Raw genomic sequence first — 56,461 nt, 5'->3', positions numbered from 1 at the left:
GGCAGGCTGGTCATTCCTGTGTGCCCTCGCGCGTGGCTGCGGGTGCCCGGCCTTGGCCACCTGCCGGTTGAGTCCGGCTGAGGCTCCCCCAGTTGGTGACGTCTTGGCCGAGTGTTGAGTCAAGCTGTTCCATCGCCTCCCGTGCGACCAGTTGCCGATCCTCGCCAGCTGCTTCCCGACGCTCGACATTCCGTGTGATGCGTTGCAGTTCCGCAAGGATCAAGCTTCGCTGCTGCCACATTTCCTGATGACGGAAAAGGCCACTCCAGGCTGTGATCACGCTGATGAACCCCGCCATGCCCGTACTGGTCAGCCCAAACCAGGCCGCGCGAGTCGGCCAGACAGCGACTGCCACGCCAAGCACGGCGATGATCCCGTTTAGGGCCGCGATTCCTACCGTGGTCCTCCGGGCATGCTTTTTCGTCAGTTCGCGTGTGCGTGCGATTTCGTTTCCGTAGTGCCAGAGGTAGTGCTTCGTCACCCCGAGGGCATCTGATCCATCCGGGGGCGGACTCGGCGGACGCATGCCGGAGAACACCCTGTTGCCTTGCTGCTGCGTGGTGGTCGGCCGATTCATGGCGCGGAGCCTAGCGGCGGCACCAGCAACAGGTACGTGGTCAGTCGCAAAACCTAGGTCGCCAGAGTTAAAGCCGGTGGGGTGCTGTCCTTCGGCTGAGGATGGCGCCTCGCGGTAGAGGCAGGTTTTGAGGTCCAGACTCATTTTTGTCAGGTCGATCACGGCGGTCCGGAGCCCTGCCGCGATCCGTCTTCCGTGCCGGTGCCCGATCCGCTGACGTTCGGAGATTGGTACCGTTCTCCGCCCCCGTTGGTGTCAGCCACTGATGTCAGCCGCGAACAGAGGCTTGACAGCGAGCCCGCACCGCACCTCGGCGGTACGTGAGTTTTCGTGATCTACACATCTGATCATCGACCGAGGCAGAGGATAGGCAGGTGCTCGAAACTGCCTTCAAGATCTCCAGCATCGTGCTTCAGGTTCTGGGTCTGCTCTCGGCAGCAGTTGGACTGTCGAATACGTTCAAGGACTCGTCAGATTCGGGCGATCGCTTCTTCACTCGGGTGATGGTGGCTGAGCTTGGGGTGGCGCGACAGCTGTGGTTTGGCGTTAAGCGCCTCTCACGTCGACTTTTCGGACGCCCGCGACCGAGGATGATCACTGGCCGCCTTGGTGCCGCCATGGAAGTTGGCCTCGTCGGAAGCGCTCGGGGCATCGTCCAGTTCGGGCCGCTGCCTGACCCTGCCCAGGATCCCGATGCGTTCAAGGCTGCGGTTGAAGACCGCTTGAACCGTGCGTTCAAGCTGGCTCAAGACGTGCAGCACGACTTGGGGCAGGAGGCGAAGGCGCGCCAGCAAGAGGATCAGGAGATCGCTAACGATCTCCAAGCTCGCCTCACTGCTCTCGATGAGGAAGCAAAACGAAAGACGATTCGCGGCTTGCACGAGCAGGTGCTTGGTCTCTTCTGCGTCGCCGTTGGGCTCGCAGTGCAGAGCATCCTTGATCTGGCCTACTGACCCCTCACCGGCACCCCTACCCCAACCCACCACTCTCCCCAGCTCCCATCCCGTCCGCCGTCGACCCACACGCATGTGGAGCGGGCGTGGTTCATGGCGTCCAGGTGGAGCGCGCCACTGTACGAACGACCTGGACGCCATGGGCCGCGTCTGCTCGGCTTTGCCTGGGGCGATGGTGGACGGGATGGGAGCCCCTGGCACCGGTTCGGATTGGAACTGCGGCGCGACGTTGAACGGGGATCGGGCGCGCGGCCAGCCTCCGCGGCTGCCGTGGCTGGCTACATCGCCAAGTACGCCACGAAGGGGGCAGAATCCGCGGGCGCGGTGGACGGGCGGATACACGACGCGCGGGAGATGGTCATGCTGCCCGTACGCGCACACGTGCTGCGCATGATCGGCACGTGCTGGTGGCTCGGCGGCCTGTCGGAATTCGCGTCGCTGGGGCTGCGCCGCTGGGCGCACATGCTCGGCTACGGCGGCCACTTCTCCAGCAAGTCGCGTCGCTACTCCACCACGCTGACCGCACTCCGGCAGGCCCGTGCCGACCATCGCGCCGAGCAACAGCGGACCGTCCTCGGCCTGGCCGACCGTCCGACGGTCACGGTCGGCGAGTGGCGCTACGCAGGGCGCGGCTACTCGCCAGAGGCGGCACTTCTGGCCGCTTCGGTGCGGGAGGGCGGTGCTTCCCATGGCGCGTGACACTCGTGCGAAGCCGGCCGAACTCCTCACCGTGCGGCAGGTGCTCGACGAGCTGGGCGGCATCTCCCGGCGCACCTTCTACCGCTGGCGAGAGCTCCGCATCGCACCGGCCTGCATACGGCTGCCGAACGGTGAGCTGCGGGTCCGGCGTGACGTGCTCAACGACTGGTTGGACGAGCGGGCGGAGGGGGTGGCCTCGTGAAGTCTTACAAGGTCTCTGTTTGGAAGCTGTCGGTCAACAAGACCACCAAGAAGCCGACTTACCTCGTGCGCTGGGTGGTCGACGGACAGCCGTTCACTGAGTCGCACAAGACCAAGGCGCTGGCCGACCGCTTCCGGGCCAAGCTCGTGCGGGGATACGCGAAGACCCCGGCCTCAGCGTTTCCGCTGGTGACGGGGTCTTTGGGCACCTCATGAGGGGTGCCCCCGGCAGGATTCGAACCTGCGCACACGGCTCCAGAGGCCGGTTGAGGTGGTTCGCCGGTCGGCGTCGGCTCGCCGCGACGACGCCCGAAGGCGCCACCGCGGCGAACCGGCGATCGGTCAGCCGTCGATACGGTGACCGGTCAGCCGTGGATACGCCGGCCGGTCAGCCGTCGATGCGGTGGGTCGTCCAGAACGACGTCAGGTCCGTGGTCGTGGCGGCCTGGGCGGCCGCCTTGAACTCGGCCGTGGTCGAGACGCCGTACCAGTGCGACGTGGCGTAGTCCTTGAGGAGCTTTGCCATGACGGTGTCGCCGAGCACGCGCCGCAGGTCGTGCAGGGCGCACTTGCCGTAGCCGTAGACGACGGTGGAGTAGCGGGACGAGTGCGTGTCCCAGTAGGCCATCGAATTGGTGATCTTCTCCGCGGTCGAGGCCCAGGAGACGCTGCTCCAGCAGCTGGTGCCCGTCTTGCCCTGCGCCAGGTCGGTGGCGTAGTCCGTGAACGACTCGTCGAGCCACGGGCTGGTGTACTCGTCGTCGCCGACGATCCCGTAGAACCACTGGTGACCGATCTCGTGGGTGAGCGCCGTGGTGCTGACCAGGTCGAGGACGAACCCGGGGTACTCCATGCCGCCGAACCAGAAGTTGTTGTCGATCACGGCGTCCAACTCGCCGTACGGGTACGCGCCGAAGCGTGCGGCGTGGGCGTCCACGGCGGACTTGGCGGTGGTGAGCATCGACTGGGCGTTGGCGGAGCTGATGCCCGATACGGAGTAGACGTTGATGGGCGTGCCGGCGGTGGAGGTGCCGGAGATCTTGCTGAACGGGCCCGCCGCCCAGGCGAAGTCACGGACCTTGGACGCGGTGGCCGTGGTGACCGTGCGACCGCTGGAGCCGGGGGTGTCGACCGAGGCGCCGGTGGCCGGGACGAGCAGGCTCGTCGGGTGGTCGAGGGTCACCCTGAAGTCGGCGGCCAGGGAGTAGAAGGACTCGCCGTTGTTGGTGTACGGGTCCAGGTGCCAGCCGGCGCCGTCCTTGACCGCGAGCACGGGCAGCGCGTTGCCGATGAAGCTGAAGGCGCCGTCGTAGCCGAACCGGTCGGCGCCGCTGGGCACGGTGATGCCGAGGTCGAAGCCGACGGTCGCGCTCTGGCCCTGCGCCAGTGGTGTCGTCAGGGTGATCTTGAGGGCGGTGCAGTTGACCGAGAGGGCACCGGCGGTGCCACCCGTGACATTGCTGACCGTGATGGGCATCGCGGAGCAGGTGCCGTGGTAGTTGTCCCACAGCCTCAGGTACACCTCGCTGAGCGCGGTGGACGAGGCGTTGGTGAAGGTGGCGCTCTCGTGGCCGGTCCAGGCGGTGCCGCTCGTGTTGCTGGTCAGGTCGACCGTGTACGCGGGGGCGGCCGGGGTCCGGGTGGAGTCGGCCGGCGGGGTCGTGTCCCCGGAGGTGTTGAGGGCGACGTCGTCGAGGACGAAGCTCGTCTGGAGGCTGGAGTCCTCGGTCCCCGTGAAGGCGACGGTCACGGTCTGGCCCGCGAACGCCGACACGTCGAACGACTTCTGGGCGTACCCGGACGCCTTGTTGAGGTTCGAGTACGTCGCCAGCGTCGTGCTGCCGATCTTCGCGGTGAGTTTGTCGTATGCCGTCGACGAGGTCGTCTCGGCCGTGTCGATGTGCAACCAGAACGTGAGGCTGGCGCTGCTGCACCCGGACGGGATCGTGACGCTCTGCGAGAGCGTGTCGGTGTGGGTGCTGCCGACACCGTCCAGCCAGGCGAAGCTGGTGCCGCCGTGGGCGGTCTGGCCCGAGCGGCTGGTGATCACGGTGGTCGAGGACTGGGTCCAGGGCGAAGTGCCGCTCTCGAAGCCGCCGTTGGTGACCACCTGGGCCGGGGTGCAGGCGGCTGCCGCCGCCGGTGCCGTGTGCGGCGAGGCCGCCACGGGGGTGCTGGGGAGCGAGACTGCGGCCAGGGCGGCGACGGTGAGGACGCGTGCCGCCAAGGCCTTGAGGGGGGTCGGTCTCACACGAAACTCCTTTGAGGCGGCCGGGATTCCGGCCTGCTCGGTGGCCGCCCGGACGACTGGGGTGCGCCGGTGGACGGCCGCGGGCCGCGCGCGGGTGCGCGCGGTCGCTTGGTGAGATTTCCGTGCCGTCACCCTGGGGTCAGGGCGACGGCACCTGGAAGCCTCGCAGATTTGACCGAGACATGCCATCAAAGTATGGAAAAGGAGTCGGGGTGCTGCAAAGGAGGTCGGGATGCTGGAAAGGAGGTCGGAGTACGGGAAGGCAGGCCGGGGATGTGTGCGGCTCAGGACTCCGGCTCGCGCAGGGCGGGCGTCAACCGCGACCAGGGATTGGGGAGTTCACCCGTCACCGGCCCGGCCACCGCCGCACCGCGGTCGAGCGCGGTGCGGACGGCGAGCGGAACGAGCGCTTCGGGGACGCCGTAGACCAGATGACAGAACCGCTCGGGCGGGTGCCGCGCGGTCCACGCCGGTCTGCTGAACGCCGACACATACGTGGACCAGTGGCCCTCGAACGTGACGAGCAGATCGGCGAAGCGCGCGTACCCCGGCGCCGGATGAACGCCCGTGTTCAGCACGACCGGAGCCGCGCCCAGCCGGCGTACGCTCTGCACCAGCCGCTTGCAGGCGGGCAGCGCGGCCGCGGTCGACGTCACCCGGTCGAGGAAACAGCCCTGCGTCCCGTACCAGTCCCGGTGCCGCAGGACCTCGTCCGCGATGTCGTCCGGATCGCGCGCGCCGTAGTCGGTGTCGACATAGCCGAGCAGCCGGGCGCCCGCCGAACGCAGCGCGTCTGTCGCCGCGGTGAACGCGGGGTCCGGACCGGCGCCCGGCCCGTCCGCCGGGTTGATGACGACCCCGTACGTCCGGTCGGCCGACGTGATCAGGCGGTGCCAGGCGCCCGGGTCCTCGCCCGGGTGGACGTACAGCGGAATCAGCAGACTCATGGCGCCCGGTCGCCTTCGACCTGCCGTACGGGAGAAGGCTCCCTCGCGGCCGTCCAGAGCGCGGCCAGCGAGTCGTCGAGGGTCAGGGACGGTTGCCAGCCGAGGGCCTCCCCGGCGGCGGTGATGTCGGAGCACTGCCACGACACCTCGCCCGAGCGGGCGGATCCGCCGCCGTTCTCCTCGATCCGTCCCCGGAAACCGGCGACGCGCGCGAGCCCGCCCACCAGGTCGCGCACCGGAACGGCCTTTCCGCCCCCGATGTTGAGGATCCGCGGCAGCGGCCCGGGCGTCGTCGCCGCGGACACCGCAGCCCGCGCCACATCGCGTACGTCCACGAAGTCGCGGTAGGCGGACAGGTCGCCGAGGCGGATCACCGCGTCCGGGTCCTGTCCGGCCTCGTGGAGCAGCCCCGCGATCCGGCCCGGCAGCCCGGCGGACGGTGCCCCTGGCCCCACCGGGTTGCCCACCCGCAGCACCACCGCGTCGAGGCCGGAGGTGGTGACGGTGACGGTGCCGGCGAGCTTGGTGGCCCCGTACGGGGTGAGGGGACGGGTGGCGGCCGACTCGGTCACGCTGGTGTCCCGGATGCCAGGACCGTACTCGGCGGCCGAGCCCAGATGGACGAGCCGGGCGGTCGGCGCCGCCTCGCGCAGCGCCGCGCAAAGAACCGCGGGGCCACGGGAGTTGACCTCGGAGAGAGTCACCGCGTCGCCGCCGGTCGCGCCGGCGCAGTTGATCACGGCGTCGGGTGCGGCCGCCGCCAGGGTCGGAACCAGTCGCTCCTTGCGGGCGGTGGCCAGGTCGATGGCGAACTCCGCGGCGGGCGAGCGGCCGCCGCCGAGCACCCGCACGCCCGGAAGGGAGTGCAGGTGCTCGACGACATGGCCGCCCAGATAGCCGGTGAAGCCCAGGACGAGAATGCGCATGCGGTGGTCAGGCTCCCTTGAGCAGCAGCGACTTGCGGGTGGTGAACTCGGCGTTGGCCCGGTCGTAGTCGTCCGGGCGGCCGATGTCCAGCCAGTACCCGTCGAAGGCGTAGGCGTGCGGCTCGTTGCGGCTCCGCAGCAGGTCGAGGACCAGCTCGTCGAAGCCCAGCGGCAGCCCCGGGGTGTAGCCCTCGAGCGTGGACCGCGACAGACCGTACACGCCCATCGAGACGCGGTAGTCGATGCTCGGCTTCTCGGTGAAGGCGACCACCTTGCTGTCGTCGGTGGTCAGCACACCGAAGTCGATCTGCACCTTGCGCGCGTACGTCGCGATGGTCAGCGGCGCCCCCGAAATCCGGTGCCGCACCAGGACGTCGGCGAAGTCGAGATCGGTGAGCACGTCGCCGTTCATCACGAGGAACGACTCGGGAAGCCGATCGCGCATGGTCAGCAGGGGGCCCATGGTGCCGAGCGGGCTCTCCTCCGTGGAGTAGTCGACGGCCATGCCCCATTGGGAGCCGTCGCCGACGTAGGCGCGGATGATCTCGCCCAGGTGGCCTATGGCGATGGTGCAGCCGGTGAACCCGGCCGAGGCGAGCTGGCGCAGCACGATCTCCAGGATGGCGTGCTGATCACCGATGGGCACGAGCGGCTTGGGCAGCGCGGTGGTGTAGGGCCGCAGCCGGACGCCCTTGCCTCCCGCCAGAATCACTGCGTGCATGGGGCTCCTCCTTCGTGGGACGTGCCGGACGGGGTCAGATGTTGTAGATGCCCGTTTTGTAACGGGCGAGGTTCGCCGGTTCGCGGAAGAACTCCACGGTCTGCGCGAGTCCTTGTTCCAGCTCGTGGGCGGGGCTCCAGCCGGTCGCCTCGGCGAGCCGGGTCGCGTCGGCGACCAGGCGCATCACCTCGGAGTTGGCCGGCCGGATGCGCCCCGCGTCCTCGCGCACGTCGAGGGAGGTGTCCATCACCTTGCCGATCAGCGCCACCAGGTCGCCGACCGAGATCTCGCCGCCCGTACCGGCGTTGAAGGTCCGGCCCACGACCCGCTCCGCGGGCGCGGTGCCCACGGCGAGGAACGCCTGCGCGGTGTCCTTGACGAAGGTGAAGTCGCGGGTGGGCCGCAGATCGCCCAGGGTGATGGTGCGTTCGCCCGCGGCCACCTGGCCGATGACGGTCGGGATGACCGCGCGCATCGACTGGCGCGGGCCGAAGGTGTTGAACGGCCGGAGCGTCACCACCGGCGTGTCGAAACTCGCGTGGTAGCTGTCGGCCAGCCGGTCCCCGCCCGCCTTCGAAGCGGCGTACGGGGACTGGGTGTTGATGGGGTGGTCCTCGGTGATCGGCACGGTCCGCGCGGTGCCGTAGGTCTCGCTGGTGGAGGTGTGCACGAGCCGGGGCGTGCCGAGGGCGCGCACCGCCTCCAGCACGTTGAGGGTGCCGGTGACGTTGGTGTCCACATAGCTGTGCGGCGCCCGGTAGGAGTAGGGGATCGCGATGAGCGCGGCCAAGTGGTAGACGCAGTCGGCGTCTTCGACCAGACCGCGGACCGAGCCCGGATCCCGGACGTCGCCGAGGACGATGTCCACGTGATCCAGGACGTCGGGACGCAGGGTCTCCAGCCAGCCGTACGAGGAGAAGGAGTTGTACTGCGCCATGGCCCTCACCCGATGTCCGGAGGCAACCAGCGCCTCGGTGAGGTGAGAGCCGATGAAACCCTCGGCTCCGGTGACGGCGGCGAGCGGTTCGGTGGTCAACTCGTAGGTCCTTCCGGTCGGTTGCTCGTGTGATGTGCGTTTTGACTTCGGTGCACGGTGGCGGTCCGCGTGGTCCGGGCGGGCCGCGGGCGGTGGTTCAGGCGTGTGGCGCGGGTCGCCCCAGCAGCCGCACGGCACAGGCTGTGAGACACAGGGCGGCCGTGCCGCAGAACAGGGACAGCGCGACGGCGCTCGACGGGGCATGCAGCACGGTGGCCGAGGCGGCCCCGCCGGCCGCCGCCAGACAGACCGCGGCCGGCGGCCAGGACACCCCGAAGGCCTGGAGCAGCAACGCGATCCACAACGTGGCCGCGAGCAGCAGCAGCGGGCCCGGCTCCGCGCCGGTCAGCAGGGCCGCGGGCAGCAGCGGGAGGACGTAGAGGAGCAGGCAGAGGCCGAGGACGCCGGCCGAACGCAGCAGGAAGGCGGCCGGGGTCGCGGTCGCCCGCAGCGCCGCCACCGACATCCCGCGATACCGGTACAGCAGCCACTCCGCGGGTCCCATGCTCACGGTCAGCACGATCACGGCGTACGGATGCTGTCGTCCCTCCAGCAGCACCAGCACCCCGGCGGACAGCCCGAACAGGCCGTACGGCAGCGACTTCAGCAGCGCCGGACGCGCGCCGTCCGGGACCGGGGAGGCGGTGAAAGCGGCCCGCAGCGCCCAGCCGGCCGCGGCGACCGCGCCGAGCACCGACAGCAGCGGCAGGGCGACGCGCAGCACGTTCCCCGGCTCCCACCAGGGCAGCGCCGCCGCGCCGGCGATCAGAGGGGCGAGCGCGGCCAGCAGCAGCCGCTCCCCGCCCAGCACCAGCAGCACCCCCGCTGCCGCGAGATACACCGACTGCGCCGCGGCGACCCCGATCGCCGTGCCGGACCCGGCGATCGGCGCCCCGGCCGCCGTCGCGGCGAGCGCACCGAGCGGTGCCCCCTTGAGCAGGGTGCGGCCCGCCTCGCGGCGGCCCGTGGTCATGCGCAGGTAGACGCGGTGCCCGAGCGCCTGACCCCACGCCCAGGACAGGAGTCCGGCCACCACCAGGACATCGAGGTCCCGGCCCGCGTGCCACAGCCGCCCGGCCAGCAGATAGGCGAGCCCCGGCAGGGCGAACAGTGCCCCGCGCAGCGCACAGCGCACATGGTCCGGACGCCACGGGTTCGCGGGCCGGGCCGGCTCGGGAAAGGTGCGCGGCACCCGCTCGTACAACGCGGAGGCGAGCGAGAAGAGGTTCGGGTGCCCGTACCGCTCCTGGATGACCTCGGCGGTCAGCCCCTCCGATTCCAGCAGCGCGGCCACCTCGTACGGGTGGACGGCCGGCCCGATGCCGTCCGCCAGCTCGGCGGCGAGCCGGTCGACCGCGTCCCGGTCGGCGCCATGGCCCGGCGCGGACAGGGCGGGCGGGCGGTCGTCGGCGAGCCGCAGGGACAGGGTGTCTCCCTCCGCGCCGCCGGGTTCCAGGGCCATCGGTCCGCTCATCCGGCCAGGCTCCTCGGCATCGACGGTGCCGCCGGGCTGCCCGGTGCCGCGAGCGCGGCGTCGGCCGTCTCCAGCACGCCCGGCATGATCCGGCCGAGTGCCGACAGCTCCAGGTAGATGGACCGGAACGTGTCGACGGTCTGGCGCAGGGTGAACTGCTCGATCACCCGCAGCCGGGCCGCCTCGCCCATGGAGCCACGGCGCGCCGGATCACCCAGCAGCTCCAGCGCGGCGGCGGCCATCGCGGCCGGATCGCGCGGCGGGACGACGAGGCCGCTGTCGCCGACGGCCTCGCGCACCCCGCCCACGTCCGTGGACACGGTCGCCCGCCCGCACGACATGGCCTCGATCAGGGTGAACGGGAAGCCCTCGCTGATGCTGGACAGCATCACGACGTTGCCCGCCGCGTAGGCGTCCTTGATGTCGTCCACACGGCCCTCGAAGGTGACCGCGTCCGCGTGCCCCAGTTCGGTGGCCAGGGCCTCGCAGCGTTCGCGGTAGGCCTCGCCGCCACGCGGTGTGCCGCCGAACAACCTGAGTCGCGCGTCCGGGAGTCGGTCCCGGACGAGGGCGAACGCCCGGATCAGGGTCTCCAGGTCCTTGATCGGGTCGACGCGTCCGGCCCAGCTGAGGGTCGGCCGCTCGGGCTCCGGACCCGCCGGCGGGAACGCGGCGGGGTCCACTCCGTTGTAGACGGTGCGGATCGCGTCGGGTGCGGCGCCGCCCTGCTCCTCCCACAGCCGGTTGTAGCGGTTGCCCGGGGTGATCAGGGCGGCACGCCGGTACGTCTCCTCCGCGAGCAGCCGGAAGAAGCCCAGCACGACGGCCTTCACCGGCCAGCGGTACGGGGCCGTCCGGTAGCCCAGATAACGCTCGCGCAGATAGACGCCGTGCTCGGTCAACAGCAGGGGTACGCCGTGCCGTTCGAGCGCGGCCAGACCCGGCAGCACCGCGACGCCGCCGCTCACGGCGTGCGCCACCCCGTGCTCGGGCAGCGGCGCGGCCAACGGGCGCAGCGCGTGCTCCAGCAGAGCGGTCGCGGTGATGGCGTCGTGCAGGGTCGGCCGGGCCTCGCGGACGGCAAGACCCGGACGGTTCCACACGCCGGTCAGAACGCTGATCGCGCGGTCGCCGCGCAGGAAGGGACTCAGCATCCCCTCGGCCGCGGCCCGCGCCATCGTGTACAGGGCGCCGGCGAACCGGTCCTCGGCGCACGGGTCGACCAGAGCGGTCAGGAACTGTTCGTAGGCGGCGGTGAGTTGGTTGCGGCGCCGCCCGCGGGGCGGGCGGCCTTCGGGCGCGGGCCCCCACATGGGGACCGTGACGATGTCCGTGACGTGTGCGGGGATGTCCCACACGATCGGTTCGCGTCCGGTGCCGGTGACGGCGACGACGTCGAAGTCGATGTCGGGCATGCCGTCGACGAGTTGGTCGCACCAGACGCTGACGCCGCCATGGCTGTGCGGGTAGGTGCCTTCGGTGAGCAGTGTGACGCGCGTCGATTCGAGCCGGCGCGCGCCGCGGGGAACGTGCATCGATGTGCTCCACGGCCGAGGTGTGGGGTGGTCGTGCCCGTCCCGGCCGCTGATGGCGCGGCCGGGACCTTCGGTCGGTGCGCTGCTCAGTTGTCCGGGCTGTAGGGGACCTGCTCGGTGACGCCCGCGGGCACCCGGGTACGCGGTGTGCCGCTGGTCGCGGGCTGCCGTGCGGTGTCGAGGGGAGAGGACAGGGCGGGCGTGGACGACGGCAGGCCGAGCGTGATCGGGGTGCCGGCCGACGCGGTCCATCCGGAGACCTCGCCGGCGTAGGCGTCGCCGAAGCCCGCGGTGCCGTTCGTGGTGCCCGTGGGCATGGTGGCGGTGACCGCCACGCCGCTCGGCGCCTGGACGGTGACGGTGTCGCCGACGCGGTAGGCGGTGACCTGGCCGGCGTCGACCGCGGCCTTCCAGGCGGCGCGGCGCCCCAGTTCGACGCCGATGTCCTTCATCCGCAGGTTCACCACCGGGGTGTCGTCCGCGAACAGGTCCGCGTAGCCGTCGAGGACGCCGTCGAGGACCGGGTAGGCGAGGCGCTCCTCGGCGAGGTTCGACTGGTGGATGAAGTGCGGCTTGGGGTCGTTCGCGAGCACGTGCCCGAGGTCGATCCGGGTCTCCAGCGGAACGATGTGGTCGGCGTAGCCCGTGCTGGTGCTCAGCGGCGCCGACAGGCAGGTCGAGGTGTCCGGGTGGTCCTCGCAGATGCCGCTGCCGCCCTGGGCGCGGCCGGTGTAGATCCAGTTGTACTCGTCGACCTGTTCGGCGGCCTTCCCCGCGTTGTAGAAGACGTTCATCGGGTAGCGGGGCACGGTGGTGGCGGGACCGACCTGACGCTGGTCGGGCTCGCGGGAGTTGTCGGATCCGAGCCAGGTGACGCCGGTGTCGGCGAGCGCGAGCGCCAGGTTGGGGTTGTCGGCGGGCTGTTGCGGCGAGACCTTGAGACCGGAGTGCTCGCCGGTGATCAACTCCTCGTTGTCCAGGGGGAGTCCGGCGGTCTGGCCCCAGACCCGGTTGGCGGCGATCTCGTCGGCGATCGTCGTGCGGCCCACCCACCTGGTGCTGCCGTCGGCGCTGGTGGCGCACTTCCACGGCACCACGCTGACGTCCTGCTCGCAGCCGAGGAACGCGTGGGTGTAGGTGTGGTTGATCCAGCGGAACCGGTCGCGGTCGGCGATCAGTTTGTCGGCGAGCGGGTCGGCGCCGTTGTTGTCCTCGCGCTGGTCGACGCTGCCGGCGCCGTTGTAGGCGAGGTCGAGGGTGAAGTTCCGCCCGGTCTGCCAGTCGGTCGCGTGGTCGACGTCGGCCGGGGTCATCCGGATCGGGTTCGCGACGCCCTCGCCCTGCGGGCAGTCGACGTCACCCGGCGTGCAGTTGAGCGTGGTGTCCCAGCGGTCGTCACCGGCGAGGACATCGTCGACGTGCACGGCGAAGTAGTTGCGCGAGGCGCCGAGATGCACGCCTTCGGTCATCCACTCCACGATTCCGCGGGCCAGCAGCCGGAACTGCTGCTGGTACCGGTTGTAGACGAACGTGACGACGAGCTCGCGCCGTCCGTCGTGCCGGTACTCGCCCACGAGCGACCCTCGGGTCGACTGTCCGGGGACCGGCGCGTCGACGTACGGAGTGAAGTCCGCTCCCGCGGCGGGCGTCGACAGATACGCGTAACTCTCGCCCACGGTGGGGGAGTTGTCCTCGAACGGTACCGATCCGTCGAGATAGCCGAACGGTCCGGCCTTGCCGGCCGTCGTGACCTGCGCCTGTACGCCGTCGAGGCTGCCCGAGTAGCCGCCGTATACCGGGTACGGGAGACCGGCTTCGGGACGCGCGTAGGTGTACGCGTCGACCTGTGGGATCGCGTAGGTCTGCTCGTACGTCGCGAGGGCCGCCATCTCGGCGGAGTTCGCCGCGAACGGGTTGTCGTTGGGCAGCACGACGGCCTGGAACTTGGCGCGCGGTACGCCGTCCACGGTGTCCGCGAGGAAACCGGCGTCGATCACGGGCCGTCCGGACTGCTGCAGGTCGACCTCGGTGTACGGCGTGCCGGCGGCGGCCAGTTCGGCGGCGATGGCGTCGGTTGCCGGGCCGCCGTCGCTCACGATCAGGACCCGTAGATCGATGCGGGGCGTAGCGGTGTCCGCGTGTGCCGTGCCGGCCTGTAAGCCGAACGAGGCGATGAGCGCGCCGACGGTCAGCGCGGTCGTGTGAGTCCGCTTCATGCGGTGAGGTCCCCTCCCCGGGCAGGGGTGAGTACTGCTCCCATGGAGCCGACCACCCCCTGGCGCGACGCCACACCCCCCTCAGACGTGGCCGTCAACGCTTTCGTCGCGTCACATAGTGGTGGCTCTGTGTAGCTTTCGTGCGCCTGCTGCGAAACGTGACGGAAAAGAGCGGGTATCCAACGGGGGGTCACCGGCGCCGCGACAGGGTCCGACTGTCACTGTGGGGCAGCGACCGGTTACCGCGTGAAACACCCCTGCGCTGGCAACGGCCCGGGGTGGATGGTTCTGGAATGCGTTGATCCGCCCCGTTGGAGTGCCAGTGGTCCAGACCGCGACGGGTTGTGGGCGAATGATCGGTTTCAGGTCACCCTGACCCGCGCCTGTGACCTGCCTGTGTGCCGATGGGGCGGCCGGTCCGCGCGACTCGCGCGGACCGGCCGCCCCATCGACTCGTCGGGCGCCGACCTGGATCAGGCGCAGACCACGCGGGTCTCGGGTGTGTACACCGGACCGCCGCTGGTGTTCGTGCTGTCGCTGAACTCGGCGTAGTAGTACGAGTAGAAGCCGATGTTGCCGTTGCAGCCGGAGTCGGCGGCGATCTGGAGGGTGAGCGTGACGGTTCGGCTCTGGCCGGGCGGGATGGTGGACCCGTAGTTCGGGCCGAGGTTGGTGGGTCCCGTGCCCGGGCACGGGACGCTGCCGGCGGCCGTGGCCAGGTTGCAGCCGGTGAAGCTGTACTTCAGATCGGGCCGCTGGGTGGTCAGCCAGGTCGGCTCGATCGTCTGGTGGACGAACCAGACGTCGTACGTCCTGTGGTTGGTGATCGTCATCGACAGGTTCACCGTGCCGCCGGGGAGGGCGGTCGCGCTGTCCGTGGTGAACGTCAGGTCGGCCGGGGCCGGGTCGGCCGCACTCGCGCCGGGGGCCAGGCCGAACAGCGCGAGGGCGAGGGCGAAGACGGGGGCGAGACCGAGACGTCTCAACTGTGTTGATCGCATGGCCCGGGAGGCTAGGCAAGCGGCGAACGCACCGTCTGCCCCCATGCGGGCACGGAGCGTGATGATCGGCCGGAAGTGGATGTCCGGTGCCGAGAGTGTGGAGGCACCGTGAGGAGCGGTCGCTTCCGCGATTCCCGCACGGCAGCGCGGAGTCGGGCAACCGGCCCGCCGGACCGGGCCGGCATCGGAGGATCCGCGGTCCCGCCGGGGCTATTGGCGGATACCGGGCGCACCGCGCTCCGCGCACGCCTCGCCGGTGGACTCGGTGCGGCCGCGTAACCGGCCAAGCCGGTCTTTTCCGGCCGGGTCGGCGCCGTCCCCTCGGTGGCACCTCCCTCCCCGTCCGAAACTCCCGTGCATGAACCCGGGACGCGCGGGCACAAGCACTCGCAGACCGCTCGTGGATGCCCTCCCCCCCGGCAACCCCGAGCCCTCGGCCCCGCCCGTGGTCCCGCCCCCCTGGACCCCGCGGCGGGGCCGCATCTTTTTCGCAGCCCAGGTTCCCGAAGGGCGCGTCGGACGCGTCGGACGTGTTGGAGGGGGAAGGCGCGAGTCCCGCGCTCGTGAGGGGAATTCGAGCAATCTCCGGGAAACGGGTGTCACCGGCCGGGAAAGGGACACCCGTCGACTTCGCCATGAAACAACGGGAAACAGCAGAAAGCGCGCATCCGCAGATGAGTTGGAGGATTTCTTCGTGAACGAGAACCTTTGGGGTTACGGCCCGACCAGCGGTCACACACCCGACGCCGATCTCACCGGGTACAAGGTGGAGGCGACCGACGGCCACATCGGGAAGGTCGACAAGTACTCCGACGTGGTCGGTTCTCAGTACATCGTCGTGGACACCGGCGTCTGGATCTTCGGCAAGGAGGTCCTGCTGCCCGCCGGAACGATCACGTCGATCAGCCACGAGGACAAGACCGTCCATGTCACCCGGACCAAGGACGAGATCAAGTCGGCACCGGAATTCGACAAGGAGAAGCATCTCGGGGATCCGCACTACCGCGATCAGCTCGGCGGCCATTACGGATCCGGCCACTGACGCGACGCGAACCGCCGGTGCCGCCCGCATTCCGGGCGGCATCGGCGCTTTCCTGGTCTGGGGGCGCCGCGTAGCGATTGCGCCGCACATAAGGGACCCCGGCTGGACGGGGGAGACCAGCCGGGGTCGTTCATGCGGTGTGCGGAGGGCGGTCGCCTCTCGGCGAAAGGCTCCAGGAGCCTTAAGCCGGACGATCGTCCCCATGGGCCGTGGGCCGGCCCCGGGGGCACTGTCGCCTCCGCGCCACACTCCTTACAACGGCCGACCGTGCCGAGATGTTCCGCCCCGCGCTCCCTTCTCCCCGCCACGCGCCGTGCGACCCGCGGCACCGACTTCCGGCGTGGCCCCGCATCCGCCCGGCGGGCTCGACGGGAAGATCGGTCCAGGAGGGCGCGTGCGGCGGCGCAGAGGCGTCGGCACGTGCCCGGACCACCCCGCGCCCACCGACGCGCGGACCGGACCGGCTGCTCGGAGGAAGATGCCCATGACCGCGAAGCGCGGTGTGCCGGATGTCCTGGTCGTCGGCGGCGGGCTCGCCGGTCTGGCGTGCGCCCACGATCTCGCAGGCAACGGCTTCGGGGTCCGCGTCCTCGAGTCGTCCGACGGGGTGGGCGGCCGGATGCGCACCGACCCGCACGAAGGGTTCGTCGTCGACCGGGGCTTCCAGGTCTTCAACACGTCCTATCCGCAGGTCCGCCGGCGGCTCGTACTGCGCGACCTGCGGTTGCGGCCCTTCGCACCCGGCGTCCTCGTGCACACGGAGGACGGGCCGCTGCGCTTCAGCGACCCGACCCGCGGGCCGCGGCGACTGGGCGATCTGCGTCCGGGGCGGCTCGCGGGAACCCGCGACCTGCTCGCGCTGGCCGCCCTGTCCGGCCGGGACATGATCGCTCCCGCACGATCGCTGAAGCGCGGGGAGGACCGCACGACGCGCACCGCGCTGGCCGCGGCCGGATTCTCCGAGGAGTTCGTCGAACGGTTCTTCCGGCCCTTCCTGTCCGGCGTCTTCCTGGAGGACCAGCTGGAAACCTCGGGCCGGGTGTTCCATCTCGTCTGGCGCAGCATGCTGCGCGGCACCTTGTGCCTGCCCGGCGCGGGCATCGGGGCGGCGCCGCGCCTGCTGGCCGACGCGCTGCCCCCGGACACCGTGCGCCTGGGCAGCCCGGTCATGCGCCTCACGGACGACGGCGTCGAACTGGACGCCGGAGACGAACTCGCCGCGCGGGCCGTGGTGGTCGCGACAGGGCCCGGCCCTGCCGCCCGCCTGCTGCCCCAGCTGGATCTTCCGGCCTACCGCGTCGTGACGACGTACTACCACGCAGCGACCCGTTCCCCGCTGGCCGAAGCCGTCCTGATGACGGACGCGAGAAGGCGCTTCCTCAACACCTGCGTCCTGAGCGAGGTCGTCCCCGGCTACGCCCCGCCCGGGATGTCGCTGATCGCCACCTCGGTCCTCGGGCAGGACCAGGAGGGCCAGGAGACATGGCTGCGCGACGCGCTCGCCGAGGTGTACGGCACCGACACCGCCGACTGGGACCTGCTGACCGTCCGCACCGTTCCCGACGCCCTGCCGGCGATGCCCCCGCCGCACCCGCTCGGCCGGACCACCCGTGTCGCCCCGGGCCGCTATGTGTGCGGGGACCACCGGGCCACCGGTTCGGTCCAGGGCGCACTGGCGTCGGGCGCCCGCGCGGCCCGCGAGGTCACCAGGGACCTGGCCCGGTAGAGGGGGTGTGCAAGGGAGTTGAGAAACCTGTCATCCGCGGGGGCGGTCGCTACGGATCTCCACTGAGGGAACTCAAGGGATGAACCGAGATGAAGAGAACGTACATGCAGTGTGTGGTCCCGGCGGCCGGGCCACCCGTTCTGCGCGGGCAGCGCAGGGATCTCCGCCGCAGGATGACGGAATGGGGTCTTGAGCACGCCTGCGAGGACGTCCTGCTCGTGACCGGTGAGCTGATCGCCAATGCCCTGGAGCATGGTCGGCCACCCGTCCGCGTGGTCCTCACGGAGACCCGCTCGGACGAGGGGCGGCGCCTGCGGATCGAGGTCACCGATGCCGGGACCGGCCCGGACGTCGGCCGCGTCCGCGCCACCTGGCGGCATCCGTCCTTCTCCCTGGCCGACGGAGGTCGCGGACTCCTGATCGTGGACACGCTCGCCGAGAACTGGGGAGACGAGCCGACGGCCGAGGGGCACACGGTGTGGGCTGACGTGGACTGCGCGGCCGCGGGCATCCACGCGGGGGCCGCATAGCCTCCTAGGGCAGCGTCTGTTCCGTCCAGATCGTCTTGCCCTCCCCGGAGTAGCGGATGCCCCAGTTGTGGCTGACCTGCGCGCAGATGAACAGGCCGCGTCCGCCCTCGTCGACCGTGCGGGCGTGGCGTATGCGCGGAGCGGCACTGCCGCCGTCGCTGACCTCGCAGGTGAGCGTGACGTCCTTGATGAGGCGCAACCGGATCGGTGGAGCTCCGTACCGCACGGCGTTGGTCACCAGCTCGCTGACGATCAACTCGGTGGCGAACGCGGTCTCTTCGCTCACGCGCCACAGCCTGAGTCTGTCCAGGGCGCGGTGCCGTGCCGTCGCGACGGCTGCGGGCACGGATTCCAGGGACCAAGTGGCGACCTGGTCCGGCGGAAAGGCGCGGGTGCGGGCCAGCAGGAGAAGCACATCGTTGCTGCCCGACGTGTCGTTCAGCCTGTAGAGAATGTCGTCCCGCACCTCGCGCAGAGGGCGATCCAGCCGGGTCAGCGCTTCTCGCAGCGGGTTCGAACGGTCTCCGTCCGCACTTTCGGAGGCCGGGAACGATGTGGTGCGCAGTGCCAGAACGCTGCCCTCCCGCATGGGGACGGAGGCTGTGGCGAACGGAGGTCCTTCCCCGCTGCCCAGGAGAGGACCCGCGGGGATCTCCGGGACGTGTACCGCACCGCCGGGGTGAGCGACGACGGGCTTGGGATGACCGGCGGAGGCCATGACGCAGACCGCCTGGAGCGGGTCGTGGACCGCGTAGACGCAGCTGGCCCTGAGCGGCTGCTGGTGCAGCGGATCGCCCGGCGGCAGGACCGCCCGCTCGTGGGCGAGCCGTACGACCGCGTCGTTGAGGCGGGCGAGCAACTCGTCGGGTTCCAGGTCGAGCGCGGCGAGCGAATGGATCACCGTCCGGAGCTGGCCCATGGCGGTCGCGGCGTCGATGCCGCTCCCGCTGACCTCCCCGATGGCCAGGGCCGTGCGAGCGCCCGGCAGACCGAAGGCGTCGTACCAGGTGCCCCCTCCCGCGTCGGCCGGGACGTGCAACTGCGCGAATTCGATGGCCGTCTGCGAGGGAGGCTCCGGAGGCAGCAGGTGGCGTTGCAAGGCTGCCGCGATCGTGTGCTCGCGGGTGTAGCGGCGGGCGTTGTCGAGGCTGAGCGAAGTGTGCGTGGCCAGTTCGTGGGCGACGGCGAGGTCGTTCTCGTCGAAGGCGTCGTTCGGCCGTACGCGATAGAGGCTCAGCAGTCCGAGCACGGCTCCCCGCAGCGCCAACGGGGCGGTGAGCAGCAGGCGGGCGCCGGAGGCGCGGATGGCGCGGGCCCGCTCCGGATCGGCGTCGAACCAGGGGGTGCCGCTGTCCAGGGGGACGGCTCGCGGTCTGAGGTCGCTGAGCACCTGTGAATAGGGCGTCGGCGACGGCAGGGCCCGTACGTCGCCGATGGGATGGGCCTGCGCCGCATGGACGGGTGCCGCGTTGCGGAAGGCCGCGCGGCGCAGGGGGATGTCGCGCCCGAGGGGACTGAGTGGCGGATCCTCACCGCGCACCACCGCGTCGACCACCTCGACCACCGCTATGTCGGCGAAACCGGGGACCAGCGCGTCCACGAGTTCCTGGCAGGTCGTCACGACGTCCAGGCTCCGCCCCACCCGCTCGCGGACCGAACCGAGCGCCTCCAGGCGCCGTTTGGTCCGCAGGGACTCCGTGATCTCGGTCATGGAGGCGACCACGCCGCGCGCGTTTGTCAGGGGGAACGCCGAGACCTTCGCGAAACGCTCCGGTGCCGCACTGTCCAGTGGGTCGAGCCGTACGACGTAGTCGGTGACGGACGTGCCGTCGGTGAGTACGCCCCGCAGAAGGCCTTCGAACTCCTGTGGACGGGAGGGACGGCACACCTCGGCGACCGGCATGTCGAGAACCTTGTCCGCCGCGACGTCGCACAACGCGCAGGCCGCCTCATTGACGCTGAGAACGCGCAACTCGGAGTCCAGGACGAAGAATGCCTCGCCCGTTTTCGCGCGCAGGATGTCGAACGCCGCGGTCCGGGTGTCGCCGGGGACGGCACTGTTGTCCGCCTCGAAGACGCCCCACGCGACCCCGCCGTCGGAGAGCGGCACCACCTGGACACGAAGGTCGACCGGGTTTCCGTCGACGTCGTGGATGCCGGGAGCTCCGGATCCGGGTTCCGTACCGACGCCGGAGTCCCCGGCGTCGGCCATGACCATGGCCAGGGCCGCTTGTCCCACGGCCTCGGAGTCCGAGCGCAGCCAGATCTCCCGTGCCCGGCGACTCCACCGGACGACGACGCCCGCGCCGTCGACGATCATCAGCGGAGTGTCACCAGTCACCGGAACCACCTCTGCTGTGTGTCCGGCTGCGCACCCCCGCGTCATGGGTCGACTTCGACGGCTGAATGTCACCGGAGGAGGTCATTTCGCGAACCATGTGCTTTTTGGTCCACAAAGCAATGATTCTACTAATGTAGGACCTTGCCGAAGGTGGGGCGCGTCGACGTCCGTGTCCTGCGGGAACCCGGCGCTGCGGGGCCGGAAGGCGCTGTCGCCGAGCGCGGCGGGGTCGGTCCCGCGTGTTCTCCAGGAGCGCCGTACGCGAACCGGCTCCGCCCTCACCCGTCGGGTGGCTGATGGCCTGCCGGGGGTTCAGGAGCGTGCTCGTCGCCCGGGGGCAGGAGCGACCGCAGTGCCATGGTCGTCAACTCGGCCTCCAGGGCGGCCCGGTCCGGCATCACCGCACTGCGGAGCGGGCGCCCGGCGAGGAGCGAGATCAGCCACCAGGCGGCGGTGTCCGGACTGATGTCGCCGCGGATGTCGCCGGCGATCTGGCCGCGGTGCAGCAGGCCCGCGAGGGCCTCGGCGAAGTGCTGGTGGATGTGGCGGGCGGCCTCGCCGAGGGCCGGGTCGTGTGCGAGGGCCGCCGCGTCGGCGAAGAGGAAACCGTGTGCGCCGCGCTGGTGGAAGCGGTCCATGTGGGCCGGGTCCAGGAAGGCGGCCAGTACCTCGGGGACGGGGCGCCCGGTGTCGGCGGCCTCGGTCAGGAGTGTGGTCACCGCGGTGGTCACGTGGTCGAGAGCCGCTTGGTAGAGGGCGGACTTGGAGCCGAAGTTCTGGAAGACCACCGGTTCCGTGACGCCGACGCGCCGGGCGATGTCGGACACCTTGCCCCGTTGGTAGCCGGTCTCGGAGAAGACCTCGGTGGCCGCGGCCAGGATCGAGGCGCGCCGCTCGGCGGCTGGCATCCGGGTGCGTGTACGGGCCTTGCCCTGGTGGGCGGGGGTCTTCTCGGCGTCGGTCACGCACGCCATCGTATGCCCCTTGCGACTTTTCTTAGTCGGGACTAAGTTGGGGTCGTACTTAGTTGTTACTAAGTTAAGGAGTGTGGCCGGTATGTCCATCGGGCGCCTTATGCAAGGGAAGCCGCACACGGACACCCCAGGGGTGACGATCGGAGCCCCGCGCAGCTACGAGCTGTGCGGCGCGCTCTGCTTCGCGGGCCGACGAAACCGTGCCTTCACCCGGCTCGCCGCGCTGAGCGGAGCCGAGACCGGGGACCGCGTACTGGACGTGGGCTGCGGCACCGGGTATCTGACCCGGCGCATGGCCGTCGCCGTCGGACCCGGGGGAGCGGTGACGGGAGTCGATCCGTCGCCCTCGGTGCTCGCCTACGCGCGGCGCAGGAACCGGGCCGGACGGGGCGCCGTGTGCACGTATCGGGAGGGGATCGCCGAGGACCTCGCCCTGCCGGACGGGTCGTTCGACACCGTCGTCACCAGCCTGATGCTGCACCACCTGCCGGAAGAACTCCGGCCGGCGGCCCTCGGGGAGATGTGGCGCGTCCTGCGGCCGGGCGGACGACTGCTGGTCGTCGAGTTCCGGCCGCCGCGGACCGCCCTCGGACGCCATCTGGTGCACGGCGGCCTGGGCCACGCCATGTCCCACAACCGGACCGACCTGCTGGACGGGCTCGTCACCGGCGCGGGGTTCGCGTTGCGGGGGAGCGGCGACGTCCGCCCGTGGCTGACGTACGTCCAAGGCGTACGTCCGATGCCCACGGGGCCCGCGGAGCAGGTGAGTTAGGCCCGGCCGGGGCGCGTCACCGGCCCGCGGCGCCCCGAGCTCCCGCCTCGTCCCCGGGGTCCCGGCTCCGACGTCCCGCCTCGTCCCCGAGGTCTCGGGGTCCTGCCCCCGAGGTCCCGGCTCCAGGTACTGCTCCCGAGCTCCCGCCCCGACGCCCCGGCCGTGTGAACTCCGCGCGCACCGTCGGGGCGGACGGCACCGGCCGCTACTCCCGGGCCATGTCCGACTCGGCCGAACTCGCCGCCGACTCCGCGTCGTCGACCAGCTTTCGCAGATGGGTGACGTCCGTGGAGGTCGCGTCGGGGGAGGCGGGGGCGTTCGTGGTGTCCGCGGGGCCGCCGCACGCGGTCAGGAACAGCGCGGTCGTGGCGACGGCCAGGGCGAGGTGCCGTACACGCATCAGGAGTCAGCTCCGTCGCCGTGGCTCTCGCACCACTTCTCGACGTCCGCCAGGTCCTTCTGGCGGCCCTCCAGGGTCGGAACGAGCGAGCGCCGGAAGGTGAGCCTGTTGTCGAGATAGGTCTCGATCTCCGTGTGCCCGGCGGACTTGGCGTTGGCCACGCGCTGTTCCAGACGGGCGATGGAACCACGCTGCGTGGCGTCCCCGTTCAGCCGCTCGAGGATGCGGTCGATCCGGTGGTCGATCTTCGGCGCCCGCTTGCAGAGCGCCTGCGCGCCGTCACCGGTCGGCGCGCCCGACGGCTTCGCCCCGGGGCCGTCGGCCGACGCGGCGCCTGCGGCGCCGAGCAGCGCGCCGACCGCCAGCAGCGAGACGACGGTCGTCCTGGTCCTCGATGCCGCCGGCATCTTCGTCCTCGAAGTACTCGACGTACCCGACGTACTCGACATCCTGAACTCCTCTTCGTTCCGGGGGCGGTTGCCCGCACGCCCGGCACGCTAGGAGTCCTCTTTGTGGAATTCTTGTGGCCCGGCACCGGCGGTCGTGATCACCCAGTTGCGCTGTCGGGGGAGCGTCGCCCGCGTCCCGGCCGGGCCGCCCATGAGCGGGAGCACGACCTCGACCCGGGTCCCCGCTCCGCCCGGCGGCTCCAGGACGCGGACGCGGCCCCGGTGCAGGTCGATCTGCTGCGCGACGAGGGTGAGTCCGAGGCCCGAACCCGGGCTGTCCGGGCCGCGCTCGAAACGCTTGAAAACGTCGGCCCGACGCTCGGGCGCGATGCCCGGCCCCCGGTCGTCGACGACGAGCACGGCGTCGTCGCCGCTCGCGCGCAGCGTGACGTCGACGTGCGCGGGCCGGCCGTCCGCACCGCCGCCGTGCACCAGCGCGTTGGTGAGGAGATTGTCCAGGACCGTGCGCAGCCCGGGCTCCCAGCCGTACACCCGCAGCCCCGGTGGACAGTCGCCGACGACGCGCGCCCGCGGATGGCGCCGCCGCTGCTCCCGCACGCTCGCCTCGACGACGTCGCCGAGGTCCACCGGACCGAAGGCGTCCGCCTCGACCAGGTCACCGCGACCGAGTTCGCGCAGCATGACCAACAGGCCCAGCAGCCGGGTGTGTTCGCGGTGCAGGTCGTCGAGGACCTCGTCGCGGTCGGGCGCGGGAAGGCCCGGGTGCGCGGTGAGGATCTCCAGATTGGTCTGCATGCTCATCAGCGGAGTGCGCAGTTCGTGCGCGGCGGCCGAGGCGAAGGAACGGGCGGTGGCGAGGGCCTCCTCGGTCCTCGCGGCCTGCTCGTCGTAGCGGCTCAGGACCGTCTGGAGGGTGTGTGCCAGGTCGTCGACCTCGGTGATCCGTGCCGGCGTGTGGTCGAGGCGGGCGGCGCTGGTCCGCGGATCCAGACCGCTCGCGCTGTCCCGCAGCCGTCGCAGCGGACGGCTCGCACGCCCCGCCACCGCCCCGGCCAGCAGCCCGGACAACGGCGCGGCGAGCAGCGCCACCGTCACCACGCGCCTGCGCACCAGCCGCAGTTGGGTGGCGCCCGCCGTGTCGGGCGCGAACAGCCAGAGCGTGCCGCGTACTCCGGGCCGCCCACCGGTCACCCGCGTCGACAGCACCCGCCAGGTGTCCCCGTCGGCCCGCAGGGTGACCGGCACCGGCGCGCTCGCGGGAAGCGACACGTCTTGTGCGGGCTGCGGCCCGCCCGTGAAGGTCTCCCCGGGACCGATCAGCCGTACGCCGACGTCCAGAGCGGAGGTGAACAGCCGCCGCTCACGGGCCTGTTCCACCGCCGCCGACCGGTCGGCGGCGCTCGCGCGCAGCAGTCCGCGGGCGTCCTTCGCCACCGCCGCCGCGCTCTCCCGCAGATGCGCGTCCTGCTGGTCGTGCAGATCCGCCGCGACCAGCCGCAGCAGCAACCAGCCGGTGGCCAGCACCAGTACCGGCACGGTCGCCCCGACCGCGAGGGCGATGCGGGTGGACAGCCTCACCGCCCGGCCTCCGGTCCGTCGTCGCGCAGCACGAACCCCACTCCTCGTACGGTGTGGATGATCCGGGCGCGCCCCGGCGTCTCCAGCTTGCGCCGCAGATAGCTCACGAACGTGTCCACCGCGTCGGTGCGCACATCGAAGTCGTACCCCCAGACCCGGTCGAGGAGTTGATCGCGGCCGAGCACGATGCCCGCGTTGCGTGCCAGGACATGGAGCAGCTCGAACTCCCGCCGTGTCAGCTCCAGTTGGCGCCCGTCCAGGCTGACCCGGCGGGCGGCGGGATCCAGCGACAGCCCGCCCACCCGTACGGTGTCGGTGTCCCTCGGCGGCCGACGCCGCAACAGCGCCTGCAGCCGGAGCACCAACTCCTGCAGGGCGAACGGCTTCACCAGGTAGTCGTCGCCACCGGCCTGCAGCCCCGCGATCCGGTCAGCGGTCTCGTCGAGCGCCGAGAGCATCAGGACGGGTACGTCGTTGTCCTCCTCGCGCAGCGTCCGGCATACGTCGATGCCGCTGAGGTCCGGCATGGAGATGTCCAGCACGATCGCGTCGGGCGGCGTCTGCCGGGCCACGGCCAGCGCCGGCCGGCCGCCGTCGGCGAGATCCACCGTGAAACCTCCCAGCCGCAGACCGCGTTCGAGCGAACGTCGTATCGCAGCGTCGTCGTCGACGACGAGGACCCGGCCCCGGTCTCCGCCCATCACCACACCCCAGCTCGGAGGAACCGGCCGGTCGTGCCGGCCCGTTTCGTCGCCCATGGTGCACCAGCCCCGTCGTCGACGGACCCGCGCGGTACCCCAGGACGCCGACGGCAGGCACGAAAAGATAACGAAGGACTTCGTGTCGCGTAAGGGAACGACCGCGCAGCGTAATGTCCCGCATGTCCTGGGTGCTCGTGGGGGAGCGACCCGGTGGTGGGGGAGGGGAATGTCATGCCTGTCATGGCGCGTGTCCGAAGAACGCCCGAAAACACCCGGGCCCGACTCGTCGCGGCGGTCTGCACGGGGCTCCTGTGCGCCGCGCTGACCGGCTGCGGCAACGACGGCTCGGCGACGGCCGACGCGTCGACGGCCTCCGCGAGCACCTTGGCGTCCGATCCGCCGACGTCCGCGCCCGCCTCGCCGCCCGAGCCGACGCCCTCGGTCAGCGAGGTACCGACGCCGACGGACGAGCCGGCCACTACGGGCTCGCCGGACAAACCGGTCCCGGCCGACGCCTCGGACGCGTCGTCGCTGTGGGGCAAGAGGTTCAGCGGCAGCGCGAAGATCTCCGTCGACATCTACGACTACTGCACCACCGACGGCTCCCGGCGCCAGGCAGGCAGCCAGACCTACTCCATGAACAGCACGCTGGACCTGAGCCGGCCTCGGACCGGCGGCGACGAGACCGAGAGCAACCCGTTCTCGATGCTGTTCGCGGCGGGCGATCCGTCCCAGGCCGGCGCGGTGTCCTTCTGGTCCTCGGCGGTCAGTACGACCTCCAGCCAGGACCTGGCCGGCAATCCCCGGGATCCGCATCTCCTGCTGACCTACTGGGACATCGACTGGTCCGACGGTGAACTGGACGCCCGGCTCACCGACCCGCACACCCAGCAGGCCGTCGCCCTGAACCTGCTCAACTGGTCCAGCCCGGTCGTCGCCTGCCGCTCCGACCTCGGCCAACTGCCCGGCGGCTACCCGCACGCGCTGGCTTCCGGTACGACCTTCGCGGGCAGGCTCGACGGTTCCTCGGCATCACTCACCGCCGAGGGCAGCAGCATCGACGGCCAGGTCGCGTTCCGCTTCGAGTTCGACGGCACAGCCTCGTGATCCCCTCCCCGCGGACAACCGGGACGGGGCGGCCGGAACGCGAGGCGACCGGACCCGGGGAGGCCGGATGACGACACCGGATCGGCTGGACGGCTGGAGCGTGCGGATCGCCGAGTGGGTCACGCCCGGTGAGACCGGGTTCGCCGCTCAGACCGCTCGGGCGTACGCCGCGGGCGGCGTCCCCCGCCGCAACCTCTTCTCCCCGCCCGGACAGGCGCCCGGCGGCATGGGCGGCGGAGCGGTCTCCGTCCTCCCCGTCGTGCTGGACGGACTGGCGTACGCCGCCGAGTCCCTCAAATCGGCCTTGGGCAGCCCCGAGTTGAACAACGTCCTGTCCGCCACCGGACTGCTGGTCGGTTTACGGGCCCAGCGGCGCGCCGACGCCGCGTCCCGACGACCGGAGGAGGACGACACCGCCATACCCGAGGGCGCCGCGACGCCCGGGGAAGGCGGGCCTCCCGGGGAAGGCGGGGCGCCGTCACCGCCCCAGGCTTTAGGGGATGGCGGGGACGACGGGGCTGACACGGACAGCGAAGGCTTACCGGGAGCCGTAGTGCCCTCGGACGGCGCGGACCGCGGCCGGTCGGCCGCGCCCACGGTGGAGGTCGTGCGCGCCGCTCTGCGCATGAGCGGGCGGCTCCGGGCCCGGGGCATCGAGCCGACCGAAGCCGACGAACTGGCGGCACGGCTCACCGCCCGGCTGGTGACCGACGACGATCCGGTGGACGTGGTGGCCTTCCTCGACGCACTGGTCGGTGACCAGCCGCCGCCACGTGTGCGCGGCGCGGGTCCCCGGTGCAGGAAGCTGCGCCGGCTGCGTTCGGCGGCGTCGGGTCTGCTGTCCCGCGTCGGCCGGCCCCGTACGACGAGCCACCGGCCGCCGCCCGGTCCCGAGGGAACGAACCAGGGATGAGCACGGCATCGACCGCACCGATCCACCGCTCGTCCCGGCGTGCCGGCCACCCCCGTACGCTGTCATGAGGAAGCCGCCGCCGCTGCGTCCCGCCCGCTCGTGGGGACCACCGCCCTGGCTGTGGCTGACCCTGCTGCTCTTCCTCGCAGAGATCCCCGCGCTGATCGGGCTCACCCTCGGAGTGGGCACGGGCCTCGGCCGGTTCGGCGAGACCGGGCGCGGCCGCTTCGTCACGGCGGTGCTCAGCCTGGTCCAGCTCCTGCCCCTCTTCTTCCTGCTCGCCGCGCTCCTCGCGCTCCTCGCCCCACGGGCACGCTGCCGTTCCGTCGAACGCCGCTACGGACTGCTGGCCCCCGACGATCCGCTGATGGCGCCCCCGTCAGCGGCATCAGGGAATCCCGGCGAACCCGCCGAACCGCACTTCTCCGCCCGGATGACGGCCTTCGTCGACGAGCACGCACCGGGCACCCGACTACGCCTGAGCACCCGGAAGGGACTCACCGCCCGCGTCTATCCCGGCGGGTGGCGCACGACACGGATCGGCGTCTTCGCTCCGCTCGTCCATCTCTGGCAGACGGACGTCGAAGCGGCCCGCGCGGTGCTCCTGCACGAACTCGGCCATCTGCGGCAGGGCGAGCAGCACGTCACCGGGCTCGGCAGCCCCTTCACCGCGCTCGTCCGTATCTGGCCCTACGTCCTGGCGGGCTTCGTCGTCCTGCCCGTCACCCTGTTGTTCGTCACGGGCAACGCGACCGCCCGTCTGACGCTCGCCGAGGTCGTGCTGGTCCTCTTCAGCGTGCCCAAGGTGCTGCTCCTCGTGGTCGGCGCGCTGTGGTCGGCGGAGCTCGGCGCGGACCGCTTGGCTGCTCGGGCCGCGGGCCCCGACACCGTCGTACGCGCTCTGCGCCGCCTGGAGAAGGGCGATCACGGAGGCCTCGCGCGGCTCTACCACCCGCCCGTCAGGATGCGGATCTGGTGTGTCTCGCACGGCGAGACGGCCGGGGCGCAGCTCCTGTTGACGCTGCTGTGGCCCCTCGCGCTGTTCGCCCAGCTGCTGCTCACGACACTGGGGGCCGTTCCCGCGTACGTGTTGCTGGGTGCGTCGAGCGACCGTGCCACCAGGCAGGTCCTCGCCCTGGCCCATGAGTCGCTCGTGACGCAGCCCGCTTGGTGGGCGACGCTCGCCGTCGCGCTGGTCTGGCCGCTGGTGACGGGCGTACGCCCCGCACGGCGAGACCCGTCGGCGACATCCCGGTCCGCGAAGGTCTACGTCGCGGTCGTCCTGGTCCCCACGGTCCTGCTGCTCGTCGGACTGCTGCCCCTCGCTTCCCGTCCTCCCGGCGGCGTCTTCGCGGACGACCGGCCGGGGCCGACCGCCCCCGCCACGCAAGGGCCGAGCGACGGCGACACCGGGGCAGGCGCCACGACGACGGCATGCCCCAGCCGCGCGGCACCGCCCGATCCGGCACGTCCGCCGGGACTCCCGGCCTTCGCACCGGGAACGCCGTCGCCGTCCGGTGACGGCGGGCCGGACCGGCCGCCGGGACCACGCACCTTCCGCACCCTCGACGTCACCTCCGCCGATGCCGTCGCGGGCACCCGCACCCAGGCCCAGGACGTGGGCGACCGCCTGCGCGGCGCCCGCTGGACGCTGCACGACGACGGCACGCTGACCGCCGACCGGGCCGAAGTCCCCGCCCTGCGCACCACGTCCGTCGACGCCACGACACGCCTGCTGACGGGGCAGCGCACGGAACGCACCGACGTCAGCGCGACCACGACGTGGATGGAGGCCCGCCTCGTCGGCGGCGCGGGGCCGACGGCACGACTGGACCTCATCAGGGCCGCGACCAGGGACACGCGGGCCGTGGTCGCCTGCCGGGAATTCACCTCCACGTCGAGCACCGCCCAGCGCCTGTCGCTCACCCTGGGCGAAGGGTGATCCGTACCCGCCCCGTCACCGTCGTGTCACAGCCATGTCCGCAGGTGAACCACGGGAAGCCGCTGTGCGATCTCTAGCGGCGAGTGCCGGTGAGGCCGGTGCCTGAACATCTCAATCGGGGGACTTCATGCAGTACGGGATGCAGTACGGGTCGCGTGTCCGTAGAGCCGCTCTGGCCATGGCGACCGTGTCGGCGGCCACGCTTCTCATGACCGCGTGCCAGCCGGGCGATGACGGCGCGGATTCCACCGCTTCGCCGTCGGGCGCGCCGGCCTCGCCGACGGTCTCGTCCACCGGCTCCCCGAAGCCCGCCACGTCGCCCGGCGGGTCGGGATCGTCGGCCAAGCCTGCGGGGGACTCCACTCCCAAGGCCCCGGGTTCGGCGTCCGCCACCTCGACCCCGACGACGAAGACGTGCGCCGCCGAGTCCCTGAAGGCGTTCCTGTACCAGGCCGATGTCCGGCCCGACGGCACCGGAATCGGCGCGGTGATCGCCGAGTTCACCAACATGTCCAGCACGACGTGCGCCGTCCAGGGGCATCCGACCGTGGCGGGGGCGCCCAACGGATCCCCAGAGAAGAACCACCTGCTCGCGGTGACACCGACGGGCTCCGCGCCCAAGGTGCTGCTCGCGCCCGGCGCGAAGGCATGGGTCAAGGTGACGTTCGTCCAGGTCCAGGGCGAGGGCGACGGCTACTGCGTGTCCGGCTCCGATCCGGTCACCTACCCGACGCTGGTGGTTGCCCTTCCCTCCGGCGGAGCGCACCAACTCGCCCTCGACGACGGCGCGCTGGCCGAGTGCGACGACAAGGCGACGGTCACCGCCGTCACCGCGACGAAGCCTTCCTGATCATTACCGGTGCGCCGTCGCCGCCGCGTGCCGGCGGTGACGGTGTATCCGTCCGCGTGATCAGAACCGCTGGAACAACACCGGAATCAGGGCGGGTATCGCGGGGGCGAGCAGATAGAGGACGATTCCGGTCATGGCCTTGCGGGTGGTGACCGGAAGCACCGGATCTGCCCAGACCTGCGCTATCGCCGCGTCGGACTCGTTGTCGGGAAGATTTCGGTGGAGCGATGCCACGTACTTCTTCTTGACGGCCAGCGCGGAGTGGTAGCCGATCGAGGAGGGGTAGACGATCACGAGGATGTCCACCAGCATCACGAAGAACACGATGAACACCATCCATGCCGCTGCCGGCAGCCAGACCGTGAACAGGACCAGCAGGCCGATCAGATGGGCCAGGGCGGATCCGTACGTCCACAGCATGAACTGACGCAGCGAACGCAGCCCTTGGAAGCCGTCACTGTCGAACTTCATGTTCGGGGTCACCCCGAAGTCGAGTTTGGCGGAACGGTAGAGATAGGCGGTGAAGACGACGCCCATCACCAACTGCTTGGCCAGGAAGTAGAAGGCGTACGTGCCCGCCGCGCACAGTGCCGTGGCCAGTTCGGGATGGGTGTGCCGGTTCGCCCACCAGCCGGCGTAGACCTTGGAGCGCCAGACCGAGTCGGGAAGCTCGGTGGGGTTCCACGTCCCCATGAGGCCATGGGTGTTGACGAACGAGTACAGCAGGATCGTACTGACCGCCATGACCACCGCGATGCCCAGCGAGACGTCCCAGCGGCCGAGCAGACGAAACCATTTGTTGATCCGGCGGACCAGATCGTTGAGTTGGCGGATCTTGGCGGGTGACAGGTGCTCGGCGCCACCGTTGCGCACGTTCATCTGGACGAAGTCGCCGATGGCCTGCACTTGTTGACAGCAGAAGACCGGGGTGATGAAGACGACGGCCAGCACGACGAGGCCGGCCAGGTCCTGGAGCAGCGACAGGCTGACGTCGCTCAGTTCGGGGTTGTCGGAGACCAGGTAGTCCAGGGCCCACCGCCGGTCCGAGGTGTCCGGGGCCCCCAGCACTCCGCCGGCCTCGGCAAGGCCGAGGAGTGTGACGGCTGAGGCCAGACTGATCAGCAGGATCCTGGTCTTGGCGGTCACCGTCCGCAGGGTCCAGAACCGCAGGCGCACCAAAATTCCTGTCAGCCGCCGGGCCGGCCGCCACGGCACGCGGTTCCCCCGGGCCATCGCCGAGTGGAGATCGTCGGGGCTGTAGGGACGGAAGACCGTTCCGATCCGTTGTGGTTCCAACGACTCAAGCTGCTCGATCCGCTCCATCCCCCGCCCCTGATGGTCACACCACGCAACGGTTCTTTATAGCGGGGCGAGCGCGAGCCGCCTACCCCCGCGGCACCGTCCGGAGACGGTCGGGCCGAGCCGGCCCGCACCGCCGTGACCGCCACCGTCGTGTAGGGCGGCGCGAGCAGCTCTTTCTCGGCCTCGTCATCGCCCGGGACGGCCTGCGCGCCCTGCTGCGGGCCACCACCCCGGCCGGCCCGCCCGTTCTGACGGAGGCCGCGGCCATGATCGGTCTCCATCTCCACGCGGAGCGCGACCTGGGCGCGTCGCCCCGGACGCCGACGTCGACACGCTCGCGCTGACGCTCATCGGGACCGGCCACCTGCTCTTCGCCGGCCGGGAGGACACGCCGCCCGACCTGGACGGCGTCCGTCGGACGGTGAGCTCGGTCGTCGCCGGGGCCGTACGCGAGGTGTAGCCGCCTCGGGGTGACAGGGCCGTGTGCGTGTCGCCTGTCGCGTGTGGGCCCGTGCGCGGCGTGTCGCGGGTGTAGGTCACGTTCCGCGCTCGTTATGTCGCGTTCTGGGCATGTTCAGGGGTTTGGGAATGCGGACGCCGGGGGCGCTGTTACAGCTCACGTAATTGATTGGCATGCGCGAGTCAAGGCTCGTGTGTGGTGGGCGAAGGAGGACCTTATGGCACGCAGTACCGCGCGCCCCGTCGTCACGCTGAAGTCGACGGCCGGGACCGGCGCCACTTATGTGACGCGCAAGAACCGCGGGAACGACCCCGACCGGCTCGTCCTGCGCAAGTACGACCCGCTGGCGGGGAAGCACGTCGCGTTCCGGGAGGAGCGCTGACCCCACGCCGGGCGCGGGCAGACGTACCCGGCGTATCCGCGGACATACCTGCCGTAACCGAGGAGGGAACCCCATGAGGCCCGACATTCACCCCGAATCCCGTCCGGTCGTCTTCCGTGACCGTGCCGCCGGTGTCGCCTTTCTGACGCGATCCACCGCGCACTCCGCCCGGACGATCGAGTGGGAGGGCGGCGCCGTCCATCCGCTCATCGACGTCGAGATCTCGTCGGCGAGCCACCCGTTCTACACCGGGACCACGCGGGTCCTGGACACCGCCGGCCGCGTGGAGCGCTTCGAGCGCCGCTACGGCCGCGCGGCGTCGAACCGGCACTGAACGCCGGAGCGCGTCGAGTTCGGCAGGAGGAGAACAGAGCCATGAAGGTACGCAAGTCACTGCGCTCGCTGAAGTCCAAGCCCGGGGCCCAGGTGGTCCGTAGGCGCGGAGTGGTCTTCGTCGTGAACAAGAAGAACCCGCGCCTCAAGGCCCGCCAGGGCTGACGGAGTATCAGGGGGAAGAGATCCGGTCCGGCCGACGCGCTGTGCGTCGACCGGACCGGCCGCGTGTGCGGCGGGGTCCTGGGCGCGGATCCCGGCCCTCCCGTTCGACAACCGGCAGCGAACGGTCCGACAGGACGCGGACCAGCAGCGCTCCTATGCTGGAACGGTAGGGCTGCGAGGCCTGTTGCTCCAGGCCGGTTGCCCGAGGCGAGGCAGTGGCCCGCGACGTTACGCACGTCCGTGCCCGCCGCCTCGTACGAGAACGCGGGAGTTGTCCTCGTGGGCGCGGGCTACGGCCTCGGCATCTTCAACGTCCAGGGCTGGATCGGACACAACGGCTCCCTGCCGGGCTACGAGTCGCTGACCGTCTACTTCCCCCCGGCGCAGGCGACCCTCGTCGTGCTGCTGAACACCGACATCAACTACCAGGGCTCCGAACCCAGCACCCTCTTCGGGGACGCGATCACGAAGATCGTCACACCGCAGCACGTCTTCAACCTGCCGGCGCAGCCCGCGGCTCGCTGACGCGCCGGTCCGCCGAGCGTTACGATCACGATCGTGACGTGCCCTTCTCCGCGGGCGACCGGATCGCCCGCGGACAGCGGCGCGGTGGATGTGATGGATCCGATGCGTGAGGGTCGCGCCGGGCGAAGTACTCCGAAGGGAGCCGTTCGTGACCACGGCAAGGGACTTGTTCATCATCACGATGGACAGGGAGCCGGACCGTTCTGTGGGGCAGGGCGACCTGTCGCTCGCCCTCGCCGGAGCCGAGGTGATCGATCTCCTCGCCGACGAGGTCCTCACCCTGGACGGCGACAGGATGGTGCCGGCGCGGCAGCCGGCGACGGACGACCGGCTTCTGGGCGAGGCGGCGTCCGCGGTCCTGCCACAGGCCCCGTACGAGCGGGTCGAGGACTGGCTGTGGCGCAGGGGCCGCGACCTGTCGGCGGCCTATCAGACCGACCTCGAACAGGCGGGCCTGCTCACCCGGCAGCGGCGAGGACGACTGCCCTTCGGCGCGAACCGCATGGAGTTGGTCGACTCACCGGCCCGCAGCCGGGCGATGCACCGCTGGGCGGCGGACGAGCCCGTCCTCGTCGCCCTCGCCGCGGTGGTCGGGATCCCCGCCGAGCAGAGCGATGACACCCCGGCCGTCGACGACGAGGCCGTGACGACCGTCCTGGTCGCCGTGCACGACGCGGTGATGGAACTGGAAGCCGTCCGCCAACGCCGGGCCATCGAGAACGCCGCGTTCGCCAACATCTGGCGAGGCGCCTGAGGGAAACCGCACCAGGGCCGGACCCGACCATGTCGCGGCCGGCCGACCCGTGCGGGTGGGGCCGAGCCTGTGACGACGGCGTGCGGGCCGCGACGATGGCGTGCGAGCCTGTGACGGCGGGGTGCGAGTCGGTCCAGGAGCTCTCTCCACCCGGACCTCGTTCCTCGCCCGTGCCCTCGAACGCTCGCGTCCCTCTACCGTCCCTCTACCTGCAACGAGTCCTCGGGAAGGGGCCGGCGCCGACCGGGGTCCTGCGGCCGGGAGCCGGTGCGACGGCGGGCCGGATCGGTGGGGACGGCGCTTGCTGCCCGCCGTGATCACCCGGACGACTGCCGGGCCCGTTCCTCGCTCTCGCGTGCCGCCTGGAGGGCGTCGACGCGTGGCGCCCGCCGTGGCAGCAGCGAGTCGGTGACGCGCTGCAGCGTCTTCGTCAGGGGGTGCTTGTCCTGTCCCGGCGCGGAGCCCCGCACGGCGGACGCCGCGTCGCGGTACTCGGCCATCTCGGAGAGCGCCGTGTGGGCGAGTTCGGTCGCCTCGCGGTACAGGTCGCGCGACTTGGTCATCGCGTCGAGGGCGTCGGAGTACGAGGCCACCAGGGCGCGCGCGTGGGCGAGTTCCTCTTCGAGCGACAGCAGACGCCACTCCTGACGGAGCGCGGTGAGGGTCGCCGCCGCGTCGGCCGGCAGCGGCCAGGGCAGCGCCGCGAACTCTACGATCTTGTCGAGGAGTTCGGTCGGTTCGGAGCCGTCGAGGAACATACTGCGCACCCTGAAGGCCTGCTCGTCGTACCCGACCCGGGCGGGCGTGCCGGACAGGATGACGGCTCCGCCGCGCGGCACGGACGTCCCGTGGTCGCCGAGGGCCCAGTTGACCGCGTGGAACTGCTCGGGCGTGGCGCGGTGTTCCACCACGCGATGCCGTAGTCCGGGCGGCAGCAAACGGGACAGTGGCAGGCGGCCGTCGTCGTCGGGGGTCATGGCCTCGTGCACGACGACGTTGATGCTCCAGCTGTGCCGCGCGATGTCCTTGAGCAGGCGGCGCAGCGCGGCGTCGTCCTTCGGCAGCGGGTTGATGTCCTGGAGCCACAGCCCGGCCGTGGCGTCACGATCCCAGGAGAAGCCGCTGTTCCCGGGCCAGAACATGGTGGCCGGGGACGGCCACGCGAGATCCCAGGGCTGTTCCGCCTCGGCCGCCAGTGTCCAGCGCCGCTCGGCGTCCACATGCTCACGTCCGTCGGTGGCGAGCCGCGCCCGTACCGTGACGTCGCCGTCGACGAGCCAGCGCGCCTCGAAGACGTGACCGTCGGGCGTCGCGGCGTTCTCCGTCTCCAGGAAGCCCTGGATCCTTTCGCTGTTCTTCAGTTCCCTCAGGTGTTCCCGGAGAGCCTTCTGCGGGGCGGGGCCGGTATGGCGCCCGGCGGCCAGCCAGACTGTTTCCGGGGCGGTGGGACGGTCTGTGGAGGACTTCGGCATGAGTCACTTTGCTGGTGGGGTGCAGTGTTCCCTCCCAGTATGGTCACCTTGGGCCACGAGCCGGGCGCCGAGGCCCCTCAGGATCACAGACCTCCGCCAACGAGTGACTATGACCACTTCGTTGACGCATGGGCGCATTGAGGCCATCGCGGGGATTTCGAGCGGGCCGCGCATCGCCGGGTCGCTCCGGGTGGCAGCGGTTCCCCACGCGCGTGTCGAGGACGGTGCCGGCGGGTGCCCGGCCGGGCGAAGGGCGCGGACCTGCGAGGACGCGGGGTGAATCGAGCCCGGCCGAGGCCTTCCGGACAGCGTGGGCGCCGGTAGGGTTGCGGTCGGAGAAGGGGCGGACGCGGATGCGGCAGCGGGTGACCATGAGCGATGTGGCGCGGGCCGCGGGAGTCTCGTCCGCGACCGTCTCGTACGTTCTGAGCGGCAAGCGCCCCGTCACCGAGGAAACGCGCAAGTCGGTCGAATCGGCCATCGAGCGTCTCGGCTTCAGCCTCAACCCGGTCGCCCGCAGCCTGCGTACGGGCAAGTCCACGATGGTCGCACTCGTCGTGCCGGACATCGCCAACCCGTTCTACGCGCTCCTCGCCCGCTCGATCCAGGACGAGCTGCGCGGCCGGGGCTACCACGTACTGGTGAGCAGTACGGGGGCGCGGCGGGACGAGGAGGAGGCATTGCTGCGCGAGGCGGTGCAACAGCGTTTCGCCGGTGTGGTGATGACGCCGTTCCGGCTGGCCACCGATGCCTTCGACGTGTTGCGCGGTGCCGCGATCCCGGCGGTCGTCAGCGCGGACGTCTCGTTCGGTGACGTCGATCTGGTGACCCCCGATGCCGACGCCGCGGTCCGCGAGGCGCTGGCGCATGTGGCGGCCACCGGCCGTCGGCGCATCGGTGTGATCGCCGGGCCGCAGGATGCCGCGGGCGGCGATCCACGACTGGAACGCGTCCGGCAGTGCGCGGCCGAGGCGGGGCTGACCGTCGCGGCGGAGCACGTCGTCCATGGTGAACACACGCGCGAGGCGGGAGCGGAGGGCTTCGAGCGTCTGATGCGTTCCCGGCGCCGGCCCGAAGCGGTGATGTGCGGCAACGACATCACGGCTGTCGGCGCGATGGACACGGCCGAGCGCCTCGGGCTCGACATCCCCGGCGACGTGTCTCTGGTGGGGCACGACGACATCGAGTTCGCCTCGCTGGTCCGGCCGCGCCTGACGACCATTCGGTACCCGGCGCGCGAGGTCGGCCGTGTCGCGGCCCAGCTCCTCCTGGAGCAGATCGACGGCCGGACGCGGCGGAGGACCGTCCGGGTCACCGCGGACTTCGTGGCCCGGGCGTCGGTCTGACGGCGGTCTGACCCCGTTCTGATGCCGGTCTGACGCCTGTCCGACACCGCCGTCCGACACCGCCGTCCGACACCGCCGTCCGACGGCGAAGGCTGCTCCGGCGCGCCCGCCTTCCCTCCGTCCCACGTTTTTTCCGGAGGATCTGCGTTCCGCGTTTTTCCGGATCTATGTCGAGGGACGGTGGCGTAATCGATTACGTTGCGCGAGACTGGGCTGCGGGCGACAGCTTGGCCGGGGGTGGACAGCCCCATGAATCGTCATAGCCGCCGTCGGATGGGGCGGGAAAAGCGCATATGCCGGTTTGGCCTGCCCGCAACCAAAATCGATCATCGAATGTTCACTTTTGGTTGTCTGTGTCGCGGAAATCGACACCCGTCGTGCCGTCGGCCTGCCCTGCACCGACCGGTCGGCGAACCCGTCCGGAGTGGTGGCGGCGATGGCTCGTCCGAGCCGCGCCCACCTCCGCCCGTCGCCCGCCGAGGCCGCGGACGCTCGGCGCCGGTCGCGTCTCATCGGCTGTTCAATGCCCCTCTGTCGCGCCGGACATGACCGCTGAGCTGCATCGCGGAGTCCGTCGGCGTCCGCAGCGGTGATCTCGGCGCGCGACCGAGCGCTCGATGCGCCCGCGATCGTCCCGTGCCATGTCGGTCACGTTTCGGGCACGTGGGACGTGAGGTCTTGACGCCACGGCGACATCCGGCTGTCATTACGCCCACGTTGTTCGGTCGAGTTGGTTTCTGATCGATTTCCGGCCTCCCCGCCGTCCATCGCTGACCGAACCCTGCCCTCAGGAGCCGTCATGCACCTTCCCCTCTCGGGTCTGTCCGCCCCGACGCCCAGCCGCCGCACCCTGCTTCGTGGAATCGGCGGCGCGGCCGCGCTCGGCGCGGGCATACCCCTGCTGAGCGCCTGTGGCGGCAGCGGCAGCGCCGCGGACCCCAAGACGGTCACCGTCGGCTCCAACGCGTCCGACGCCGTGCCGAAGAAGGCCTTCGCCGACATCTACACGGCGTTCAAGAAGCAGTCCGGCATCGCGGTCGACGTCAACACCAAGGACCACAACACCTTCCAGGAGCAGATCAACTCCTACCTCCAGGGCACGCCCGACGACGTGTTCAACTGGTTCGCCGGCTACCGCATGCAGTTCTTCGCGGCCAAGAAGCTCGCCACCCCGATCGACGACGTGTGGAAGACGATCGGCGGCAACTTCCCCGACGCCATGAAGGCGCTCAGCAAGGGCGAGGACGGCAAGTACTACTTCGTGCCGCTCTACACGTACCCCTGGGCGCTCTTCTACCGGAAGAGCGTCTTCCAGCAGCACGGCTACGAAGTCCCCACCACCTGGTCCCAGTTCGTCGCCCTGTGCAAGCAGATGAAGAAGGACAAGCTCGTCCCGATCGCGTTCGGCGACAAGGACGCCTGGCCCGCGCTCGGCACCTTCGACCAGATCAACTTCCGCACCAACGGCTACGACTTCCACGTCGAGCTGATGGCCGGCAAGGCGTCCTGGACCGACGCCAAGGTGCGCGCCACCTTCGACAACTGGGCCGAGATCCTGCCGTACCACCAGGAAGGTGCCGTCGGCCGCACCTGGCAGGACGCCGCACAGACCCTGGCGTCGAAGAAGGCCGGCATGTATCTGCTGGGCACCTTCGTGGGTCAGCAGTTCACGAACGAGGCCGACCGCGAGGACCTCGACTTCTTCGCCTTCCCGGAGATCGACTCCGCGTTCGGTCAGGACACCGTCGAGGCGCCCACCGACGGCTTCATGCTCTCCAAGGCCCCGAAGAACCACGCCGGAGCCGTCAAGCTCCTGGAGTACCTCGGCAGCCCGGCGGCGGAGCAGATCTACCTCAAGTCCGACCCGAACGTCGTCGCCGCCTCCACCAAGGCCGACACCTCCTCGTACAGCGCCCTCCAGAAGAAGGCGTACGAGATGATCAGCGGCGCCAAGCACCTCACCCAGTTCATGGACCGCGACAGCCGGCCCGACTTCACCTCGACGGTGATGCAGCCCGCGCTGCAGAAGTTCGTCCGTGACCCCAAGGGCATCGACGGCCTTCTGTCGTCCATCGAGCGCCAGAAGAAGACGATCTTCGCCTCCTCATGAGCACCGAGACGACCACCATGAATCCGGAGGCGGCCGCCGTGCCGCCTCCGGGCACCGCATCGGTCGACAGCCATGTGCCGCACGGGCACAAGCGTCTGTTGACCCGGCGTGACCGGATCACGCTCGGTCTGATGGCGGGCCTGCCCACCATCCTGCACATCGCACTCGTCTGGGTCACCGCGCTCGCCTCGATCGCGCTGGCCTTCACCACCTGGGACGGCCTCGGCTTCGACTCCATCCACTGGGTGGGGCTCCAGAACTTCCGTGAACTCCTCACCCAGAACCCGCAGTTCTGGCCCGCCCTCCAGCACAACGTCGTCTGGTTCGTCGTGCTGATCCTGATCCCGACGCCGCTCGGCCTGTTCCTGGCCGTGCAGTTGGACAAGAACATCCGCTTCAGCCGCGTCTACCAGACCGCGTTCTTCCTGCCCGTCGTCCTGTCCATGGCGGTCATCGGATTCGTCTGGCAGCTGGTCTACAACCCCGACACCGGCCTCATCAACAGCGTTATCGGGGCCAACACCCCCGGGCACTACATCGACTGGATCGGCGACCCGGACCTCAACCTCTGGGCGATCCTCATCGCAGCCTCCTGGCGCCACACCGGCTACATGATGATCCTCTACCTGGCCGGACTGAAAGGCGTCGACCCGTCGCTGCGCGAGGCGTCGTCCCTGGACGGCGCCAACGAGTGGCAGACGTTCAAGAACGTCATCTTCCCGGTGCTGCGGCCGACCAACACGATCGTCCTGGTCGTCACGATCATCGAGTCGCTGCGCGCCTTCGACCTGGTGTACGTCTTCAACGGAGGCGCCCAGGGCACCGAGTTGCTGTCCATCCTGGTGACCGACAACATCATCGGGGAGTCGAGCCGCATCGGCTACGGATCGGCGATAGCGGTCGTCCTGCTGATCATCTCGCTCGTCGTGATCATTCCGTACCTGGTGACCACCTTTCGGAAGGAGCGGCGATCGTGAGCGCCCCCGCCCTCGCGCTCAAGAAGCGCGCGCCCGTCCGCCCGGCCCGGCTCCTGCTCCACCTCTTCCTCGCCGGGGCGTCCCTCGCCTGGCTCGCACCGCTCCTCTGGGCGGTCTACGCCGCCCTGCGCCCGTACGACGAGACCAGCACCAAGGGCTATGTGTCCTGGCCGGACAAGCTGAGCCTGGACAACTTCACCGACGCGTTCCAGCAGTCCGACATGACGCGCTACTTCGGCAACACGCTGCTGATCGCGATCCCGGCCGTCCTGCTGACGCTGTTCCTGTCCTCGTGCGTCGCCTTCTACGTGGCGCGCTTCGACTTCCGCGTCAACCTGGCGCTGCTGCTGGTCTTCACCGCGGGCAACCTGCTGCCCCAGCAGGTCATCATCACGCCGCTGTACCGCCTGTACCTCCTGGTCGACCTGCCCGGCATCACCATGAGCGGCAAGCTGTACGACTCCGCGCTCGGCCTGGTCCTCATCCATGTGGCGTTTCAGTCCGGCTTCTGCGCCTTCGTCCTCAGCAACTACATGCGCTCGCTGCCCCACGAACTCACCGAGGCCGCCCTCGTCGACGGCGCCTCCGCGTGGCGCCTGTACTGGCAGATCACGCTTCCGCTGTGCCGGCCGGCGATGGCCGCCCTCGCGACCCTGCTGTCCATCTGGATCTACAACGACTTCTTCTGGGCCCTGGTGCTGATCTCGACCGGCGACAACATGCCCGTCACCTCCGCCCTGAACAACCTGTCCGGCCAGTACTTCACCGACCCCAACCTGGTCGCCGCCGGCGCGCTGCTCACCGCGATCCCGACACTGATCGTGTATTTCGTGCTCCAGCGCCAGTTCGTCAGCGGTCTGACCCTCGGCGCCAACAAGGGCTGAGACAACTCCACTTGAAAGCCGGACAGCTCCACCTGAAAGAGAGCGACGTGTCTCGATCCTTCACTCCCGTTGCCTCCGTGCCCGTGGACCCGCGCACTGCACGGGTCCACGAGGAGGGCTGGCAGTCCTGGAGCCCCAGCGGCTCCTACGCCCTCGACGCATCCCCCCACCGCCCGGTCAACGCCAACTGGGCGACCGTCTGTTACCGGCCCGGCCGCACCGTGCCTCCCGCCACCTTCCAGGGCGAGGGACTGCTCGCCCTGGACGCGGGCGACGGCTCACCGGTCCGGCTGTGGGCGGCCGCGGACCCGAGCACCGCGGTCCCGTCGATCCGGCTGACCGTCCGGGACGGCCGCGCCGGGATCAGCGCGGACGGCCCCGTCACGGAGTCCGCCCACCCCGGACCGGACGGAATCCAGGGCGCCCTCGCCGCCTGGGCCGACGCACTCGCCCTGCCCGCCCCACGACCCGCACCGACGGTCTGGTGCTCCTGGTACGAGTACTTCACCGCCGTCACCGAGGACGACATCCACGAGAACCTCCGCGCGATGGACACCCTCGAACTGCCCGTCGACGTCGTCCAGATCGACGACGGCTACCAGAGCGCGCTCGGCGACTGGCTCACCCTCTCGGGCCGGTTCCGCTCCCGCGCCGCCCTCGCCGACGCCATCCGCGCGCGCGGCCGACGGGCGGGCATCTGGACGGCACCGTTCCTGGTGGCCCCGCACAGCGAACTCGCCGACCGGCACCCCGACTGGCTGGTCCGCGACGCCGAAGGCGCGCCCCTGCGCGCGGGCCACAACTGGGACCACGACCTGTACACCCTCGACACCACGCACCCCGACGCCGGGGCCTATCTGGCCAATGTTTTCGCCACCCTGCGCGCCGAGGGATACGACTACTTCAAGACCGACTTCCTCTACGCGGGTGCCCTGGACGGCGTACGGCACTCGGGAGTCGACGCGCTGACCGCCTACCGCGCCGGCATCGCCCTGATCCGCGAAGCCATCGGCGCCGACGCCTACCTGCTCGGCTGCGGCGCGCCGATCCTCCCGTCCACCGGCCTGTTCGACGCGATGCGGGTGAGCCCCGACACGGCGCCGCACCGCCGCCCCGAGGCCGACGACTACAGCCAACCCGGCCAGGACGCCGCCGAGTTCACCGGCACGGGACGCCAATGGCAGCACCGGCGCCTGTGGATCAACGACCCCGACTGCCTGATGGCCCGTCCCGCCGTGGAGACCCGCGAACGCTGGTCCGCCCATGTGGAGGCCACCGGCGGTCTGATGGCCTCCAGCGACCGCCTGCTGTCCCTCGACGCGTGGGGCGTGGCCACCACCCGCCGCCTGCTGTCCTCGGGAGGGGCCGCATGACCTCCGAACGCACCCTCTCCGTCCCCGGCATCGTCTACGGAGGCGACTACAACCCCGAGCAGTGGCCCGAGGAGGTCTGGGCCGAGGACATGCGCCTGATGCGCGAGGCCGGCGTCACCATGGTCAGCGTCGGCATCTTCTCCTGGGCGCTCCTGGAACCCTCCGAGGGGAGTTACGACTTCTCGCGCATGGACCGCCTGCTGGACCTCCTGCACGAGAACGGCATCGCCGCCGACCTGGCCACCCCGACGGCCGCGCCGCCCGCGTGGTTCTTCCGGGCGCACCCCGAGGCGCTGCCGGTGGACCGCGACGGCCGCCGGCTGTCGTACGGCAGCCGGCAGACGTTCTGCCCGAGCAGCCCCGCCTACCGCGAAGCCGCCCTGCGCATCGCGGGCGCCCTCGCCGAGCGGTACGCCGCTCACCCGGCCGTCGTGATGTGGCACGTCCACAACGAGTACGGCTGCCACAACGCCGCCTGCTACTGCGACACCAGCGCCCAGTCCTTCCGGCGCCGGCTGCGCGAGCGCTACGAGGACCTGGCGGCCCTCAACCACGCCTGGGGGACCACCTTCTGGGGCCAGTGGTACTACGACTGGGACGAGATCCTGCCGCCCCGCGCCACCGGCGCCGTCCCCAACCCCACGCACCAGCTCGACTGGCGCCGTTTCTGCTCCGACGAACTGCTGTCGCTGTACACGGCGGAGCGGGACGTCCTGCGCGCGGCCGCCCCGTCGACACCGGCCACCACCAACTTCATGGTGATGCACACCTTCGACGCACTGGACTACTGGCGGTGGGCCCCGGAGCTGGACATCGTCTCCAACGACCACTACCTGATGTCCGCCGACCCGGCCTCGGAGATCGACATCGCCCTCAGCGGCGACCTGACACGGTCGTTGGCGGGCGGGCCCTGGCTGCTCATGGAACACTCCACCGGAGCCGTGAACTGGCAGCCCGTCAACCGTGCCAAGCAGCCCGGCGAAATGCGCCGCAACGCCCTGTCCCATGTGGCCCACGGCGCGGACGGCATCGCCTACTTCCAGTGGCGGGCCGCGAAGGCGGGCGCCGAACAGTGGCACTCGGCGATGCTCCCGCACGCGGGCACGGACAGCCGCATCTGGCAGGACGTGGTCCGCCTCGGCGCCGACCTGAGGGCGCTCGCCGAGGTGCGCGGCAGCACCGGCACGGCCGAGGTCGCCATCGTCTGGGACTGGAACGCCCGTTGGGCGCTGGAGCTGCCTTCCCAGCCGAGCGGTGAACTCCGGTACCAGGACCTGGTCCGCGCCTGGTACGAACCGCTGTGGCGGTCGGGCGTGGCCGTCGACTTCGTACGCCCGGACGCGGATCTCACCGCCTACCGTCTGGTGCTGGCCCCGAGCCTCTACCTCGTCGACGAAGCGGGCGCGTCGAACCTCGCCGGCCACGTCGAGCGCGGCGGCACCCTCGCGATCGGTTTCCACAGCGGCGCGGTCGACGAGAACTGCCATGTCAGGCTGGGCGGTTACCCGGGGGCGTTCCGGGAGACCCTCGGCGTCCGCAGCGACGAGCTCTTCCCGCTCCTCCCCGGCGAGTCGGCCGGGCTGACGGGCCAGGTGCCCTCCGGCGCGGCGGCCACCCTGTGGTCGGAGCGGGTGCGCCTGAACGGCGCCGAGGCGGTCGCCTCGTACGCGGACGGACCCCTGACCGGCATCCCGGCGGTGACGAGGAACGGTCACGGGGCGGGCACCGCCTGGTACCTGGCGACGCTCCCCGACCCGGACACCCTCGCCGCGCTGCTCGACCGCGTCCGAACCGAGGCCGGGGTCGTCGCTGCCGGGGACGTGCCACCGGGCGTCGAGGTCGTCCGGCGACGCGGCCGCGACGCCGACTACGTGTTCCTCATCGACCACGCGGGCAAGGGAGCGCAGGTACCCGTCCCGGCCGGTGCCACCGAACTCCTGACCGGCAAGACGCCATCGGGCTCGGTCAGGATCGCGCCCGGGGACATCGCGGTGGTGAGGGAACCGCGGGCGGCGGGCTCGTGAGCCGTCGGCTGCGGGTTCGAGCTGGGCGGACGTGCCCCCTCATGCGTGGGACCTCGACAGGTTGCGTACCGACCGCGTTCGGTAGGCACCGGGGGTCGCACCGGTCCACCGGCGGAACGCGCGGATGAATGCCGCCGAGTCGGCGTACCCGAGACGTGCGGCGATCTGGTCGACGCCGAGTCCGAGGTTGGACAGCATCTCGACAGCACGAGCGTGCCGCGCCTCGTCGATCAGACGCCGGTAGGACGTGCCCTCCACCGCCAGACGCCGGTGCAGAGTGCGGGTGGAGACGTGCAGCGCGGCTGCGACAACGCCCATGTCGGGGATGCCGTCCGGCCACTGCACGAGCAGTTCCCGTACCCGCGCTGCGAATCCGGTGTCGGTGCGTCGGGCCAGCAGGAGCCTGCACTCGCGTTCGCACACCTCCATGGTGTGCTGGTCCGCCTGCGGCAGCGACTGCTCCAGTACCGCCGCGAGGGTGACGATCGCGTTGCGCGGCGCCCCGAAGGCGATGGGCACGTCGTCGAACGCTTTGTACGGCGCGGACTTTTCAGGCCGTGGGAAGCGCAGATCCAGCCGGAGGGGGGTGAACGGCCGGCCCACGATGGTGTCGAGGATGGCCCGGATATTGGCTATTTCCCGCTCGATGAAGAAGTGCCGGACGGGCGGGGGCACCAGCCCGTCGTCCAGGACGAGACGGACCTCGTCTCCGTCCTCCTGAAGGTGGATCCCGACCATCGCGAAGGTGAGTTCCAGGTACCGCAGTCCCACAGCCGCGGCCTCGCGCAGCGTCGGGCTGGCGAGGAGTGCGAAGCCCAACACGCTGTACGTACGCAGCGGAATCCGGCTGCCGACCTCGAGCCCCAGGCCTGGGGCGTCGCCCGTGGCGCGGACCAGGTTCTGCGCCACAGTGAGCTCCTGCCAGGCCCGGACATGTGCGGCATCGTCGGCGACGGCGTTCTCGTCCACTCCACTGCCGTCGAGGCATGCCGGTACGGGCACTCCTCGCTCGACGCCCACGTCCACCATCGCGCGCACGCCTGCGATGCCTCGGTTGAACAGCCGCGGAGCCGTGGAGACTTCGTCGGCCGCCGCCCTGTGTCCGGAACGGCCAACAGCGTGGCCGCCATTGCCTGGAACCAGCACTGCCCATCCCCCTAGCATCGGAAGGGATCGATGCGGAGTGTCCCGCCGTAGGCTGTCATTCAGCCTAGTCGGGATGTGCGCGCGGGCCAGGGGGTGTACGCGTTATCGGCCACCGCCGTCTGTAGCGCTCGGCGCGCCCCACGGTCATCGCGTGCGCAACCGCTCCACCGGAAAGCATTCACGAGCACAGCCAGTGAAACGCACAGTGCCGGTTGCTGGTTACTGAAGGCAACGGGTGGCATTTCCGAATCGCACGGGCGGAGCGAATGATGGACGGCTTCAGCACATGGGAAGTAATGCTGGTCGACAATGAGGATCTCGTGCGCCGCGGATTCCGGCAGGCCCTCGGGGAGGCGCCGGACATAACGGTGGTCGCCGACACAAGAGTCGGCGAGGAAGCATTACGCGTGGCCGAGCTGCGGCGACCGCAGGTCGTCCTCGTGGATGCCGAATGCGCATTCATCCAGAAACTCGCCCAGCCTTTGGAGACAGCGGAGACGGCCGTACCCGGAGTCGCGCCGGGGATAATCGTCCTGACCAGCAACGCCCTTGACAGCCATCTGCTCGGGTCGCTGAAGGCGGGCGCACGTGGGTTTCTGCTCAAGAGTGCCAGCCAGGAGGAGCTGATCTCAGCCGTCCGTGCGGTTGCTGACGGCGGGGCCTTCCTGTGCCCCACGATGACCCGACGGCTGATCGATCGGTTCGAGATCCTGCCGCCGCCGCATGAGCGGTCTCACGCGGGTGCCCTGGCAAGCCTGAGCGGCCGCGAGACCCAAGTTCTCTGCGGCATAGCCATGGGCAGGTCGAACCAGGAGATCGCCCACGAGCTGCATGTCACGCTCGCCACCGTGAAGTCCCACGTATCGCGCATCCTCGCCAAGCTCGAGTTGCCGAACCGGATGCACGCGGCGCTGATGGCCCAGCGGAGCGGTCTCGCGCACCCGCCTCAGCCGCCGCGGGCCCAACAGGCCGCGGCAGCCCCCCGCCCTCCGGCCGCCCCGTCCCGAGCCCGTGGTCAGGCGGGCTTGGTGAACGCGAGGACCACGTTGTGACCGCCGAAACCGAAGGAGTTCGAGATGGCCGCGGTGACGCTGACGCGCCGCTGGGTTCCGGTGACGATGTCCACCTTCACTTCGGGATCCTTGTCGTCGAGGTTCCTGGTCGCGGGAATCACGTCGGTGAAGACGCTCAGGACCGTGAAGATCGCCTCGATCGCGCCCGCCCCGCCTATGAGATGGCCGGTGATCGACTTGGTCGCCGTCACCAGAGCATGCGGGCCGAGCGATTCCAGCAATGCCGCCGCCTCGATACGGTCACCGACGGGCGTACCGGGAGCGTGGGCGTTGACGTGAACGATGTCCTGCGGGCCGAGGCCGCCGGAGCGCAAGGCCTCGCGGATCGCGCTGATCTGACCGTCCGCTGACGGAGATGTCATGGTGTGCGCGTCGGAGCTCATCCCTGTACCGGCGAGCGTGGCATACATCCGCGCGCCACGAGCTCGCGCGAACCGGGTTCGCTCCAGCACGACAGCGCCGCCGCCTTCGGACATGACGAAGCCGTCACGGGCGCTGTCGAACGGCCGCGACGCGTTCTGAGGGTCCTCATGACGGCCGGACAGGGCTCCCATGCGGGCGAAGGCCGCCATGGACAGCCGGCCTATGCATGCCTCGGTGCCGCCGGCGACGACGACATCGGCCCGCCCGGCACGTATGAGAGCGAGCCCCAGGGCTATTGCCTCCGCTCCGGAGGCGCAGGCGCTGGTCGGCGCGTGGGCGCCGGCACGGGCATCGAGAGCCAGACTGACGGCGGCAGCCGAACCGTTGGGCATCAGCATGGTCACCGCGAACGGCGACACGCGGCCCGGCCCCTTGGCCAAGGACAGGTCGTGCTGGTCGACCAGCGTCCTCCCGCCGCCGAGGCCGGTGCCGATCACCACGGCCAGCCGCTCCGGCGCCACCTCGGGCGCGCCGGCGTCGGCCCATGCCTGCCGGGCGGCCACCATCGCGATCTGCTGGCAGCGGTCCATCCGTCGGGCCTCGACCCGGTCCAGTACCTCGGTCGGTTCCTGACTCAGCCGGCCTGCCAGTCGTACGGGCAGATCGCGAGCCCACGGTTCGTCGAGCACGGAGATCGGGGATTCGCCGGCGAGCAGCGCCTCCCAGGTGGAGTGGACGTCGCCGCCCAGCGGAGTTGTCATTCCCAGACCGGTGACCACAACGCCGGTCGTACCCAGGACCTCCCCGTCCGGGCGACCGGGGAGACCGGGGAGTTCGGGGAGCTTCGGATAACCCAAGAAGTAGTCGTCAGACGCGTCGTAGGACATCAGGGTTCCCTTTCTGAAGCCTTCTGGGGAAATGTTCTCCCTTGGATACAGGCCATTCGTCGACCACTGGCCGTCGCCATGACGGTAGCCAGAAAGAGGCGCCTTCCGTAACGGCCGACGGACCGAACCGTGACGGCGACCGGAGGATGGCTTTCATCCGTCTTCCGCCCTACTCGAAGCTCGCCTCCGGTAGGGGGATGGACACCATCCCGCGGCGGATACCCGATATTTCTCTGCCGACTTAACGTCTCTTCGAGTGGAACCACCATGACGCACGCGTACGGCAATGGCTGGACACGTAACCAAATCCCGGCGGGTCCGTGGGGAAAGGGCAGGGGCAACGCCCATGGCCGAGTCGAACAGGAGGACCACGATGTCAGAGGATGCCGTCACAGAATCCCGACCGGAGCCGACGACCTTGGTCGAGCTCTGCAGGTATCGCGCGTCCAGGGAGCCGGATCGACGGATGTTCGCCTTCCTGGAGAACGGCCTCGAAGAGTCCGACTCCCTCACCCTCGCCCAACTGGACGCCCGGGCAAGGGCGATCGGGGCGCGTCTGAGCAGGCAGGCCCCGCAGGGCGCCCGCGCCGTGCTGAGTTACCCGCCCGGCCTGGACTTCGTGTCCGCCTTCTTCGGCTGCCTGTATGCCGGCCTGATCGCGGTGCCGGCTCCTCCGGTGCTGCGCGTCGGCGTCGACGACCGGTATGCGCGCTTCCGGGCCATCGTCGACAGCTGCCGGCCGGACGTGCTGCTGTCGAACGGGTCGAGGCTGAACCATGTCGACGCGTTGCTGAAGGACATCTCCACACCACGTCGGCCGACCTCTGTGGCGACCGACGAGATCAGCGAGACGGACGCGTACGGCTGGAATGCCCCCGGCATCGGCCCGGACACGATCGCGTACCTGCAGTACACCTCCGGCACGACCGGCCCGCCCCGGGGTGTGGAGCTCACCCATGGCAACGTTCTGCACAACCTCTCGCTGATCTTGGCCAACGGCAGCCGGGCCACGGACGACCTCGACCGGCTGCCGCCTGTCGTGTCGTGGCTGCCCGTGTTCCACGACATGGGACTGATCACCGGAGTCCTCCAGCCGATCTACGTCGGGTACGACGCCGTACTGATGCCGCCCTCGGCGTTCACCCAGCAGCCGGTCAACTGGCTCCGCGCGATATCGGACCGCGGGGCGGGCATCAGCTCAGCACCCGGTTTCGGGTACGAGTTGTGCCTGCGGCGCGTCCCCGAGGAGCAGTTGCGTTCCCTCGATCTCAGCGCCTGGCGGATCGCGGTGGTCGGCGACGAGCCGGTGCGTGCAGAGATGATTGACCAGTTCAGTGCCATGCTCGCCCCGTTCGGCTTCCGCCGCGAGGCGTTCTTCCCGAGTTACGGCATCGCCGAGTCCACTGTCATGCTCAGCGGCGGGCCCGTGGAGCCCGAACCGGTGATCCGCCGGTTCGACGCGGTGGCGCTGGCTAAAGGCAAGGTGCAGCGAGCCGGTGGCGAGGACGAGGTCCGCCGACTGGTCGGCCTGGGCCAGGTGCACCCGTCCATGACCATCGCGGTGGTGGATCCGGCCACCGGCGATCCGTGCGCCTCGGACGAGACAGGGGAGATCCTGGCCTGCGGACCGAGTATCGGTGCCGCTTACTGGAATGCCCCGAAGGAGACAGAGCGTACGTTCGGCGCCGCCGTGCGCGGCCACGAGGGCCGCCGGTTCCTGCGCACCGGCAGCCTGGGCTTTCTGGACGGCGGTCAGCTCTTCGTCACCTGCCGTGTGGACGACCTCATCGTCGTGGAGGGCCTACAGCACTACCCGTACGACATCGAGGCGACCGCGGCAGCGAGCCATTCCGCCATACGGGAGGGCTGCTGCTGCGCCTTCACCGTCGAGGACGGCGGACGCACGCGCCTCGTCGTCCTGGCAGAGATCAACAGCCGGTACCGCGTCATGACCGGCCCCGTCCCGGACACTCCGTCAGGTGCCCGCGCGACCCTCCCGGCGGATGAGGTCGAAGAAGCCGTCCGGCAGGCCGTCTTCGCCGGGCACGGCCTCCAGGCCGACGACGTCCTCCTGCTCAAGGCCGGTGCGCTGCCGTTCACCACCAGCGGCAAGTTGCAGCGCGCACGGTGCCGGTCCACGTACCGGGCGCGGGCGTTCTCGACCGTCTGAACCTCGCTCCATACAGGGGGCGCGTGAACTGTCCGACGCCTTCTCCCTCTTCCTCCGATCGGAGTGGTCACATGCGAACCCATCACGAGCACGGTGTCCGACTGCCCGAGGCGGTGGCCGGCGAGCACAGCGCACTGCCGACGCTGATCGACCTGTGCCGCACTCGTGCGGCAGCCGAGCCCGACCGCAAGAGCTTCGCGTTCCTGGGCGACGGTGTCGAGGAATCAGAGTCACTGACCCTGGCCGAACTCGACCGCAGGGCGCGGGCGGTCGCCGTGCGGCTACGACAGCAGGTTCCTGCCGCGCGCGCACGCGCGCTGTTGAGTTACCCGCCGGGACTGGATTTCCACGCCGCCTTCCTGGGCTGCGTCTATGCGGGTCTGATCCCGGTGCCGGTGGCTCCGCTCGACGGGACGCGGAGCAACGCCAAATGGACTCGGGTGGAGTCGATTGCCGCGAGTTCCGAGCCCTCGCTGTTCCTGTCGACCGGCCCGGTGCTTGCCGCCGCGGAGCAGGTCCTCACCGACACCGACGGGCTCGCCCGACTCAACCGGGTGGCGACCGACGAGGTGCGCCTGGACCTGGCTCAGGAGTGGACCCCACCGGTGGTCGCCGCTGAGATGGTCGCCTATCTGCAGTACTCATCGGGATCGACCGGTGTGCCGAAAGGCGTCGCGATCACTCATGGCAATGTGCTGCACAATCTGTCGTTGATCTACGACAACACACGCCGGTCTGCCGACGACGCCGGGCTGCCCCGCCCGTCGTCGGTGTCGTGGCTGCCGCCCCACCACAACATGGGCCTCATCTGCAATGTCCTCGACCCCCTTTTCTCCGGCCGGGACGTCACCCTGTTACCGACGATGACCTTCGTGCAGCGTCCACTCACGTGGCTGCGGGCCATCTCCCGGCTCGGACGCGCGGACAGTTGCGCGCCGAACTTCGCCTACGACCTGTGCGTCCGCCGGGTGACGGACGCTCAGCGCCGGGAACTCGACCTCAGCCGTTGGGAGATGGCGCTGGTCGGAGGTGAGCCCGTCCGGTCCGATACGCTCGACCGCTTCAGCGCGGCGTTCGCGGAGGCCGGCTTCCGGCGCGAGGCGCTGTCCCCCGCGTACGGCCTCGCCGAGGCGACGGTGATGGTCACGGCCGTGCCGATCGGTCAGGCCCCGGAAGTCCTGCGGCTGGACTCCGCGTCGCTCGCCGCCGGAAGGGTGCGCCCGGCCGCGTCGGGCCAGGACAGCCGGGAGTTGGTCGGTTGCGGTCCGATCCATCCGTTGAGCACGGCTGTAACCGTAGACCTGGAGACGGGCAAGCCCTGCGGTGAGGACGAGGTGGGTGAGATCTTCGTGTCCGGCCCGAGCGTCGCAACGGGGTATCTGAACGCTCCCATGGAGACTGCCGAGACCTTCATGGGGTCCCTTCCCGACCAGCCGGGGGAGCGGTTTCTCCGTACCGGTGACCTCGGATTTGTGCGGAACGGGGAGCTGTTCATCACCGGCCGGGCAAAGGATGTCATCATCATCGCCGGCGCCAACCACTACCCGCAGGACATCGAGGCCACCGTCGAGGCCAGCCACCCGGCGGTCCGCGAGTTCGGTACCTGCGCGGTGTCGGTCGACGACGGCGCACACGAACGTCTCATCGTGCTCGCCGAGACGACGGCAGCCGGCGGCGAGACCGGTGATCAAGTGACCGCCCAGGAGATCAAACGGGAGATCAGGCGCGCGGTCCACGCGGGACACCGCATCCAGGTGCACGATGTCGTGCTCCTCAAGCCGGGGACGCTGCCGCTCACGACGACCGGCAAGCTGCAACGGCGCGACAGCCGGGACCGATACCTCGGGGGTTCCTTCGAGGCGGCCCTCATCGAATGACGGTGCGCCCTCTGCGCAGCCGGTGCCCTGGCGGGGCCCTGCCGGCCAGGGCACCGCGCAGGTTCGCCGACGCCGGATCCCGAGCGCGGAGCCCGGCTGCCGGTTGCGGTCATGGCGGTGGACGGTGGGCTGCTGGAGGGGCATGACGCCTCGGTACTGAAGACCGTCCGGCAGCCGACTCGGTGGTGAGGGCAGCGGTGTATCCGGCGGGGCCGGAGCCGATGACCTCGTGCACGTCGTCTCTCACGGTCACCGTGCTACGCCTCCTGCTGGGCGTCGATCTCGGCGATCAGGGCCTCGATGCGGGTCCTGATCTCGTCGCGGATCGGGCGGACGGACTCGACACCCTTGCCCGCCGGGTCCTCCAGCGCCCAGTCGAGGTACTTCTTGCCGGGGAAGATCGGGCAGGCGTCGCCGCAGCCCATGGTGATGACGTAGTCCGACGCCTGGACGGCCTCGGTGGTGAGGATCTTCGGCTCGGCGTCGGCGATGTCGACGCCGACCTCCTTCATGGCCTCGACCGCGGCCGGGTTGACCTGGTCACCCGGGATGGATCCGGCCGAGCGGACCTCGATCCGGTCGCCCGCGAGGTGGCCGAGGAATCCTGCGGCCATCTGCGAGCGCCCGGCGTTGTGGACGCAGACGAACAACACGGAAGCGAGCGGGCTGGAGGACATCGGTTCTTCCTTCACGGTGCGGATCGGGTGCGACGGCGAGCCGGGCGGCTCCGGCCGCGAGGCGTTCTTCGGGCAGGAAAGGGGGTGGGGACGAAGTCATGAGAAACCCCCTCGGTGGGATCCGGGCCTCAGGGTTCAGTACAAGCTGACATCAGCTCGGAATGATGTGAAAGTATCAGCCCATGATGACGTCAGTCGACACTGATCTGATCCGGGTTCTGGCCGACCCGCTCCGGCTCCAGATTGTCACCCTGCTCGCCCGAGAAACGCTCTGCAGCACGCATCTGATCGAGGAGACGGGCGTCAAACAGACCAACCTCTCCAACCACCTGAAGGTGCTGCGCGAAGCCGGGGTCGTGGAGACCGAGCCGTGCGGCCGGTTCACCTACTACCGGCTCAAGCCCGACGTCATCGCAGCTCTCGCCGGCCAGTTCGCCGATCTCGCGGAGGCCGCGCGTGTCACCGCCGAGAACAACGTCAAGCGGTCCTGCCCCTGATCGCCGGCCCCTGACCCCTGTCGCCCGCGTACCCGTCGCCCGAGGCGACCGCACCGAGGAGTCCTGTTGACCGCCACCCACGAGTCCGCCACGAGGTCCGCCATACCCGCCGGCGAGCTGCAGCCGGCCCCGGGGGCCACCCCGCCCCGTGCCCCGCTGGTCGCCAAGGCCGCCGCCGAACTGGTCGGCACGGCGGCCCTGGTGGCGGTCGTGGTCGGCTCCGGCATCCAGGCCACCGAGCTGACCCGCGATGTCGGCCTCCAGCTTCTGGCCAACTCCCTCGCCACTGTCTTCGGGCTCGGCGTCCTGATCGCCCTGCTCGGCCCGGTATCCGGCGCGCACTTCAACCCTGCCGTCACGCTCGCCGAATGGTGGACGGCTCGTCGCGGCGGCGCCGGAGTCACGCTTCGGGAAGCGGCTGTGTACGTCCCCGCGCAGATCGCCGGCGCGATCGCGGGCGCCGTTCTGGCCGACGCGATGTTCGGCGAGCAATTGGTCAAGTGGTCCACGCACGAACGCTCCGCCGGGCACCTGCTGCTGGGCGAGGTCGTGGCCACCGCCGGACTGATCCTGCTGATCTTCGGCCTGGCCCGCACGGACCGCCTGCGCTTCGCCCCCGTGGCCGTCGCCTCGTACATCGGCGCCGCCTACTGGTTCACCTCCTCGACGTCCTTCGCCAATCCGGCGGTGACGATCGGCCGCGCCTTCACGGACACCTTCGCGGGCATCGCGCCGGGCTCGGTCGCGGGCTTCATCGCCATGCAGCTCGTCGGCGCGGTGGTCGGACTCGGGCTGGTGGCGCTCGTCTTCATGCCCGGCCGCGCGCCTGCCGAGCAGCCCGCCGCGTGAAACAGGCGACCCAGGTCGTGGTGATCGGCGGCGGTCAGGCCGCACTCGCCGCCGGCTACCACCTGCGCCGCCTCGGCATCGACTTCGTCATCCTCGACGCCCGGTCCACGCCGGGCGGCGTGGGCGAGCCGCGCCCGCACCTGCTCGGCTACGGCGACCGGACCGGACCGGCCTTCGCCACCCTCATCGGTGTCGGGTGTCCGGTGTCCGGTGTCGGGTGTCGGGTGTCCGGCCCGCGACGCCGCGCGCACGATCTCGGTGCTGATGGACTGCAGCATTTCCTGACCGGCAGAGGCACACTGCTGCCATGACTGACCGCGAGTCGCTTGACGTTCTGGTGGTGGGCGCCGGGCCGACCGGGTTGGCTCTTGCCGCTCAGCTGCAGAGGTACCGTCTCCGGTTCCGGATCATCGACCGGCACCTGGACCGTGCCCGGGAATCGCGTGCGCTGGCCATTCAGCCGAGAACCCTGGAAGCCCTCGCCCCCTTCGGGGTGACGGACGAGCTCGTCGCGCGCGGGAACCCGGCTGTACAGCTGCGGATGCATCTACCCGGTCGTACCGTGCGGCTGCCGTTGTTCGACGTCGGCGTCGCCGACACCCCGTACCCCTTCTTGCTCTTCCTCTCCCAGGCCGACACGGAGAGCGTGCTCGGCGCCCATCTCGCCGAGGCCGACACAGCCATCGAGCGGGGCACCGAGCTGCTGAAGCAGGCCCCCGAAGGCACTCACGTGGCCTGCGATCTGCGGCACCAGGACGGGCGCGAGGAGAGCGTGAGGGCGCGCTGTGTCGTCGGCTGCGACGGGGCGCACAGCACGGTCCGCGATCAGGCCGGGATCGGCTTCGGCGGCCACGCCTACCCGCAGACCTTTCTGCTCGCGGACCTGGAGGTCGACGGTCTGGAACACGGTGCGGCGCATGCCTACATGACCGACGCCGGGATGCTGTTCTTCTTCCCGCTGGGCTCACCGGCGACCTGGCGGATGCTCGCGATGCGACCACCAGGGGCCGCGGACATCCAAAGTCCAGTGAGCCTCGGGCAGTTGCAGGCGATCGTCGACCGCTACATCGGCGACCTGCTGCACCTGCGGGACCCGGTGTGGATGACCGACTTCAAGCTCCACAACCGTGGCGCCGAGAGGTACCGCGCGGGCCGCGTCTTCCTCGCCGGCGACGCCGCCCATATCCACAGCCCCGCAGGTGCCCAGGGTATGAACACCGGCATCCAGGATGCTCTCAATCTCGGCTGGAAGCTGGCCCTCGTCAGCCAGGGCGCCGCGCCGGAAGCCCTGTTGGACACGTACGAGAGTGAACGTGCCCCGGTCGGCCGGAACGTACTGCGCTTCACCGACCGCGCGTTCACCGTCGCGACCAGCCGTAACCCACTGATCGGGCTGGCTCGCACCCGTGTCGCCCCCCGGCTCGCACCGCTGGTTCTGCGCCTGCCCGGCGTGCGCGGCGCAGCCTTCCGCGCGCTCTCCCAACTGGGTATCCACTACCGCCGCAGTCCCGCCACGACCGAGGGCCCGCACCCGTCCAGGCGTGGCCCGCGGGCAGGTGACCGGCTCCCGGACAGCCCAGGGAGTCTGCACGCGATGACGGCTGCACCCGGATTCCACCTGCTCCTTTGCGGCCCTCGTGGCGAGTGGGCCACCAGCCAGGTCACTGCCGCCACCCGCGGCCGGGACGTGATCCACGTCCACTTCCTCGGTATGACCGGGCCTTGGCACGGCATCGCGCACGGTTTGGTGCGCCCCGATGGGTACATCGCCTACCGGGCGGCAGGGACGGACCTGACCGGACTCACCGGTTACCTGGATCGCTGGTTGCCGCGTCCCGAACCCAAGGCTTCATAGCCAAGCGGAAGCCGGTGGCCAGACTGTGCCGACCCGGATCCTTCGTGCCGTCGGCCGACACGACTATCTGGCGCACCGCTGCCCGCCAGGCTGCGCGAACTGAGCTGCCGCGCTCGGCGGGGCGGCGGTCAGGAGCGCAGGTCGAGCATGGCCGACATCGCGGCCACCACGGACGGGGCGACCTGGTAGTAGACCCAGGTGCCGCGCCGCTCCGAGGTCAGCAGACCGGCCTCGCGCAGCTTCTTCAGATGGTGGGAGACGGTCGGCTGTGAGACACCGACGTCCTGGATGTCACACACGCAAGCCTCGCCTCCCTCATGCGAGGCGACCCTGGAGAACAGCCGCAGCCGCACCGGGTCCGACAGCGCCTTGAACATGGCGGCCATCTTCTCCGCGTCGGCCTGGGACAGCTCGGCCGAGGTGATCGGCGGGCAGCACGGGACGACCGGTTCGGCCGCCAGGACCGGGAGCTCCACCATCTGGGAATTCGACATGTGTCTATGTTGACGCTCATCGATGCAAGTGGCAAGCTCCAGATATCGACAGACATCGATACACGTCGAAGCAAGGGATTCCTGCCGTGGTCACCTCGCTCCGCACCACCACCATCTCCGCCGCCGGCCCGGCCCGCTGAACGACCCCCTGCCCCGCCTGCCACCATCCCGCATTTGAGGAGACCTTCCGCCATGAGCGAGCAGCTTCCCGTCGTTGTCATCGGAGCCGGCCCGGCCGGCCTGGCGGCCGCGGCCCACCTTCTCGAGCGCGGCGTCGAGCCCCTGGTCCTGGAAACCGGGCCGACCGCGGCGGCCGCAGTGCGTGAGTGGGCCCATGTCAGGCTGTTCTCCCCTTGGAGCGAGGTCACTGACCCGGCTGCAGAAAAGCTCCTCGCGCCGACCGGCTGGACCAAGCCCGACGCGGCCACCTACCCCTCCGGCGGCGACTGGGCCGAGCAGTATCTGCAGCCCCTGGCCGACGTCCTGGGCGACCGCGTGCGCTACCACGCCACGGTGACCGGGGTGTCGCGCACCGGACGCGACCGCGTCGTCGACGCCGACCGTGAGAGTCGGCCCTTCGTCCTGCACTTCACCACCGCCGACGGTCGTGAGGAGCGCATCTTCGCCCGCGCCGTCATCGACG

50 protein-coding genes, 1 tRNA gene and 3 pseudogenes (1 of these 54 running past the window's edge) are annotated in these 56,461 nt (G+C 70.4%); 31 read left to right on the top strand and 23 right to left on the bottom strand.

Annotated elements, in window-relative coordinates:
- Positions 1–10: 10 nt before the first annotated feature.
- Positions 11–577 (bottom strand): SLATT domain-containing protein, encoded by a 567-nt coding sequence (locus ABZX90_RS31865; RefSeq protein ID WP_355210654.1) that lies wholly within the window; start codon positions 575–577, stop codon positions 11–13.
- 374 nt (positions 578–951) lie between these two features.
- Here ABZX90_RS31865 and ABZX90_RS31860 point away from each other — a divergent pair, with 374 nt between their 5' ends.
- The 4 genes and pseudogenes from ABZX90_RS31860 (at position 952) to ABZX90_RS31845 (ending at position 2,646) form a co-directional block, all read left to right on the top strand.
- Entirely contained in the window at positions 952–1,530 is a 579-nt protein-coding gene (locus tag ABZX90_RS31860) for a hypothetical protein (protein WP_355210652.1), read from the top strand.
- 139 nt (positions 1,531–1,669) lie between these two features.
- Positions 1,670–2,229 (top strand): annotated as a pseudogene (locus tag ABZX90_RS31855) (replication initiator); the annotation flags it as partial.
- The gene (locus ABZX90_RS31850; protein ID WP_355210649.1) at positions 2,219–2,431 is read left to right on the top strand and encodes a helix-turn-helix domain-containing protein; all 213 of its coding nucleotides are present in this window, start codon (positions 2,219–2,221) and stop codon (positions 2,429–2,431) included. The pseudogene ABZX90_RS31855 and the gene ABZX90_RS31850, both read left to right, overlap by 11 nt.
- On the top strand, positions 2,428–2,646 hold the full coding sequence (locus ABZX90_RS31845) for a hypothetical protein (RefSeq protein WP_355210646.1): 219 nt from the start codon (positions 2,428–2,430) through the stop codon (positions 2,644–2,646). Before ABZX90_RS31850 ends, ABZX90_RS31845 begins: the two co-directional genes overlap by 4 nt.
- A 4-nt stretch (positions 2,647–2,650) precedes the next feature.
- Here the strand turns inward: ABZX90_RS31845 and ABZX90_RS31840 are convergent.
- The 10 genes from ABZX90_RS31840 to ABZX90_RS31795 form a co-directional block, all read right to left on the bottom strand.
- Positions 2,651–2,718: transfer RNA gene (locus ABZX90_RS31840), tRNA-Ser, on the bottom strand.
- A 100-nt stretch (positions 2,719–2,818) separates the two neighbouring features.
- On the bottom strand, positions 2,819–4,681 hold the full coding sequence (locus ABZX90_RS31835) for a M1 family aminopeptidase (protein ID WP_355210643.1): 1,863 nt from the start codon (positions 4,679–4,681) through the stop codon (positions 2,819–2,821).
- A 284-nt stretch (positions 4,682–4,965) separates the two neighbouring features.
- Entirely contained in the window at positions 4,966–5,628 is a 663-nt protein-coding gene (locus ABZX90_RS31830) for a spherulation-specific family 4 protein (protein WP_355210640.1), read from the bottom strand.
- The gene (locus ABZX90_RS31825; protein ID WP_355210637.1) at positions 5,625–6,554 is read right to left on the bottom strand and encodes an NAD-dependent epimerase/dehydratase family protein; all 930 of its coding nucleotides are present in this window, start codon (positions 6,552–6,554) and stop codon (positions 5,625–5,627) included. The genes ABZX90_RS31830 and ABZX90_RS31825 overlap by 4 nt, the downstream gene beginning before the upstream one ends.
- Before the next feature lie 7 nt (positions 6,555–6,561).
- Positions 6,562–7,275 (bottom strand): nucleotidyltransferase family protein, encoded by a 714-nt coding sequence (locus tag ABZX90_RS31820; protein WP_355210634.1) that lies wholly within the window; start codon positions 7,273–7,275, stop codon positions 6,562–6,564.
- Positions 7,276–7,309: 34 nt separating this feature from the next.
- Positions 7,310–8,311, bottom strand: coding sequence for a GDP-mannose 4,6-dehydratase (locus tag ABZX90_RS31815; RefSeq protein WP_355210631.1), 1,002 nt, complete (start codon positions 8,309–8,311; stop codon positions 7,310–7,312).
- 97 nt (positions 8,312–8,408) lie between these two features.
- Complete coding sequence (locus ABZX90_RS31810; protein WP_355210628.1) at positions 8,409–9,785, bottom strand: hypothetical protein; 1,377 nt, start codon at positions 9,783–9,785, stop codon at positions 8,409–8,411.
- Entirely contained in the window at positions 9,782–11,320 is a 1,539-nt protein-coding gene (gene pelF, locus ABZX90_RS31805) for a GT4 family glycosyltransferase PelF (protein ID WP_355210625.1), read from the bottom strand. Before pelF ends, ABZX90_RS31810 begins: the two co-directional genes overlap by 4 nt.
- Before the next feature lie 86 nt (positions 11,321–11,406).
- Complete coding sequence (locus ABZX90_RS31800) at positions 11,407–13,536, bottom strand: hypothetical protein (protein WP_355210622.1); 2,130 nt, start codon at positions 13,534–13,536, stop codon at positions 11,407–11,409.
- Positions 13,537–14,009: 473 nt separating this feature from the next.
- A complete protein-coding gene (locus ABZX90_RS31795) occupies positions 14,010–14,537 on the bottom strand; it encodes a hypothetical protein (protein WP_355210619.1) in 528 nt (175 codons plus the stop codon).
- A gap of 694 nt (positions 14,538–15,231) precedes the next feature.
- Between ABZX90_RS31795 and ABZX90_RS31790 the strand changes: the two genes are divergently transcribed.
- From ABZX90_RS31790 to ABZX90_RS31780, 3 genes are all read left to right on the top strand, one after another.
- A complete protein-coding gene (locus tag ABZX90_RS31790; protein WP_351131166.1) occupies positions 15,232–15,579 on the top strand; it encodes a PRC-barrel domain-containing protein in 348 nt (115 codons plus the stop codon).
- Between the two features lie 484 nt (positions 15,580–16,063).
- Complete coding sequence (locus ABZX90_RS31785; protein ID WP_355210616.1) at positions 16,064–17,305, top strand: NAD(P)/FAD-dependent oxidoreductase; 1,242 nt, start codon at positions 16,064–16,066, stop codon at positions 17,303–17,305.
- Positions 17,306–17,394: 89 nt separating this feature from the next.
- A complete protein-coding gene (locus ABZX90_RS31780) occupies positions 17,395–17,835 on the top strand; it encodes an ATP-binding protein (RefSeq protein ID WP_355210613.1) in 441 nt (146 codons plus the stop codon).
- 4 nt (positions 17,836–17,839) lie between these two features.
- Here ABZX90_RS31780 and ABZX90_RS31775 read toward each other — a convergent pair whose 3' ends face one another.
- Positions 17,840–20,176, bottom strand: a complete 2,337-nt coding sequence (locus tag ABZX90_RS31775; RefSeq protein WP_355210610.1) for a SpoIIE family protein phosphatase — start codon at positions 20,174–20,176, stop codon at positions 17,840–17,842.
- Positions 20,177–20,454: 278 nt separating this feature from the next.
- Complete coding sequence (locus ABZX90_RS31770) at positions 20,455–21,141, bottom strand: TetR/AcrR family transcriptional regulator (RefSeq protein WP_355210607.1); 687 nt, start codon at positions 21,139–21,141, stop codon at positions 20,455–20,457.
- Positions 21,142–21,283: 142 nt separating this feature from the next.
- Between ABZX90_RS31770 and ABZX90_RS31765 the strand changes: the two genes are divergently transcribed.
- Positions 21,284–21,922: a methyltransferase domain-containing protein gene (locus ABZX90_RS31765; protein ID WP_351131160.1), complete on the top strand. Its 639-nt coding sequence runs from the start codon at positions 21,284–21,286 to the stop codon at positions 21,920–21,922.
- A gap of 205 nt (positions 21,923–22,127) precedes the next feature.
- Here ABZX90_RS31765 and ABZX90_RS31760 read toward each other — a convergent pair whose 3' ends face one another.
- Genes ABZX90_RS31760 through ABZX90_RS31745 form a run of 4 tightly spaced genes read right to left on the bottom strand, consistent with a single transcriptional unit; the run spans position 22,128 to position 25,011 of the window.
- Positions 22,128–22,322 carry a hypothetical protein gene (locus ABZX90_RS31760; RefSeq protein ID WP_351131158.1) on the bottom strand — a complete coding sequence of 65 codons (195 nt, stop codon included), beginning with the start codon at positions 22,320–22,322 and terminating at the stop codon, positions 22,128–22,130.
- Positions 22,322–22,771, bottom strand: coding sequence for a hypothetical protein (locus ABZX90_RS31755; protein WP_355210604.1), 450 nt, complete (start codon positions 22,769–22,771; stop codon positions 22,322–22,324). Before ABZX90_RS31755 ends, ABZX90_RS31760 begins: the two co-directional genes overlap by 1 nt.
- Before the next feature lie 48 nt (positions 22,772–22,819).
- Entirely contained in the window at positions 22,820–24,310 is a 1,491-nt protein-coding gene (locus ABZX90_RS31750; protein WP_355210602.1) for a HAMP domain-containing sensor histidine kinase, read from the bottom strand.
- Positions 24,307–25,011, bottom strand: a complete 705-nt coding sequence (locus ABZX90_RS31745; protein WP_355210669.1) for a response regulator transcription factor — start codon at positions 25,009–25,011, stop codon at positions 24,307–24,309. The genes ABZX90_RS31750 and ABZX90_RS31745 overlap by 4 nt, the downstream gene beginning before the upstream one ends.
- 240 nt (positions 25,012–25,251) lie before the next feature.
- Between ABZX90_RS31745 and ABZX90_RS31740 the strand changes: the two genes are divergently transcribed.
- The 4 genes from ABZX90_RS31740 (at position 25,252) to ABZX90_RS31725 (ending at position 29,823) form a co-directional block, all read left to right on the top strand.
- Complete coding sequence (locus ABZX90_RS31740; RefSeq protein ID WP_355210599.1) at positions 25,252–26,118, top strand: hypothetical protein; 867 nt, start codon at positions 25,252–25,254, stop codon at positions 26,116–26,118.
- A gap of 67 nt (positions 26,119–26,185) precedes the next feature.
- Complete coding sequence (locus ABZX90_RS31735; protein ID WP_355210596.1) at positions 26,186–27,031, top strand: hypothetical protein; 846 nt, start codon at positions 26,186–26,188, stop codon at positions 27,029–27,031.
- Between the two features lie 64 nt (positions 27,032–27,095).
- Positions 27,096–28,973, top strand: a complete 1,878-nt coding sequence (locus ABZX90_RS31730) for a M48 family metalloprotease (RefSeq protein WP_355210593.1) — start codon at positions 27,096–27,098, stop codon at positions 28,971–28,973.
- Between the two features lie 178 nt (positions 28,974–29,151).
- Positions 29,152–29,823, top strand: coding sequence for a DUF4232 domain-containing protein (locus tag ABZX90_RS31725; RefSeq protein WP_355210590.1), 672 nt, complete (start codon positions 29,152–29,154; stop codon positions 29,821–29,823).
- A 60-nt stretch (positions 29,824–29,883) separates the two neighbouring features.
- On the opposite strand, the gene ABZX90_RS31720 is transcribed toward ABZX90_RS31725, so the two are convergent.
- Positions 29,884–31,146, bottom strand: a complete 1,263-nt coding sequence (locus tag ABZX90_RS31720; protein ID WP_355210587.1) for a hypothetical protein — start codon at positions 31,144–31,146, stop codon at positions 29,884–29,886.
- 656 nt (positions 31,147–31,802) lie between these two features.
- On the opposite strand from ABZX90_RS31720, the gene rpmG reads away from it, so the two are divergent.
- From rpmG to ABZX90_RS31695, 5 genes and pseudogenes are all read left to right on the top strand, one after another.
- Positions 31,803–31,967 carry a 50S ribosomal protein L33 gene (rpmG, locus tag ABZX90_RS31715; protein ID WP_266764526.1) on the top strand — a complete coding sequence of 55 codons (165 nt, stop codon included), beginning with the start codon at positions 31,803–31,805 and terminating at the stop codon, positions 31,965–31,967.
- Positions 31,968–32,040: 73 nt separating this feature from the next.
- Complete coding sequence (locus ABZX90_RS31710) at positions 32,041–32,301, top strand: type B 50S ribosomal protein L31 (RefSeq protein ID WP_355210584.1); 261 nt, start codon at positions 32,041–32,043, stop codon at positions 32,299–32,301.
- A gap of 41 nt (positions 32,302–32,342) precedes the next feature.
- Positions 32,343–32,465 (top strand): type B 50S ribosomal protein L36, encoded by a 123-nt coding sequence (gene ykgO, locus ABZX90_RS31705; RefSeq protein ID WP_037617513.1) that lies wholly within the window; start codon positions 32,343–32,345, stop codon positions 32,463–32,465.
- A 282-nt stretch (positions 32,466–32,747) separates the two neighbouring features.
- Positions 32,748–32,990: pseudogene (locus ABZX90_RS31700) on the top strand (serine hydrolase); the annotation flags it as partial.
- A 148-nt stretch (positions 32,991–33,138) separates the two neighbouring features.
- Positions 33,139–33,744, top strand: coding sequence for a GPP34 family phosphoprotein (locus tag ABZX90_RS31695; RefSeq protein ID WP_351131144.1), 606 nt, complete (start codon positions 33,139–33,141; stop codon positions 33,742–33,744).
- Positions 33,745–34,061: 317 nt separating this feature from the next.
- Here ABZX90_RS31695 and ABZX90_RS31690 read toward each other — a convergent pair whose 3' ends face one another.
- Complete coding sequence (locus ABZX90_RS31690) at positions 34,062–35,216, bottom strand: hypothetical protein (RefSeq protein ID WP_355210579.1); 1,155 nt, start codon at positions 35,214–35,216, stop codon at positions 34,062–34,064.
- Positions 35,217–35,569: 353 nt separating this feature from the next.
- Between ABZX90_RS31690 and ABZX90_RS31685 the strand changes: the two genes are divergently transcribed.
- The 6 genes from ABZX90_RS31685 (at position 35,570) to ABZX90_RS31660 (ending at position 43,930) form a co-directional block, all read left to right on the top strand.
- On the top strand, positions 35,570–36,562 hold the full coding sequence (locus tag ABZX90_RS31685) for a LacI family DNA-binding transcriptional regulator (protein ID WP_351131142.1): 993 nt from the start codon (positions 35,570–35,572) through the stop codon (positions 36,560–36,562).
- A gap of 799 nt (positions 36,563–37,361) precedes the next feature.
- Positions 37,362–38,672, top strand: a complete 1,311-nt coding sequence (locus tag ABZX90_RS31680) for an ABC transporter substrate-binding protein (RefSeq protein WP_355210576.1) — start codon at positions 37,362–37,364, stop codon at positions 38,670–38,672.
- Complete coding sequence (locus ABZX90_RS31675; protein ID WP_351131139.1) at positions 38,669–39,649, top strand: sugar ABC transporter permease; 981 nt, start codon at positions 38,669–38,671, stop codon at positions 39,647–39,649. The genes ABZX90_RS31680 and ABZX90_RS31675 overlap by 4 nt, the downstream gene beginning before the upstream one ends.
- Positions 39,646–40,533 (top strand): carbohydrate ABC transporter permease, encoded by an 888-nt coding sequence (locus ABZX90_RS31670; protein ID WP_355210573.1) that lies wholly within the window; start codon positions 39,646–39,648, stop codon positions 40,531–40,533. Before ABZX90_RS31675 ends, ABZX90_RS31670 begins: the two co-directional genes overlap by 4 nt.
- A 47-nt stretch (positions 40,534–40,580) precedes the next feature.
- Positions 40,581–41,906 (top strand): glycoside hydrolase family 36 protein, encoded by a 1,326-nt coding sequence (locus ABZX90_RS31665; RefSeq protein ID WP_355210570.1) that lies wholly within the window; start codon positions 40,581–40,583, stop codon positions 41,904–41,906.
- Complete coding sequence (locus tag ABZX90_RS31660) at positions 41,903–43,930, top strand: beta-galactosidase (RefSeq protein WP_355210567.1); 2,028 nt, start codon at positions 41,903–41,905, stop codon at positions 43,928–43,930. Before ABZX90_RS31665 ends, ABZX90_RS31660 begins: the two co-directional genes overlap by 4 nt.
- Positions 43,931–43,969: 39 nt before the next feature.
- Here ABZX90_RS31660 and ABZX90_RS31655 read toward each other — a convergent pair whose 3' ends face one another.
- Complete coding sequence (locus ABZX90_RS31655; protein WP_351131172.1) at positions 43,970–44,959, bottom strand: AraC family transcriptional regulator; 990 nt, start codon at positions 44,957–44,959, stop codon at positions 43,970–43,972.
- Between the two features lie 386 nt (positions 44,960–45,345).
- On the opposite strand from ABZX90_RS31655, the gene ABZX90_RS31650 reads away from it, so the two are divergent.
- Entirely contained in the window at positions 45,346–46,128 is a 783-nt protein-coding gene (locus ABZX90_RS31650) for a response regulator transcription factor (RefSeq protein ID WP_355210564.1), read from the top strand.
- Here the strand turns inward: ABZX90_RS31650 and ABZX90_RS31645 are convergent.
- A complete protein-coding gene (locus ABZX90_RS31645) occupies positions 46,092–47,399 on the bottom strand; it encodes a beta-ketoacyl-[acyl-carrier-protein] synthase family protein (RefSeq protein WP_355210561.1) in 1,308 nt (435 codons plus the stop codon). The genes ABZX90_RS31650 and ABZX90_RS31645 overlap by 37 nt on opposite strands.
- Before the next feature lie 286 nt (positions 47,400–47,685).
- Between ABZX90_RS31645 and ABZX90_RS31640 the strand changes: the two genes are divergently transcribed.
- Positions 47,686–49,569: a fatty acyl-AMP ligase gene (locus tag ABZX90_RS31640; RefSeq protein WP_355210558.1), complete on the top strand. Its 1,884-nt coding sequence runs from the start codon at positions 47,686–47,688 to the stop codon at positions 49,567–49,569.
- Between the two features lie 71 nt (positions 49,570–49,640).
- Positions 49,641–51,446, top strand: a complete 1,806-nt coding sequence (locus ABZX90_RS31635; RefSeq protein WP_355210555.1) for a fatty acyl-AMP ligase — start codon at positions 49,641–49,643, stop codon at positions 51,444–51,446.
- A gap of 257 nt (positions 51,447–51,703) precedes the next feature.
- Here ABZX90_RS31635 and ABZX90_RS31630 read toward each other — a convergent pair whose 3' ends face one another.
- Positions 51,704–52,123: an arsenate reductase ArsC gene (locus tag ABZX90_RS31630; RefSeq protein WP_355210552.1), complete on the bottom strand. Its 420-nt coding sequence runs from the start codon at positions 52,121–52,123 to the stop codon at positions 51,704–51,706.
- 182 nt (positions 52,124–52,305) lie between these two features.
- Between ABZX90_RS31630 and ABZX90_RS31625 the strand changes: the two genes are divergently transcribed.
- The 4 genes and pseudogenes from ABZX90_RS31625 to ABZX90_RS31610 all read left to right on the top strand — a co-directional run bounded on the left by ABZX90_RS31625 (position 52,306) and on the right by ABZX90_RS31610 (position 55,324).
- Positions 52,306–52,620 carry a metalloregulator ArsR/SmtB family transcription factor gene (locus ABZX90_RS31625; RefSeq protein WP_355210549.1) on the top strand — a complete coding sequence of 105 codons (315 nt, stop codon included), beginning with the start codon at positions 52,306–52,308 and terminating at the stop codon, positions 52,618–52,620.
- Positions 52,621–52,686: 66 nt separating this feature from the next.
- Positions 52,687–53,469 (top strand): aquaporin, encoded by a 783-nt coding sequence (locus tag ABZX90_RS31620; RefSeq protein ID WP_355210546.1) that lies wholly within the window; start codon positions 52,687–52,689, stop codon positions 53,467–53,469.
- Positions 53,466–53,588, top strand: a pseudogene (locus tag ABZX90_RS31615) (NAD(P)-binding protein); the annotation flags it as partial. The gene ABZX90_RS31620 and the pseudogene ABZX90_RS31615, both read left to right, overlap by 4 nt.
- A gap of 188 nt (positions 53,589–53,776) precedes the next feature.
- Entirely contained in the window at positions 53,777–55,324 is a 1,548-nt protein-coding gene (locus ABZX90_RS31610) for an FAD-dependent monooxygenase (RefSeq protein WP_355210543.1), read from the top strand.
- A gap of 128 nt (positions 55,325–55,452) precedes the next feature.
- Here ABZX90_RS31610 and ABZX90_RS31605 read toward each other — a convergent pair whose 3' ends face one another.
- Entirely contained in the window at positions 55,453–55,818 is a 366-nt protein-coding gene (locus tag ABZX90_RS31605; protein ID WP_355210540.1) for a metalloregulator ArsR/SmtB family transcription factor, read from the bottom strand.
- A gap of 174 nt (positions 55,819–55,992) precedes the next feature.
- Between ABZX90_RS31605 and ABZX90_RS31600 the strand changes: the two genes are divergently transcribed.
- A protein-coding gene (locus ABZX90_RS31600) for an NAD(P)-binding domain-containing protein (protein ID WP_355210537.1) crosses the window boundary here: on the top strand, positions 55,993–56,461 show its start. The gene runs 926 nt beyond the window's last position; the window shows 469 of its 1,395 coding nt (coding positions 1–469); it begins with the start codon at positions 55,993–55,995; its stop codon lies off the right edge, out of view.

The sequence above is a fragment of the Streptomyces sp. NPDC002935 genome (assembly GCF_040611295.1).
Lineage (GTDB): Bacteria > Actinomycetota > Actinomycetes > Streptomycetales > Streptomycetaceae > Streptomyces.
Note: the sequence above shows the minus strand (reverse complement) of the source record. Positions and strands in the feature narration are given on the sequence as shown.

Coding starts and splice junctions, on each gene's coding strand:
- ABZX90_RS31865 (WP_355210654.1), bottom strand. CDS start 577: ATGAATCGGCCGACCACCACGCAGCAGCAAGGCAACAGGGTGTTCTCC.
- ABZX90_RS31850 (WP_355210649.1), top strand. CDS start 2,219: ATGGCGCGTGACACTCGTGCGAAGCCGGCCGAACTCCTCACCGTGCGG.
- ABZX90_RS31830 (WP_355210640.1), bottom strand. CDS start 5,628: ATGAGTCTGCTGATTCCGCTGTACGTCCACCCGGGCGAGGACCCGGGC.
- ABZX90_RS31825 (WP_355210637.1), bottom strand. CDS start 6,554: ATGCGCATTCTCGTCCTGGGCTTCACCGGCTATCTGGGCGGCCATGTC.
- ABZX90_RS31820 (WP_355210634.1), bottom strand. CDS start 7,275: ATGCACGCAGTGATTCTGGCGGGAGGCAAGGGCGTCCGGCTGCGGCCC.
- ABZX90_RS31810 (WP_355210628.1), bottom strand. CDS start 9,785: ATGAGCGGACCGATGGCCCTGGAACCCGGCGGCGCGGAGGGAGACACC.
- pelF (WP_355210625.1), bottom strand. CDS start 11,320: ATGCACGTTCCCCGCGGCGCGCGCCGGCTCGAATCGACGCGCGTCACA.
- ABZX90_RS31800 (WP_355210622.1), bottom strand. CDS start 13,536: ATGAAGCGGACTCACACGACCGCGCTGACCGTCGGCGCGCTCATCGCC.
- ABZX90_RS31795 (WP_355210619.1), bottom strand. CDS start 14,537: ATGCGATCAACACAGTTGAGACGTCTCGGTCTCGCCCCCGTCTTCGCC.
- ABZX90_RS31785 (WP_355210616.1), top strand. CDS start 16,064: ATGACCGCGAAGCGCGGTGTGCCGGATGTCCTGGTCGTCGGCGGCGGG.
- ABZX90_RS31780 (WP_355210613.1), top strand. CDS start 17,395: ATGAAGAGAACGTACATGCAGTGTGTGGTCCCGGCGGCCGGGCCACCC.
- ABZX90_RS31760 (WP_351131158.1), bottom strand. CDS start 22,322: ATGCGTGTACGGCACCTCGCCCTGGCCGTCGCCACGACCGCGCTGTTC.
- ABZX90_RS31755 (WP_355210604.1), bottom strand. CDS start 22,771: ATGTCGAGTACGTCGGGTACGTCGAGTACTTCGAGGACGAAGATGCCG.
- ABZX90_RS31745 (WP_355210669.1), bottom strand. CDS start 25,011: ATGGGCGGAGACCGGGGCCGGGTCCTCGTCGTCGACGACGACGCTGCG.
- ABZX90_RS31740 (WP_355210599.1), top strand. CDS start 25,252: ATGGCGCGTGTCCGAAGAACGCCCGAAAACACCCGGGCCCGACTCGTC.
- ABZX90_RS31735 (WP_355210596.1), top strand. CDS start 26,186: ATGACGACACCGGATCGGCTGGACGGCTGGAGCGTGCGGATCGCCGAG.
- ABZX90_RS31730 (WP_355210593.1), top strand. CDS start 27,096: ATGAGGAAGCCGCCGCCGCTGCGTCCCGCCCGCTCGTGGGGACCACCG.
- ABZX90_RS31725 (WP_355210590.1), top strand. CDS start 29,152: ATGGCGACCGTGTCGGCGGCCACGCTTCTCATGACCGCGTGCCAGCCG.
- ABZX90_RS31720 (WP_355210587.1), bottom strand. CDS start 31,146: ATGGAGCGGATCGAGCAGCTTGAGTCGTTGGAACCACAACGGATCGGA.
- rpmG (WP_266764526.1), top strand. CDS start 31,803: ATGGCACGCAGTACCGCGCGCCCCGTCGTCACGCTGAAGTCGACGGCC.
- ABZX90_RS31710 (WP_355210584.1), top strand. CDS start 32,041: ATGAGGCCCGACATTCACCCCGAATCCCGTCCGGTCGTCTTCCGTGAC.
- ykgO (WP_037617513.1), top strand. CDS start 32,343: ATGAAGGTACGCAAGTCACTGCGCTCGCTGAAGTCCAAGCCCGGGGCC.
- ABZX90_RS31690 (WP_355210579.1), bottom strand. CDS start 35,216: ATGCCGAAGTCCTCCACAGACCGTCCCACCGCCCCGGAAACAGTCTGG.
- ABZX90_RS31685 (WP_351131142.1), top strand. CDS start 35,570: ATGCGGCAGCGGGTGACCATGAGCGATGTGGCGCGGGCCGCGGGAGTC.
- ABZX90_RS31680 (WP_355210576.1), top strand. CDS start 37,362: ATGCACCTTCCCCTCTCGGGTCTGTCCGCCCCGACGCCCAGCCGCCGC.
- ABZX90_RS31675 (WP_351131139.1), top strand. CDS start 38,669: ATGAGCACCGAGACGACCACCATGAATCCGGAGGCGGCCGCCGTGCCG.
- ABZX90_RS31660 (WP_355210567.1), top strand. CDS start 41,903: ATGACCTCCGAACGCACCCTCTCCGTCCCCGGCATCGTCTACGGAGGC.
- ABZX90_RS31655 (WP_351131172.1), bottom strand. CDS start 44,959: ATGGTGGACGTGGGCGTCGAGCGAGGAGTGCCCGTACCGGCATGCCTC.
- ABZX90_RS31650 (WP_355210564.1), top strand. CDS start 45,346: ATGGACGGCTTCAGCACATGGGAAGTAATGCTGGTCGACAATGAGGAT.
- ABZX90_RS31645 (WP_355210561.1), bottom strand. CDS start 47,399: ATGTCCTACGACGCGTCTGACGACTACTTCTTGGGTTATCCGAAGCTC.
- ABZX90_RS31640 (WP_355210558.1), top strand. CDS start 47,686: ATGGCTGGACACGTAACCAAATCCCGGCGGGTCCGTGGGGAAAGGGCA.
- ABZX90_RS31635 (WP_355210555.1), top strand. CDS start 49,641: ATGCGAACCCATCACGAGCACGGTGTCCGACTGCCCGAGGCGGTGGCC.
- ABZX90_RS31630 (WP_355210552.1), bottom strand. CDS start 52,123: ATGTCCTCCAGCCCGCTCGCTTCCGTGTTGTTCGTCTGCGTCCACAAC.
- ABZX90_RS31625 (WP_355210549.1), top strand. CDS start 52,306: ATGATGACGTCAGTCGACACTGATCTGATCCGGGTTCTGGCCGACCCG.
- ABZX90_RS31610 (WP_355210543.1), top strand. CDS start 53,777: ATGACTGACCGCGAGTCGCTTGACGTTCTGGTGGTGGGCGCCGGGCCG.
- ABZX90_RS31605 (WP_355210540.1), bottom strand. CDS start 55,818: ATGTCGAATTCCCAGATGGTGGAGCTCCCGGTCCTGGCGGCCGAACCG.